Raw genomic sequence first — 57064 nt, 5'->3', positions numbered from 1 at the left:
ACATACCCTGTTGTACCGTGTTTTGTGAAGCAACAGATGATTAACCTTGTGGCTATACGCATTTAATGCTTATTTTATACGGGTTAAGTCTGGGCTATTTGAGTATCTGAACGGTTAATCATGACTAAAGAATCATTCTACGCGGAATTAAAACGCGATTTGAGCGCATTGCTGGATGGGGAAGATAATTTTATCGCCGCATTGTCTAACGCCAGTGCGCTACTCAATGAGCGTCTTGATGACGTAAACTGGGTCGGTTTTTACCTGATGGCAGGCCATCAACTGGTGTTAGGTCCGTTCCAAGGCAAGATTGCCTGCGTGCGGATCCCGTTGGGTAAGGGCGTGTGCGGTACGGCAGCGGCGCAGAATCAGGTGCAGCGCGTTGGCGATGTTCATGCATTTCCTGGACATATCGCCTGCGATGCCGCCAGCAACGCGGAAATTGTGTTGCCGTTAGACGTCAGTGGTCAGGTCATCGGTGTTCTGGATATCGACAGCACAGTTTATCAACGCTTCGATGAACAGGACGAAATCGGCCTGAAAGCAGTGGTGGCGGGGCTTTGCGCACGGCTGGCACAGAGCAATTTTGCGAAATATGTCACTGTAGCGGCAAGTTGATCTACGGTTAACGTGGCATTTAGCGATGGCGTCATTATAATGACGCCTGTTCATGCCTGCGGCTTGTTGGCAACCCGTTGTAATCAGGAAATTTCATGGAAAATCAACACAAGTTGAACACAGTTAAAGAAGTCATTGCTTTTCTTGCCGAGCGTTTCCCGCTCTGCTTTAGCGCCGAAGGCGAAGCACGCCCGCTGAAAATCGGTATTTTTCAGGATCTGGTAGAACGTGTACAAGGGGAAGAGAACCTCAGCAAAACGCAGCTGCGTTCAGCTTTGCGCCTGTATACCTCAAGCTGGCGTTACCTGTACGGTGTCAAAGTTGGCGCCCAGCGTGTAGACCTGGACGGTAACCCGTGCGGTGAGCTGGAACAGCAGCATGTCGATCATGCTCGCCAGCAGCTTGAAGAAGCCAAAGCGCGCGTTCAGGCACAGCGTGCCGAACAGAATGCCAAAAAACGTGAAGCTGCTGGTGAGTCTGCCACTGCCGAGCCTCGTCGTCCGCGTCCTGCCGGCAAAAAGCCAGCCGTACGTCGTGAAGGCGGAGCCGCAGCAGAGAACCGCAAGCCGCGCCCACAACAAGCACGCCCACAGCAAGCTCGTGAACCTCGTGTAGCCAAAGAGGCCAGCCAGCCGCGTCATGTGCCAGTCACAGACATCTCAAAACTGCAAATTGGCCAGGAAATCAAAGTCAGAGCAGGTCAGAGCGCGATGGACGCAACCGTACTCGAAATCGCCAAAGATGGCGTTCGTGTACAGCTCTCCTCCGGTCTGGCGATGATTGTGCGCGCAGAACACTTGCAGTTCTGATACGGAGGCCAACCAAGGCATGAACAAATTTGTCAGATTAACCGCAGTTGCGGCTTTGCTGTGGGCGGGTGTCAGTTACGGAGTGGATACAGCCAACATCCGCATCGATCAACTGCCCAAGCTTGAGCAGGAAGCTGAACATGCAACCGTGAGTGAGCGCGTAACATCGCGCTTCACTCGCTCTCATTATCGCCAGTTTGCTCTGGATGCGGATTTTTCAGGCAAGATCTTCGATCGCTACCTGAATATGCTGGACTACAGCCACAATGTGCTGCTGGCCTCCGACGTCGCGCAATTTGCCGACAAACGCAGCACGCTGGGTGAAGAGCTGAAATCCGGCAAACTGGTTACGCCTTATGCGCTGTTCAATCTGGCGCAAAAACGCCGCTTTGAGCGCTATCAGTATGCGCTATCGTTGCTCGACAAGCCGATGAACTTCACCGGCAACGACACCATTGACGTAGACCGCAGCAAAGCGCCGTGGCCGAAAGACAAGGCTGAATTGGACCGTCTGTGGGATGCCAAGGTCAAATACGATCAGTTGAACCTGAAGCTGACCGGCAAAACGGATAAAGAGATCCGTGACACACTGACCAAGCGTTATCAGTTTGCGATCAAACGTCTGACGCAAAGCAACAGCGAAGACGTGTTCTCGCTGATCATGACCGCGTTTGCCCACGAAATCGATCCGCATACCAACTACCTGTCTCCACGCAATACCGAACAGTTCAATACCGAGATGAGTCTCTCGCTGGAAGGGATTGGTGCCGTGTTGCAGATGGATGATGATTACACCGTGATCAACTCCATGGTGGCAGGCGGCCCGGCAGCCAAGAGCAAGGCGATCGCCGTGGGTGACCGTATTGTCGGCGTTGGCCAGGCAGGCAAACCGATGGTGGACGTGATCGGCTGGCGTCTTGACGACGTCGTCTCGCAGATCAAAGGGCCGAAGGGCAGCAAGGTTCGCCTGGAGATCCTGCCGGCAGGTAAAGGCACCAAAACCCGGATAGTTACGCTGACTCGTGAGCGTATCCGCCTGGAAGATCGCGCAGTTAAAATGACTATCAAGACCGTCGGCAAGCAAAAGGTCGCGGTGATGGACATCCCTGGCTTCTACGTCGGCCTGACCGATGACGTCAAAGTCCAGCTACAAAAGATGGCCAAGCAAAACGTCGACAGTCTGATTATCGATCTGCGTGGTAACGGCGGCGGGGCATTGACCGAGGCGGTATCGCTTTCTGGTCTGTTTATCCCAAGTGGCCCGGTTGTTCAGGTGCGTGATAACAACGGCAAGATCCGCGAAGATGCGGACAACGACGGCGTTGTCTACTACAAAGGCCCGCTGGTGGTGCTGGTTGACCGATTCAGCGCCTCGGCCTCCGAGATCTTTGCTGCGGCAATGCAAGACTATGGCCGTGCGCTGATCGTGGGCGAGCCTACCTTTGGTAAAGGCACGGTACAGCAGTACCGTTCACTGAACCGGATTTACGATCAGATGCTGCGCCCTGAATGGCCTGCACTGGGTTCTGTCCAGTACACCATCCAGAAGTTCTACCGCGTTGACGGTGGCAGCACCCAGCGTAAAGGTGTCACGCCAGATATTCTGATGCCAACGGGGATCGATCCGGCAGAAACCGGCGAGAGCTTCGAAGATAACGCCATGCCGTGGGATAGCGTCAATGCAGCTGCCTACACCAAAACCGGTGATTTGAAGCCGTTTGAACCGCAACTGCTGAAAGACCATGCGCAGCGTATCGCCAAGGATCCAGAGTTCCAATACATCGCGCAGGATATTGCCCATTACAAGGCGTTGAAAGACAAGCGCAACATCGTTTCTCTTAATCTGGCTACCCGTGAGAAAGAGAACCATGACGATGATGCAACGCGCCTGAACCGTATCAATGAGCGTCTGGAGCGTGAGGGTAAGAAACCGCTGAAGTCCCTGGAAGATCTGCCAAAGGACTACAAGGAACCGGATCCGTATCTGGATGAAACGGTCAAGATCGCACTGGATCTGGCCAATAACGAAAAGCAGCAGCCATCGCAACAGACGGCCGCCGCCAAGTAAGTTATTTGCGGGTTTAACGCTATCGAGCGTACCTTCGGGTGCGCTTTTTTTTTCTCCATACCTGCACTAAAATTTCTGTTGAGGTCTCCACTCTGGGCTCAGAGATCGTTTACACTTTGTAAAACCCTTGTTTCTTCGTGACTTTGTAAAGTTACGTATTTTTAGTGGCTTAATGGCCTGCCAATCTTGAAATTGTGACCAATGCCCATAAGATCTGGGTATCTAATGATGAGGAAGTAAACATTCTATGATGCGTATAGCTTTGTTCCTGCTCACCAACCTGGCGGTGATGTTGGTTTTCGGGCTGGTGCTTAGCCTGACAGGGATCCAATCCAGTAGCGTTCAGGGCCTGATGATCATGGCCGGTCTGTTCGGTTTTGGCGGTGCGTTTGTTTCACTGCTGATGTCCAAATGGATGGCGCTGCGCTCCGTCGGTGGGGAAGTGATTGAACAGCCGCGTAACGAAACCGAACGCTGGCTGTTGGACACGGTGCGTCGCCAATCGCAGCAGGCGGGTATCGCCATGCCGCAGGTGGCCATCTACCAGGCTCCGGACATCAACGCCTTTGCGACCGGCGCACGCCGCGATGCATCGCTGGTGGCGGTCAGTACCGGCCTGCTGCAAAGCATGAGCCGTGATGAGGCGGAAGCGGTGATCGCCCACGAAATCAGCCACGTTGCCAATGGCGACATGGTGACCATGACGCTGATCCAGGGTGTGGTGAACACCTTCGTGATCTTCGTGTCGCGCCTGATTGCTCAGGTGGCCGCCGGTTTCCTTGGCAACCGTGATGGGGAAGGCGAAGGTAACGGCAACCCGATGATCTACTTCGGCGTGTCGATGGTGTTGGAACTGGTATTTGGTATTCTGGCCAGCATTATCACCATGTGGTTCTCACGTCATCGTGAATTCCACGCCGACGCGGGTTCAGCCAAACTGGTCGGCCGCGAGAAGATGATCGCTGCGCTGCAACGGTTGAAAACCAGCTATGAACCGCAGGAAGCGGGCACCCTGATGGCTTTCTGCATCAACGGCAAATCCAAGTCGTTCAGCGAGCTGTTTATGTCACACCCGCCGTTGGACAAACGTATCGAAGCGTTGCGTTCCGGCCAGTATCTGAAATAACCCTGCATCAAACGAAAACCCCGGCTTGCCGGGGTTTTTGCTATTCAAATGGGCGCCACAGATAACACGCATGCTACGTCCGATAAGCTATTTGCCAGGTTCAGCGAGATTCGCACGGGGTTGAGTGATACGCAGGCAACTCACTACGGCAGCGACGCTGGCGAAGATCCCCGCCAACACCAACGAAGCGTGTGTGCCGCTGGTGGGGAACAGGTTGAACATCAGGGCCACCAGCGCCGCGCCAGAGGTTTGCCCCAATAAGCGCGCAGTGCCCAACATGCCACTGGCTCCGCCGCTGCGGTGGCGTGGGGCGGCAGAAATAATGGTGTGGTTGTTGGGCGACTGGAATAACCCAAAGCCCGCACCGCACAGCACCATGCGCCAGATGATATCCAGATCCGTCGGGTTATGTGGCAACAGCGCCAGCAGGAACAAGCCGAGCGCGAAGGTCGCCAAACCAATCCCTCCCAGTAACCCTGCATGAACACGCTCCACCAGGCGGCCTGCAATCGGCGCCATCACGATAATGGCCAACGGCCAGGGTGTTAACAGCAAACCCGTCGCCACCTCGTCACGGCCCAGAGAGGCCTGCAGGAAGAAAGGTAACGACACCATGGCCAGCATCTGGGCGGCAAAAGAACAAATCGAGGTGCCCATCGACAGCGCAAAAATAGGGATGCGCAGCAGATCCACCGGAAGTAAAGGGGATGTCTGCCGCAACTGACGGCGCACAAAGAAGTAACCAATCACCAGCAACGCCGTGATTTCAGCGGCAATCAGCAGCAGGCTTTGGCCTTGGGCAAAACCGCTGATGGCGGTGATCAGTAGACCAAATGTCAGGGCATTCATCACCGCGCTGGTAGGGTCAAAGCGCTGATTGCTGCTTTTCTGGCTGTTAGCCGGCAAAAATTTCATCCCCAGCATCAGTGCGACGATGCCGATCGGCAGATTGATGGCAAATAGCCACTGCCAGGAGGCCACGGATAAAATGGCGGCGGCGACCGTAGGCCCGGCGGCGGAAGAGAAGGCTACGATCAACGAGTTTATGCCGATGCCACGGCCAAGAAAGCGTTGCGGATAGATAATGCGGATCAGGGCGGTATTGACGCTCATAATCGCTGCGGCACCAAATCCTTGTAGCACGCGGGCAATCGTCAAGGTGAATAGTGAATCGGACAGGGCGCAGAATAATGAGGTAATACTGAATACCAGCAGACCAGCCTGATAGATACGGCGATAGCCAATCAGATCGCCTAAGGAAGCCAGCGATAGCAGCGAGATGGTGATCGCCAACTGATAGGCATTGACCACCCAGATCGAGCTGGCCGGGCTGGCGTTAAGATCGCGGGCGATGGTCGGCAAGGCCACGTTGGCGATCGCCCCGTCAAGCACTGAAACGGTAATGCCCAGCGCAATGGCCAGGATCGCTCCGTAGCGTTGCGGGACCGGTAAGCCGTCGGAATTAGCAAGCGTTGTCATGGAGGTAGTTATTAAACAGGGGGAATATTACAATGCTAATCATATTTCCCGCCGAATGCACCCGCCGTTTCTGTGCTAAATGTAAAAGTAGTGGGATGTCTGCCGCTAATCCCACCAATAATGGCGAATATTGCGCAACTTCCATTGCATGGGGTGAAATGTTCCGATTATACTGAAACTCTTGTTCAAATTTCCTAAAACAAAAATAGTTAAGTTAAGGTATTAACCATGGCTAACGCAGATCTAGACAAACAACCGGATTCCGTTTCATCAGTGCTGAAAGTGTTTGGCATCCTGCAGGCACTGGGTGATGAGCGCGAGATCGGCATTACCGAGCTTTCACAGCGGGTAATGATGTCCAAAAGTACCGTTTACCGTTTCCTGCAAACCATGAAGTCGTTGGGTTATGTCTCACAGGAAGGGGAGTCGGAGAAATATTCGCTGACCCTCAAGCTGTTTGAACTGGGTGCCAAATCGCTGCAAAACGTCGATTTGATCCGCAGTGCAGACATCCAGATGCGTGAACTGTCTAACCAGACGCGTGAGACCATCCACCTGGGGGCGCTGGATGAAGACAGCATCGTCTATATCCACAAAATCGACTCCATGTATAACCTGCGTATGTATTCACGCATCGGCCGCCGCAACCCGCTGCACAGTACCGCGATTGGTAAAGTCCTGTTAGCCTGGCGCGATCGCGGCGAAGTGGAAGAAATCCTGTCCCACATCGAGTTTACCCGCAGTACTCCGCACACCATCGCCAGCACTGCAGAGTTACTGCCGCTGTTGGATAAGGTACGTGAGCAGGGGTTTGGCGAAGATATTGAAGAACAGGAAGAAGGCTTGCGCTGCATCGCGGTGCCAGTGTTTGACCGTTTTGGCGTGGTGATCGCGGGCTTGAGCATCTCTTTCCCGACCATCCGCTTCTCTGAAGAAGGCAAAGAGGGCTACGTGGCGCAGTTGCACACCGCCGCTCGTCTGATTTCAGCGCAAATGGGTTATCACGACTACCCGTTTTAAGCTTACCGTAGTTGTAGGGGGCCGAACATAGCTTCGCCCCTACGCTTTCTCGCCCAGCCTTCGTTATCTCCCCTCGGTTTATAAAATCCCACAGCTCTGCTAAGCGCCTATCTCGTACTCTTTGAACAAGTGACGTGGAACACCGGCAATGGCTGGACGAATAGCAAAGAGGTCCCCAGAATCAGGGTGTTCAGCCAGTTCTGAAGCCGTCATGGCAAAGCGCGCCGTGGTGATGAATAAGGTTTCCAGACCTTCCCCGCCAAAGCAGCAACTTGTGGGGCGCGGCACGGGCATGGCGACGCGCTCGCTCAGGCTGCCGTTACGGTCGTAGCGCAGCAAACATCCTCCGTTGAACATACAGACCCACAGCCCTCCGGCACGATCCAGGGCGATACCATCGGGACGTCCCAGTTCGGCTGGGGTTTCGGCGAAGCGCCTCACGGCCCCCAGTTCCCCGTTGGGAGTGTATGCGGCCCGAAATATTGAACGTGCGATGGAATCGACAAAGAACAGCGTGTGGCCATCTTCCGACCAGGCCAGGCCATTAGGCAGTGCGATATTCCTCTGGATCGCTTGGGCGTTAAGTTCACTGTCATAGCGGTACAGCGCTCCGGCCTCACGGTTCGGCCCCTCGTGCATCAGGCCGGTGATAAAGCGTCCTTGCGGATCGCAGGCCCCATCGTTGAACCGATAGCTGGCTTGGTTATGGACTGCGCTGGAGTGCGTGCGGACCACTCCTTGTTTGGGATCAAGAATGGCAACCCGCGTGTCTTCGGTGAAGATCAGATTGCCTCTATCCGTGAGGGCCAGAGCACCGATGCGCGCCGTTGATTGATAGACGGTTGCCACCCGTGCTTGCGGGGTCATCACGTTAATCTTGCCACCAGAGATATCGACGAAGTACAAAAGGCTGTTGTCTTTATCCCAGACTGGACTTTCGCCAAGGTCGGCGCGGACTTCGGCGATCTTGTGCAGACGACCCCCGTCACGCATCGCCAAACTCCTTGATGCGTTGCCAATTGTGGGCGACGTCTTCCACGCTGGCACACTCAATGCGTGCCAGATCCGTAGGATAGGTTACGCCTGGGTTTTCACAAAAGCGGGTGGCGGTGAACTGGCCGTTGCTGGCGCGCAGGATCACGCCCGTGTCTTGGCATAACGAGCTGGCCAGATACAGCAAGCCTGGCACCACCCACTCGGGCTTGAGGTCTGTGGGAGGCTGCGTGATCCCCCACATGCGGGTCTTGGCTACCGGAGAGATGGCGTTGACCAGGATACCGTCCGGATTTCCTTCCATGCTCAGGGCATTCATGATGCCGACTTGGGCCATCTTGCCAGCGGCGTAGGCCGTCAGGCCTGGCTGCGCGTAGCGTTGATACATGGCACGATCAGAGGTCGTCAACACGATCCGAGGTGATGGGGAACGCTTGAGATGCACCCAGGCGTGCTTGCTCAACCAGATCGGCGTACGTACGTTGATGCCAAGGGAACGCTCAAGGAATTCCTCTTCCAGTTTCTCAATGGGCTGATAGCCGACCCAACCAGCGTTATGGATCAGGATATCCAGCGCGCCGAATTGCTCGATGGCCAGCGCCACGAGTTGCTGGCAACCCATCTCGTTATCCAGGCGCCCGTTGTGGGTGATGAACGATCCAGGGTCGGCCTGCAAGTCATGAACCGCCTCGCTCATTACGTCTGGGTCAGCACCATCGCCGGTCAGGCCGGTACCCAGGTCGCTAACGATCACCTTTGCACCACGCTCCAAGAGGGCTTTGGCGTAAGCGTTGCCAAGCCCGCGGCCAGCACCGGTGACGATAGCTACCTTGTCTTTGAAAAGCTCGTCTAAGCGTCGATCTGTCATCATGTACCTCCGTTTGGCAATGGCACGATGATGGAGTGACCGCTCCTGAGTGTAAAATATCTTATTTGTACCGAAACAAGACTTATCAGGTTTCAATCAAGGGTGCCGATGCCATGGCATCTCGCACCTCATCGATCAGTTTGTCGCGAATGAGGCATGGCTTGTGCGGGTTCCAAGCCATCAGCAATTCCACATGACGCAGTGCGTCTGGTGCATTGACCTGGATTGGCCGGAATACCACGTCTTTGCGACCCTCCTGCGCCAGCGACGCGGGCAACAGTGCGACGCCGAAGCCGCTGGCCACCAAGGCAACCAGAGTGTGCAACTGCCGCGCCTGTTGGGCAATGCGTGGCATGAACCCCGCCGCTGCGCAAAGCTGAACCAGTTGGTCATGGAAGCCCTGGCCCAGGTGCCGTGGTGACGATACGAAGGCGTCATCGCGCAGTGCGGTCAGTGGAATGATTTCGTGGCACGCGAGAGGGTGTTTAGTTGGCAGAGCGATCACGATGGGTTCGCGCAGAATGCACTCGAAGTGCAGCTGCGGAGCTGTCCTTCCCGGTGGCCTCATGAAACCGAGTTCGGCGCGGCCATGTTCCAGAGCCTCGGCCTGTTCTTGAGTCGTGGCCTCACGCATCGTGAAGGAGATGGCGGGGAATGCAGAGCGGAAGCGCTGCAATGCGCCTAGCAATGCGTTATAGGGGGCGATATTGATGAAGGTTAACGTGAGATGGCCTTCGATGCCTTGCGCTACTCGCATGGTTTGTTCGACGCCTTCATCAAGCAGGCGCAACACCTTTCTTGCCGTTGCCAGAAAGTCGGTTCCGGCAGGCGTGAGCGACACGCTGCGATTGGTGCGTTCAAACAGGGGAGCGCCGATCTCATGCTCCAGCCGACGAATAGCCTGACTCAACGGGGGCTGCGCCATATGCAGCCGTTGCGCTGCGCGATTGAAGTGTAATTCCTCGGCGACGGCGACGAACTGATGTAGCAGGCGGGTTTCAATCATAATGAGTTCCACAGATCCTATTCGCTACACAGTAATACTAATGAGATATCATTGGCAGTCCTGGCGAAAAAAAACCGGCGCCTGGGCGCCGGTTCAGTTGCAAATCAGTCTAGGGTTTACCGGTGAGCCAGTTCCGCTTCGTCTTCGCTGTCCATAATGGCTTTGTCGGTCTGCTTCATCAGTTGGCTGGTGACGGTACCTGCGGTCATCGAACCACTAACGTTCAGCGCAGTGCGGCCCATGTCGATCAACGGTTCAACCGAAATCAGCAGGGCGACCAGGGTCACCGGCAGGCCCATCGCTGGCAGTACAATCAGTGCAGCGAAGGTTGCACCACCGCCCACACCGGCAACGCCGGCTGAACTGACGGTAACAATGCCGACCAGCGTTGCAATCCACAGTGGATCCAGCGGGTTGATGCCCACGGTTGGCGCAACCATCACCGCCAGCATTGCTGGGTACAGGCCTGCACAACCGTTCTGACCAATGGTGGCACCAAAGGAAGCTGAGAAGCTGGCAATAGACTCTGGTACGCCCAGACGGCGAGTTTGTGCTTCGACGTTCAGCGGGATGCTGGCAGCGCTGGAACGGCTGGTGAAGGCAAAGGTCAGCACCGGCCACGCCTTGCGGAAGAATTTCAGCGGATTAACGCCGGTGAAGCTCAGCAGCAGGCCGTGGACCACGAACATGATAGCCAGACCAAGGTAAGAGGCAACCACAAAGCTGCCCAGCTTGATAATGTCGTGGATATTGGAGCCTGCAACGACCTTGGTCATCAACGCCAGTACGCCGTAAGGCGTCAGCTTCATCACCAGACGGACCAGCTTCATCACCCAGGCTTGTAGGGTATCGATAGCTACCAGCACGCGCTGGCCTTTCGGTTGGTCATCTTTAAGCAGTTGCAGCGAAGCCACACCCAGGAAGGCAGCGAAAATCACCACGCTGATGATTGACGTTGGGTTAGCCCCGGTCAGATCGGCAAACGGGTTTTTCGGCACAAATGACAGGATCAGTTGCGGTACGCTGAGATCGGCCACTTTACCGGCGTAGTTGGTTTCGATCGCCGACAAACGAGCCGTTTCTTGTGTGCCCTGGACCAGACCCTCTGCGGTCAGCCCAAACAGGTTGGTGACCAATACGCCCACCAGTGCGGCAATCAGCGTGGTAAACAGTAGGGTACCAATGGTCAGGAAGCTGATTTTGCCCAGCGAGGAAGCGTTGTGCAACTTGGCTACCGCGCTCAGGATAGAGGCGAAAACCAGCGGCATCACGATCATTTGCAGCAGTTGTACATAGCCGTTACCGACGATGTTAAACCAGCCGATAGACGCTTTCAGTACCGGGTTGTCCGAGCCGTAAACCAGTTGCAGTGCCAAACCGAACACCACACCAAGTACCAGACCGACCAGCACTTTTTTAGCCAGACTCCATTGCTTATGACGGGTTTGCGCCAACAGCAAAAGGAGGGCGGCAAAAACCAGCACGTTTAATACGAGCGGTAGATTCATCCCCAATGTCTCCAATCTTGTTTTTTTATAATCAAAGGTGCCAAGCACCGATGTAATGCGATGTAAATATCGTAACAGTTTGCGATGAAGCGCACTTATATCTAAAAAGAATTTAATATAACTTTTGTCTTGAAATCGTCGATGTAATGAGCGAAAAGGCGGGAAAATAGACGATTTTTTGTGATCACAGTCGGATATTTTTTATTTGCTCAAAATACGACTGCACGGGAAAGGTGTAATCCCCTTGCCAGTAGATGGCGAAAGCCACCAAAACGATACACAGTACCCGCTCCAGCTGGTTGCCTTTTTGTGAGTTCAATATTGGCAGGCAGAAACGCCAGCGGCAGGGCCAAAGCAACGGCACGCCGGCAGGGGTGAGCATATCGGCCAGCAGGTGGCTGAAATAACCGATTATCATGGCGTGCAACACGTCTGCGGGGATGGGCCAACCGCGCGGCACTTCTAGCTGAAATAGCCACATACCGCCGACGATCGCCAGCAGGCTATGGGTGAAACCGCGGTGACCAAAGGCGCGAGATATCGGGATGGCTATCCAGCGCAGGCGCTGGCCCAGGATGGATTTAGGGTGATCGATATCGGGTAGCAGTGACGTCAGTAGCGCGGCGGGAATGATGTGCCACCAATCGCCAGCGGCGAGCACAGGTGTCACCTCCGCTTTCTTGGCAAAGATCGCGCAGGCAACAGAGAATATGAGATGTCCTTCCGCGGTCATGTTGCTATATTCCGGCCAATAAACTGTTAATTTATCCAGTATATGGGAATTTTTACAGTTACGGAAGCGGTTACCCTGTAACGAGTTGTTAATTTAACGCCGTTTTACAAAGGGTTGAAACGGTGTTTATGACGGGCGAGGTATACAGGAAGACTGGTAATGTAGGGGCGCTGCTAATGCTGCGCCCGCTCAAATTCGGAGGAAGGATATGTTTGCTGTGGAGATCAGCGAGCTAGCCAGCCACCGTCTACCGCGAGCGTGTAGCCATTAACGTAGTCGGACGCTGCCGAGGCAAGGAAGACGATCGGGCCCATCAAGTCATCCGGCGTGCCCCAGCGCCCTGCGGGGATGCGCTCAAGGATCTGCTGGTTGCGGTCTTCATCGGTACGTAGTTGCTGGGTGTTGTTGGTGGCCATATAGCCCGGCGCAATTGCGTTAACGTTAATCTGGTATTGTGCCCACTCGTTGGCCAATAGCCGGGTGATGCCGAGTACCGCGCTTTTCGACGCGGTGTAAGACGGTACGCGAATGCCGCCCTGGAAAGAAAGCATCGAAGCAATATTGATAATTTTACCGCCGCTGCCCTGGCTGATGAACTGTTTGGCCACCGCCTGTGCCATAAAGAACAGGGTCTTGATATTGACGTCCATCACCTCATCCCAGTCTTGTTCACTGAAATTCAGGGCGTCTTCACGGCGGATAATTCCTGCGTTGTTCACCAGGATATCGATTCTGCCAAACGCCTCAACGGCGGTGGCTAGCAGAGAAGGGATGGTGTCGATATTGCCGAGATCGGCGTTCAGATTCAGGAATCGACGCCCAGTCTGGGTGACTTTGCTCATGGTCTCGAGGGGCTGACTGCGGTTCACGCCGATAATGTCGCAACCGGCCTGCGCCAACCCAATCGCAATGCCTTGCCCCAGGCCGGTATTACAGCCGGTGATCAGCGCCACTTTGCCCGTTAAGTCGAAGGAATTCAGAATCATAGCTTTGCTCTCTTGCCGTGAGGGAAGAAAGCACCGGGCTTTCGATGGCAACCGCGTGGCAGTGACAGTGTCACCTAATTGCCCGGTGTTTTCTTTATGCGACTAGCATAATTTGAATGGTGTCTTAATTCAATAAAAATGAAATGGTGTTTTATTTATTTTGCGAGTGCAGGGGGAGGGAAAAGGCACCGGCGGGGCCGATGCCGTCAAGATCAGGCCAGATGGGTGGCAGTCAACTGTTCGAGGCTTTGCAGTTTAAGGTCGGCCAAGGCCCAGCGCGGATCCTGGCTGTATTCGTGCGCAGGGATCACGATCGATTTCATACGCGCCGCTTTGGTGGCAATCATACCGTTGAAGGAGTCTTCCAGAGTAATGCAGTGCTGTGGATCGCTGCCCAGGCGTTCGGCGGCGATCAAATAGACTTCCGGGTGCGGTTTGCTGTACGGCAGGTATTCGGCTGAAACCAACTGATCGAAATAGCTCTCCAGATCGAACATCTTCAGCACCTGCTGCTGCATATGTAACGGAGAGGCGGAGGCCAGCCCAATATTTAAATCCAGGCTACGGCACAGTTCCAGTGCCTGCTGCACCCCAGGCAGCAACGGGCGCTTTTCCCGTACCAATTCTATGGCCCGCTCGATAATGCGGCCAGCCACCTCCTCCTGAGAAGGCCCTTGCCACGGCATGGCCTGGAACCACATTCGTACCACCAGATCGATGCGTAAACCCAGCGTATCCGGCAGTTTGTGACGATCTGACAGATCCAGCCCCAATGAGCTGAATATATCCATTTCTGCCTGTAACCACAGCGGTTCAGAGTCGATCAATAGACCGTCCATATCAAAAATTGCGGTTGCTATGCGTTGCGAATAAGCCATTAACAATTAACTCCTGCAGCACCAGTAAAAGAAAATGTTTTCGCCACTCTATCATTTTTGTTCAGGCACCTGCACCCTTCGGGCCCGGGGTGTTTTCCCAAAGTACAGGATCTCTCTGGAACTGGGGGGAAGATAAAGAAAACGGTGGGCGAGTTTCATTAACTACAGGTAGACTTAGCGCAACAACGGTTGCGTCGCTTACAAGGGGAACACATGACGTATCAACAGGCTGGGCGCGTTGCCATACTGAAACGCATTTTCGGATGGGTCGTTTTCATCCCGGCGTTACTTTCAACGCTGGTTTCACTGCTGGGTTTTGTTTATCAACACAGTGAGAAGTCCAGAGGGATCAACGCCGTGATGCTGGATTTTGTCCACGTCATGGTCGACATGGTGCGCTTCAATACGCCATTCCTGAATATCTTCTGGTACAACTCACCGGTACCGGACGTGGATAAGAGCCTGTTTAGCGGCGCTAATCTGATGTTTATCATTATCTATTTCCTGATTTTTGTCGGCCTGGCATTGCAGACTTCCGGTGCGCGCATGTCGCGTCAGGTGAAGTTTATCCGTGAAGGATTGGAAGATCAGATGATCCTGGAACAGGCCAAGGGCAGCGAAGGGCACACGCGTGAGCAATTGGAAGAGCGGGTGACGTTGCCGCACCACACCATATTGCTGCAATACTTCCCGCTGTATATCTTGCCGGTGGTGATCGCCGTGGTGGCTTATTTTGTGCTCAAGCTGCTAGGGCAAATGGCCGGAGTGGCGTAGATCTGCAATGAACGGGCGCCATATGCGGCGCCCATTATATTACAGCGTTTCCGGATGGAGCAGCTTGTCGATGGCCCGCTGTGCCATGACCAGATGTTGGCCGCCAAACAGGTTGCTGCGGTTGAGCAGGTAATAAAGCTGATACAGCGGCTGGCGTTCGATAAACCCGGCCTCCAGTGGCCACACGCTCTGATAGCCGTCATAAATCTGGGCGGGTAATTCAGGATAAAGTGGCAGCATCGCCAAATCACACTCTCTGTCACCCCAGTAGCAGGCTGGATCGAACAGCAAAGGCCCATCCGCGGCCTGAGCACAGTTGGCAGGCCACAGATCGCCGTGCAGCAGGGAAGGCTGTGGCTGATGGTGTTGCAAACGCAGATACACCACGTCAATAATTTCGTCGATATCACCGAAGGTCATGCCCTTTTCCGCCGCCAGCTGTAGCTGCCAGCCGATGCGTTGCTCGGCAAAAAATTCCGCCCAGCGGCGTTGCCAGGCATTGGGCTGCGGAGTGGTGGAAAGGTCGTTATCGAAGTCGAGGCCGAACTGCGGTTGTTCGCTCCACTGGTGCAGGCGGGCCAGTTGTTGCCCGAGGCAGTGCGCCCCGTGCGCATCCAGCGGCTTAAGGGGTTGATACTCCAATAGCAGGAAACTGTAATCGCGATCGCTGCCAACCCCATACACTTCGGGGACGCGCACGGTCTTACTGCGAGCCAGCAGGGCCAGTTGATCGGCCTCCGCAGTAAATATCGGCAGCAGTTCCCGGGTATCACATTTAACAAACACCTCGCTATCACCGTAACTCACGCGCCACGCCGCGTGGATCTCTCCCCCGGGCAGTTCAGTCCTTTCGCGTATTTCTGCGCTGCCAAGATGTTCACTCAACAGACGGCTAACGGCTTGCCACATAGTAATCCCCTTCTGTGTTGCCTGCGATTTCATTAGGTTAGCGTCTTTCCTGCTGCGAAAACACGATGTGGCGCACAGCTGCGCCATCTATTGACGAAAATATCATCGCCGCGTGTCTGGTCAAAGTATATACGCTATTGATTAATTTAAGTACGCTTATGCTGAATGCTGCTTGGTTCAGGCTAACTTGCCGAGTTCCTTGTTACACGGGAAACGGCATAGTAGGGATTTGCCCCTCACCCCAACCCTCTCCCACAGGGAGAGGGGGCTGGAGCGGAGCCGCGGGTAGGGGCAGCAGTCAGTCTGTGGCACATTCTGTTCCCTCTCCTGGGGGAGAGGGTTAGGGTGAGGGCGGCTTAATGGTTTTTAACTACGGTGATTTCGTTGCGTTGCACGGGTTTGAAGTGGCTATAGAGCAGGGCGATGACAAACAGCAGCGCCTGCACAATCACGATGCACGGCCCGGTTGCGCCGTCGATATGAAAGCTGATCAGCGTCCCCAGCACGCAGGAAAAAACCGAAGCGACGGTGGCAACGATCAACATCCGGTTGAAACTGCGGCACAGCGTGAACGCAATAATCCCCGGTGCGATCAGCATCGCAATCACCAGGATCACCCCCACCGCCTGTAGCGAGGCCACAATGGTTAACGCCAGCAGGCACAGTAAGCCGTAGTGCAGTAACTTCACCGGCAGGCCGATAACGCGCGCATGATTGGGATCGAAACAGTAGAGCATGAAGTCCTGGCGCTTGAGCAGCACGATCGCCAGCGTGATCCCTGCGATCCACAACGTTTGCCGTAGCTCACCGTCGGTGATCCCCAGCATATTGCCGAACAGGATATGGCTGAGGTGTTGATCGGTATCGATGCGGGCAAACAGCACCAGCCCAAAGGCAAACATGCCGGAGAATACGATCCCCATTACCGTGTCTTCCTTTACCCGGCTATGTTCTTTCAGATAGCCCGTCGCGACTGCGCAGAAAATGCCGGAAAGAAATGCGCCAATCACCAGCGGAATACCGAACACAAAGGCCAGCACAATGCCGGGGAGCACGGCGTGAGAAATGGCATCACCCATCAGTGACCAGCCTTTCAATACCAGATAGCAAGACAGCACGGCGCAGACGACACCGGTGACGATAGCCGCGATGATGGCGCGTTGCATAAAGGGATAGGCGAACGGCTCAGAGAGCCATTGCAACAGGAGTTCCATCAGTTGCCCTCCGGAGAGTTGCCACGATTTACGCGACGTTTTGAGGCTAACAGCCCGTGCTTCGGTGCGAACAGGAAGGCCGCCAGGAACACCAGCGTTTGCAGCGTGACGATCACGCCGCCGGTTGCCCCATCGACGAAGAAGCTGAGGTAGGCACCCAGGCCGCTGGTAAAGGCACCGATCGCGATGGCGATAATCACCAGCCGGCCAAAACGGTCGGTCAGCAGATAGGCGGTAGCACCGGGAGTGATCACCATGGCGATCACCAGGATGGCGCCGACGGTTTGCAGCGCGGCCACGGTGCAGGCGCTAAGCAGGGTAAAGAACAGGATCTTCAACTTTAGTGGCGAAAGCCCGATCGATACCGCGTGGTTTTCATCGAAAAATACCGCCAGCAGGTCTTTCCACACCAGGCATAAAATCAGTAACGAAACGCCGATAATAATCTCCACCTGTAACACGTCTTCATCTGCGATGCCGAGAATGTTGCCGAAGATGATCGACTGCACGTTCACTGAGGTGGGGTTGAGCGAAATGATCAACAGGCCGACGGCGAAAAAGGTGGAGAAAATAAAGCCGATAATCGCATCTTCACGCAGGCGGGTAACGTGGCGTACCAACGTCATCGCCAGCGCGGCCAGCATGCCGGTGAAAAACGCACCGGCTGCATAGGGCAGGCCGAGGGCATAGGCACCAGCCACTCCAGGCACCACGGAGTGGGAAAGCGCATCTCCCATCAACGACCAGCCTTTCAGCATCAGATACGCCGACAGAAAAGCGCAGGCCGCGCCGACGATGGCGCTGACCCACATCGCCTTGACCATGTAGTTGTAGTTAAACGGTTGCAGCAGGATCTCGAGCATCAGGGGGTATTCTCCTTTTGCTGGCTTTGCGCCGGAGGATCGCTCTTGGTATGGCCATAAAACACTGCAGGGCGCTCGTCATCGGTGATTACCGTTACGGTGCGGGGATCGTTGTCATCGTGCAGATCGGGCCCGGAGAGGTTGATATGGCGCAATACGCCACCGAACGCCAGTTCCAGATTGCTTTGTGTGAACGTGGTCTCGAGCGGGCCGGCGGCAAGCACGGTACGGTTAATCAGGATCACCCGATCGCAAAACTCCGGTACGCTGCCGAGGTTGTGGGTCGATACCAGGATCAGGTGCCCTTCATCGCGTAGCGAACGTAACAGCTCGATAATGGCGTTCTCGGTTTTGACATCCACGCCGGTAAAAGGCTCATCGAGCAGCAGCACCGTTCCCTGCTGAGCCAGGGCACGGGCCAGGAATACGCGCTTTTTTTGCCCGCCGGAAAGTTCGCCGATCTGTCGGCTACGCAGCTCACTTAGGCCAACGCGCTCCAGCGCCTTATCGACCCGCAGCCGGTCTTCCTTGGTAGGAATGCGCAAGAAGTTCATTTTGCCGTAGCGGCCCATCATCACCACGTCTTCCACCAGCACCGGGAAGTTCCAGTCAACTTCCTCGGTCTGCGGCACGTAGGCGATAATGTTTTTCTTCAGCGCGGCGACAACCGGTTGCCCGCTCAGCATCACCTGGCCAGATGTCGGTTTTACCAGGCCCATGATGCTTTTGAAGAGGGTCGACTTCCCGCTGCCGTTAACCCCCACCAGCGCACAGATCGAACCGCCGCTAAGGGTAAAACTGGCGTTATGGATTGCCGTATGGCCGTTGTTATAGGTGACCGATACGTCATCCACGCTGAGCTCGGGGCGGATAAAGGTCTCTGCACTCATTGATTGAATCCTTTGGCGATGGTTTGCACTGTGGCATTGAGCAGATCGATATAGGTGGGCACCGGCCCGTCGGCGGCAGACAGCGAATCGACGTACAGCACGCCGCCGTATTGTGCGCCGGTTTCTTTGGCCACCTGCTTGGCAGGCTTATCCGAAATGGTGCTTTCGCTGAACACCACCGGAATGTGGTTGGCCCGCACGGTATCAATCACCCGGCGCACCTGCTGCGGTGAGCCCTGTTCGTCGGCATTGATCGGCCACAGATAGACTTCCTGCAGTTGATAGTCTTTGGCCAGATAGCTAAAGGCGCCTTCGCTGGTTACCAGCCAGCGTTGGGCTGCCGGAATACGCGACAAACGCTCGCGTAGCGGGGCATCCAGCGCCGCGATTTTTTCAGCGTAGGCTTTGGCATTGCGGTTATAGGTTTCCGTGTTATCAGGATCGTGCTGTACCAGCGCTTTGCGGATGTTCTCGATGTAGATCAACGCATTGCTTGGCGACATCCAGGCATGGGGGTTTGGATTACCGTTATACGGGCCTTCGTGGATCGGCAGTGGGGTGATCCCCTCGGTCACCACGGCGGCGGGCACCTGCTTGATATTTTCGAAGAAGCGCTGGAACCAGCGCTCCAGGTTCATTCCGTTCCATAAAATCAGATCGGCGTGCTGTGCCTTAACGATATCGCGCGGCGTGGGCTGATAGTCGTGGATTTCCGCCCCAGGCTTGGTGATGGACTCTACCACGGCGGCGTCGCCCGCCACGTTCTGGGCGATATCCTGGATAATGGTGAAGGTGGTCACCACGCGCAGCTTTTCCTTTGCCAAAGCCGGTTGGCTCACAGCAATAATGCTTAGGCATACGCAGAGCAGGGCAAGGGGGCGAAAGTGGGACAAGCTAAAACGACGACGAGTAAATACGTTGTTTTTCATTGGCATGATGACGTCTCCTTATTCAAATGAAAATGATTATCAATATCAATTGAGCGGAAGTCAAGCATCACCAAGCTTTGCCAAGGGGTTATTTTGTTGTTAATGAAATAGTACCGCCATGTGAGTTATAACATTTTATGTATCGGGATGTAACCGCTTAAAGTAGTCACTGCCTGTGACTACCTCCACCTCGGGTTTTGCCCCCAATGCCACCTCGCCCAACCCTTGCGCCAACTGTTTTACATCTTCATGATTTAATGGCGTTGTTAGCGAAAAACTGTTGATCCCCAGCTCATGGGGAATGCCGTTGCTGTCGCTGAGCATGGTGGAAAAACCGGCCAGCGTCATTTGTCCGGTTAATTTGGCTAAATCGGTTAAGCTCTGTTCCGGATAGGTGAAAGTCACCACAAATCCTATGGACGAAGATTGACTCATAAATCACCTCTTGGTATATGGATAGCCTGAGAATAGACCAAAAAAGTTATGCAGGTATCCTTATCCGTTGTATATGCTACGCAACTCATTGAAAGGAGTGAGGGATTCTGTGAAAACAAAAATAGGTTGCCTGATGGCAATCGTACTATTAGCCGGTTGTGCGAAAGATCCGCAAACAACCGGCAACCAGGCAGGCAGTGGCACTTCGGGCGGTTGGCTAAAAACCCCACCGCAAACACCAAGCAACCGTACCGGGACACCGGTCGCTTATAACGATTATATCCGTCAGGCCGCCAGCAACTATGGCGTCGACGAAACGCTGATTAAGGCGATCATTCAGGTGGAGTCCGGGTTTAACCCGAACGTGGTCAGCACCTCGAATGCCGTGGGGCTGATGCAGCTGAAAGCCTCAACCGCTGGACGCGATGCTTACCGTATGAAGGGAAAGAACGGGCAGCCAAGTTCACGTGAGTTGAAGGATCCGGCGGTCAATATTGATCTGGGAACAGCCTATATCAATATTCTTCAAAGCCAGCAGCTAGCCGGGATCACCAATCCACAAACGTTACGCTATGCCACCATCGTTTCCTATGTGAACGGGGCTGGTGCAATGTTACGGACCTTCTCATCGGATAAACGTGTGGCGGTAAACCGCATCAATCAGATGAGCCCGGACGAGTTTTATCAGCACATCCAGAAGAAACACCCGGCACCGCAAGCGCCGCGTTACTTGTGGAAGGTTACCACTGCTTACCAAGCGATGGCCGACTAGCCCAGATTGCCTACAGCCGGCCCCAATAAAGGGCCGGTTTTGCTATTTCTTGCCGATAAAAATGTGCTCCGCATCCCATTTCCGCCGTTCTCCCGCCTTTTGAACTAAAAAACCGCACAAATTGTTAATTTTACATTAACAAAGAAAACTTTACGTTCAATCAGATAGTTACCGGTAACATTGCTGCCAAAGCTCACATTATGACCTTCAAAAAATAAACAATTACGTAACAATATATGTTTAAACTCCGTATAGACCGCGAGGTTGAGGTTAAATAGTTGTGTTTTTTTTTGGAAGGAATGTGCTATGTCGAACGATAAAACCAATAACTCCCGGCGTGATTTCTTGCTGAAGTCGATGACGCTGATCCCCGCAGCCGTTATCGGTGGCAGCGGTGTGAGTGCCCTGACGGCGCCCACACCCGTGCTTGCCGCTAGCGATACCCCCAAGCAGGCTGACTATCAACCCACCTTCTTTACCCCCGAAGAATGGGCCTTTGTCCAGGCGGCGGTCGCGCGTTTGATCCCAGCAGACGAGTGCGGCCCGGGCGCTTTGGAAGCTGGCGTGCCGGAGTTTATCGATCGGCAGATGAATACGCCTTATGCCACCGGTTCAATCTGGTACATGCAAGGGCCGTTTAATCCCGATGTCGCACCGGAAATGGGCTATCAACTGCCGTTGGTGCCGAAACAGATTTATAACCTGGGTATCAGCGACGCGGATGCCTACAGCAAGAAAACGGCAGGAAAAGTATTCACCGAGCTGGATGGCGCACAACAGGATGCGCTGTTGCAGAAGTTTGAATCCGGTGAGGCCGAGTTTGCGCAATTGCCTGCCAAGCTGTTCTTCTCTTATTTATTGCAAAACACCCGTGAAGGGTTTTTCAGCGATCCGATCCATGGCGGTAACAAAGAAATGGTGGGATGGAAGCTGATTAATTTTCCGGGCGCGCGCGCCGACTTTATGGACTGGGTTGAGCGAGGGGAACGTTATCCCTTCCCACCGGTATCTATTCGTGGGGAGAGAGGGTAATTATGGCAACGGTAATGAAGAAGCAGGATGTGGTGATCGTCGGTTTTGGTTGGGTTGGTGCCATTATGGCCAAGGAGTTGACCGAGGCCGGGCTGAACGTGGTGGCGCTTGAGCGTGGCCCGATGCGCGATACCTACCCAGACGGCTCCTACCCGCAGGTGATCGATGAACTGACCTATAATATCCGCCGCAAGCTGTTCCAGGACCTTTCCAAAAGTACGGTGACCATCCGTCACAACACCAGCCAGACCGCAGTGCCTTATCGCCAGTTGGCGGCTTTCCTGCCGGGCACCGGCGTGGGCGGAGCTGGCCTGCACTGGTCTGGCGTGCATTTCCGTATCGATCCTATCGAGCTGCGTATGCGCAGCCATTATGAAGAGCGCTACGGCAAAAGCTTTATTCCAAAAGACATGACGATCCAGGATTTTGGGGTGAGCTACGCCGAGCTGGAGCCGTTCTTCGATAAGGCCGAGAAGGTATTCGGCACTTCCGGCACAGCCTGGTCGGTGAAGGGGCAGTTGGTGGGTAAAGACAAAGGCGGAAACCCCTTTGCACCAGACCGTTCCGACCATTTCCCACTGCCAGCGCAGAAGAACACCTTCTCCGCGCAGCTGTTTGAAAAGGCGGCGCGTGAGGTGGGTTATCACCCTTACAATCTGCCCTCTGCCAATACCTCAGACTCCTATACCAACCCCTATGGCGCGCAGATGGGGCCTTGCAACTTCTGCGGTTATTGCAGCGGTTATGCCTGTTACATGTATTCCAAGGCCTCGCCAAACGTTAATATTCTGCCAGCACTGCGGATGGAGAAGCGCTTTGAGCTGCGCACCAACGCCAACGTGCTGAAGGTTAACCTGACCGCCGACAAAAGCCGGGCGACAGGGGTTAACTATATCGATGCCCAGGGGCGCGAGATTGAACAACCTGCCGATCTGGTGATCCTCGGGGCCTTCCAGTTCCATAATGTGCACCTGATGCTGCTCTCCGGCATTGGCAAACCTTATGATCCACAGACCGGTGAAGGGGTGGTCGGGCGTAATTTTGCCTATCAGAACATGACTACCATCAAGGCGTTCTTCGATAAGGATGTCCACACCAATCCGTTTATTGGCGCGGGCGGTAATGGCGTCGGCGTAGATGATTTCAACGCGGATAACTTTGACCACGGTAAGGAGGGCTTTGTCGGTGGCTCACCGTTCTGGGTTAACCAGGCGGGTACCAAGCCTATCTCCGGCCTGCCGACGCCTCCTGGCACTCCAGCCTGGGGTAGCAAGTGGAAAGCGGCGGTGGCGGATGCCTATACGCACCATGTCTCTATGGATGCGCATGGCGCGCACCAGTCCTATCGTAGCAACTACCTCGATCTCGATCCGACCTATAAGAACGTTTTTGGCCAACCGTTGCTTCGCATGACCTTCGACTGGCAGGAAAATGACATCAAGATGGCGCAGTTTATGTTCAACAAGATGGCCCCGATCGCCAAGGCGATGAATCCGAAACTGATTTCCGGCAGCCCGAAAAACGCCAACAGCCATTTCGATACCAACAGCTACCAAACTACGCACATGAACGGCGGGGCGGTGATGGGAGAAGATCCCAAGACCAGCGCGGTAAACCGTTATCTGCAAAGCTGGGACGTATATAACGTGTTCTCGATCGGCGCATCGGCCTTCCCGCAGGGGCTGGGCTACAACCCGACCGGCACCGTTGCCGCGTTGGCCTATTGGTCTGCCCGTGCCATACGCGAGCAGTATCTGAAAAACCCAGGCCCATTGGTGCAGGCATGAGGATGCGAGTGATGAAAGCTTTGTTTCCCGCACTGGTACTCAGTGCACTGAGTTTCTCCGTTTTGGCGCAGGACGCGGCGGTCAGCAGCGAATTGCTCAAACGGGGTGAATATCTGGCACGAGCCGGTGACTGTGTGGCCTGCCACACCAATGGCAAAAGCGGCGTGCCCTTTGCTGGTGGTTTGGCGATGGAAACGCCGATTGGCACTATCTATTCCACCAACATCACCCCGGACAAAACCACCGGCATTGGCGATTACAGTTTTGAAGATTTCGACAATGCGGTACGTAAAGGCGTCGCCAAGAACGGCAGCACCCTGTACCCGGCGATGCCTTATCCTTCGTTTGCGCTGGTGAAAGAGGAGGATATGCGTGCCATGTATGCCTATTTCATGCATGGCGTGCAACCCGTCGAACAAGCGAACCAAGACTCCGATATTCCCTGGCCGCTGTCCATGCGTTGGCCACTGCACATCTGGCGTTCGATGTTTGCACCCACACCGGTCGATTTCGCGGCAAATGCCAACGCCGATCCGGTTATCGAACGTGGCCGCTATCTGGTCGAAGGGTTGGGGCACTGTGGGGCATGCCATACGCCGCGCAGCCTGACCATGCAAGAGAAGGCGTTGAGCAACACGGAAGGGGATGACTACCTGTCTGGCAGCAACGCACCGATCGACGGTTGGGTGGCATCCAGCCTGCGTGGCGATAATAAAGACGGCCTGGGCACCTGGAGCGAGAGCGAACTGACCGAGTTCCTGAAAACCGGCCGCAACGATAAGTCGGTGGTATTTGGGGGCATGAGCGACGTGGTCGAACATAGCCTGCAATATCTCAGCGATGAGGATTTGACCGCGATTGCCCGCTATCTGAAAACCTTGCCGCCGAAAGACGGTAAACAGCAGGCCGCACCGGTTGAAGACAGCGTCGCTAAAGATTTGTGGCGTGGTAACGACAGCAAGCCCGGAGCCGCGTTGTATGTCGATAACTGTGCCGCTTGCCACCGTACCGATGGTGTTGGGTACAAGCGTGCCTTCCCAGCGCTGAAGGGCAACCCGGTGGTGCAGACCGAAGACGCGACCTCGCTGATCCACATTGTGCTGGTCGGCAATACCACGCCAGCGGTGAAGGGGGCGGTTTCCAACCTCACCATGCCGCCGTTTGGCTGGCGCTTGAACGACCAGCAGGTAGCGGACGTGGTGAACTTTATCCGCTCCAGCTGGGGTAATAACGCCAAAGCCATCAGTGCCTCCGATGTGGCTGACGTGCGTAAGGATCGTTCAATCATCCGCGATGAGAAGGCGATGGGCAGTTCTGCTGTCCCAGAGTCAGCGCCGGTGGGTGCCAAGTAATCTTCCCAGGGGCCTCGTTCGAGGCCCTTTAATCGTCTTAATTATTCTTAATTAAGTTAGAGTTGCTAATCTTTTCCTGATGGTTGTTTTTTTAATCATATTTAGCGGCATGTTACTGGATTTTTAAACTGCTTAATCTAGAACTCTTATCTATTTACGAGATATTACACTTCATATTTTATTTATGTTGCTGTTATTTATTGAGTTGTTGTGGCTTGCTTGGTTGGTGAATAAAAATTTAATTAATGTTATTAATGTTAGTCGCAAGGGAGAGTTGAAACCAAAGGGAGGTTATGGGCGTGATGGTAATAGTTTTATTGATGGTGGTGTACGTATCCATCGCTTTTGAGGTTGATAGGCGTAAGCGTATCTGTATTAGTCTTGGTCGAAGATATACCTACAGAAAGCGCATCAAGTTCAAAAGGAAATGTGCGAGGTTAATCGATACGCTGCTTTTCCGAACATGATGAGTAGCGAGTTGCCCTATTTGGCCAACAACGCAGATTTTTCAGGTGAGATGTCCCGCATGTGGAGTTTTGACGGTTTGCACCCGTTAGCTGTTTTAGTATGCTCTTGGTTATTGAGCATTCGCCAAAGGACATTGTCATGGAAAAAATCGACCTGCATATGCATTCCAATTACAGCGATGATGCAGACTTCCCGGTTGAGACGGTGATCACACGCTGCCTGGCCAACGGCATCAGTACGTTGGCGGTGACCGACCATAATAATGCCAATTCGGTGCCGGAAGCCAAGGCGCTGGCATCATCCAGTCTCAATGTCCTGTCCGGTATCGAGATCGACTGCACCTTCGCTGGGCGTAACTTCCACCTGTTGGGCTACGGGTTTACCCCCAGCAATGACTTTGTGGAAATCTATAACAATTTCAGCGCCATTCAACGGGAACTGACGCCGCAAAAGTTTGCCAAGCTGCGCGGGTTGAAATTCCATCTGGATGAGCAACGCCTGGAGCAGGTATGCGGTGGCGCTATCCCGCAGGAAGAGCAGATGGGCGAGGTGATACTCGACGATCCACGCAATGATGGGCATCCGTTGCTGATGCCTTATCGGCCCGGCGGGGAAAGGGCCGATATGCCGTTAATCAACTTCTATTGGGACTTCTTTGGCCCAGGGAAGGTGTGCTATATGCCGGTCACCTATCCCGCCATGAGCCGGATGGTGGAGGTGATCCGCCATAACGGGGGAATACCGATCCTGGCGCATATCGGTGCCAATGTTAAGCAGGACCATTCTCAAGTCATCGATGACATGTTGAAGATTGGCGTGATGGGGGTCGAGGTGTTCTCAAGCTATCATTCACCCGAATTGGCCAGCCAGCTGTATGAGTTTACCGTGGGCCGCTCGGCGTTTGTTACCTGCGGCAGCGATTTCCATGGGCGTAACAAGCCCAAAATAGAAGTAGGGCAATGTGCTTACGGCCCGCAGCATATTGGTGAAATTCGCCGGTTTGTCGCCGCCGCCAGCGCCTAAGCTTTGTCTCATTCCCTATGGCTCGTGGGCGGCATAGGCTGCTCACGAAGCGCGCAGTTAACCGCCGAAATATAGACCATGCCAGAGATTTTCTTTATCCTTTGCCGTCCTTTTATCAGGTAGGTGAATTTCTCTCGCCATTAATATCCTGTTTTATATAAACATTCTACGGAGAAGGGAGTTTCCGTCGGGCGCAATCGTTGGCGCTGTAGATTAAGGTAAGCTGTCTCATGAGTACGATTTCTCCAGATCATGGTAGGTTGGCCATTGCTCAACCTGCCAAATGGAACAAGACCGACACCGTCTGGATGTTCGGGCTTTACGCCACGGCCGTGGGTGCCGGCACCTTGTTTCTGCCGATCAATGCCGGTCTGAATGGCCCGCTGGTGCTGTTATTGATGGCACTGTTCGCTTTCCCTCTGACCTATTTACCCCATCTGGCGCTAACCCGCTTTGTCCTTTCCGGCTCCAGCCGTGATGGCAACATTCAGGACGTGGTGGTCGAGCATTTCGGCGTGTTAGCCGGCAAGATCATTATGGTGCTGTACCTGATGGCGTTTTTCCCCATCGTGCTGGTCTACAGTATTTCCATCACCAACGCGTTGGACAGCTTCCTGACTCACCAATTTCACTTCGCCCCGGTACCCCGCATCTGGCTGAGTTTGGCGGTGGTGGTGGTGCTCAATCTGGTGCTGTTGCGTGGAAAGGATACGATCGTGGCCGCGATGGGCGTTCTGGTATTCCCATTGCTGGTGTTTCTGATGGGGATTTCGCTCTATCTGGTACCCACCTGGCAGACCGAGAACTTTGTCAGTGGTTTGGCCAATACGCAATTTGACAGCCCCGATCTGTGGCACTCGCTGTGGTTGGCGGTCCCGGTGATGGTCTTTTCCTTTAGCCATGCGCCGATCATTTCGTCGTTCGCTTCCACCCAAAAAAGCTTATATGGTGACAAGGCCGAGCGCCGTTGTGCGCGGATTATGCGTTACAGCTACCTGCTGATTTGCGTCACCGTGCTGTTCTTCGTGTTCAGCTGCGTGCTGAGTCTTTCGCACCAGGAGATGGAGCAGGCGAAAGCACAGAACATCACGGTGTTGACCACCCTGGCCAACAAGTTTTCCAACCCGCTGATTGCCTATCTTGGGCCGGTGATGGCGATGTTGGCGATGGCAAAGTCCTATCTTGGCACTTCATTAGGCGTCACCGAAGGGGCAACCAGCCTGATCGATGGGCTAACACGCGCCGTTGGCAAGCCACTAACTGCAGTCACAACCCATCGTATTTCCGGCGTGGTGCTGTTCTTGCTCACCTGGGCGGCCACCGTCTGGAATCCGAGCGCCTTGCATATCATTGAAACCATCAGCGGTCCGCTGATTGCGGTGATCCTGTTTATTCTGCCGATGTATGCGGTGCGCGCGGTTCCGGCTATGCGCCGTTATCGAGCTTTGAGCAATGTCTTTGTGCTGGTGATGGGGCTGATTGCGCTTTCCGCTTTGGTTTACGGTTTGGCATAGAGACAGGTTTGGCCCCGCAACGGCGGGGCCGATCGGGTCAGGTCACAGGCACGTAAGTAGAGATCAGCTCCAACACGCCGTTGATAATAAACTGCACGCCCATGCACACCAGCAGGAAGCCCATCAGGCGGGAAATGGCCTCGATACCGCTTTCGCCAACCAGTTTCATGATCGCCGTGGAGCTGCGTAAACAGACCCACAGAATGATCGCTATCGACAGGAAAATGGCCACCGGTGCGGCCAACAGCACCCAGGGGGCAAAGCCTAGCGTATTCTCGTGGACGCTGGATGCGGTGGTGATGATCATGGCAATAGTCCCCGGCCCGGCGGTACTTGGCATGGCCAGTGGGACAAAGGCGATATTAGCCGAGGTTTTCTTGTGCAGTTCTCTGCTTTTGGATTCTACCTCAGGTGCTTCATCGGCACTTTGCTGTGGGAATAACATGCGAAAACCGATAAAGGCGACAATCAAACCCCCGGCGATCCGCAGGCCGGGGATGGAAATCCCAAAGGTGCTCATGACAAGTTGACCGGCATAGAACGCCACCGTCATGATGCAGAACACATAGACCGAAGCCATCAGCGATTGATGGTTGCGCTCTTCGTTGGTCATATTTCCCGACAGACCAAGCAGCAACGCCACGGTGGTGAGCGGGTTGGCCAGTGGCAACAGTAGGGCTAGCCCCAGCCCGATGGCCTGAAACAACTGCAGAATACTCGACATAAAACAAACCCCAGCAAGAGAATGAAATGGGGGCGCAGTCACTACGCCCAAAAAATAGTGTGACTACCAGCGTCAGACCAGACGCTCAATTTTTCTGTGTCGCCATACCAACCTATAAAACGTTGTCTGCAATGCCAACATTGTCAAATAGGCGATAGGGAACGCCATCCATACCCCCTCTAATCCGAAGTGATTGCTGAGCAGATAGGCCGCTGGCAACTGTACGGCCACGATGCAGAGAATGGAGATCGTCACGGGTACCAACACCACGCCGCTGGCGCGCATGATGCCGCCGACAATCGCCTGGAAACCAAATACCAGCATGCTCCACAGCATGATATGCAATAAATGCTCCGCTTCTGCCAAGACTACCGGGCTGGTCAGGAACAAACCCAGCAGCCAATGTGACAGCAGGTAGACCAGAATAATCAACGAACCGGTCAGCCAGAGGTTGATATACAACCCGGTACGCAAGATGGGGGCAATGCGTTCGGTTTTGCCAGCGCCGATGGCCTGAGCACCCAAAATAGAGGCGGTGATGGCAATCGACAGGGCAGGGAATTGCACATAGTTAACGATCTGTGTCACTGCGCCGTAAGCTGCCGTGGCATCCGAACCGTGGCGGTTGACCAGCGTCAGGATGATCAATTCAGAGATAGAAATTACCACCATTTGTAAACCGGTGGGCAGGCCAATACGTAACACTTTGCGTAGCACCACCGTATCCAGCTTGAGCGCGGCCAGCATGGCCCGATCGGGGGCCAGCACGTGTTTTTTGCGGCGCAGGCGCAATGTCAGATACACCATCGCCAGTGCGTTACCGACCATACCCGCCAGAGCCGCGCTCTGTATGCCCATGGGGGCAAAGCCCAGCCAGCCTCGGATCAGGGCCGGGGTGAGCAGCAAGCCGACGATGGTAGACAGCAGTAGGGCCAAGAGTGGTGAGACCGTGTCACTGACGCCGCGCAGCAGTTGGGTGAACAACACAAATACCAGCAGCAACGGCATAATCAGCATCATGATGCGGGCGTAAGAGACCGCCTCTTCCAGCACGTCTGCTGGCGTGCCTAGCGCTTGTAGCGCCTGGCGGGCGAACAGACTGCCAAATACTGCCGCCAGTAAGCCAAGCGTCACGCCCAGCATCAAGGCCGTGCCGGCAATGGTTTTGACTTTTTCTGGTTCATTCGCCCCCCATGCCTGCCCAATCAGCACCGAGGCACCGGCACCCACGCCAATCACCAGTGAGATAAAGAAGAACACTACCGGGAACATGCCGGAGATGGCGGCCAGCGCATGGGTGCCGAGCATCTGGCCGATATAGATGCCGTTCAGCGTGCCGGAAAATCCTTGCAGGAAGTTGGACAGCACCATGGGCACCAAAAAGATCAGATAGATGCGCCAAAGCGGTGGCTGCTTGTGCTGCGGACGGGTTTGCATTTAATCGTTTTTCCTGCGCCTGGAAGGCGTGTAAAGAGCTCTAGTTATACTGAAACTCATATGTAGGGGCGCCGCATTCGGCACCCGCCGGGTTATATCACCGGGGGAACGCATCGCGAGTCATCCAAGCCAGATGTGACTGGATATCAGCAGGCCAGTGCACAATGCGTTCGGCAAACAGCTTGCCATCGTGGCCAAACAGTGCACGCGTGGCTTCTTCATAGCCTGGTAAAGAGCCGGCGATGGCGCTCATAAAGCGATAGGCGTTCTCTTTGATACGGCGCTCATTATCCTGCTCGACCGTGGTGCGCCGAGCCTCATCAACCAGGCGACGCAGCGCTGCAGAAGCCCCACCACGCTGTTGTGCCAGCCATTCCCAATGACGGGGCAGGAGGGTCACCTCGCGGGCCACCACGCCGAGCTTGGGCCGACCAACGGAGGGCTGGGCTGCCGGTTCACTATCAAGCTCAGCGACATCGCCACCAGGCTGAGGCCAAACGTAGCCTGCTGGCCAAGGGTAATCCACTTGGGAGCCGGTAGCATCATCAAACACTAACAGCCCCCCGGCAGTGAGATCCAGCGCAGCCAGTGCTTGTGCAACTTCGGCATAAGACCCGGTGGCTACCCGTTGATGCTGCAAGAAGGCGGTGCAGCTTGGCGTACTGATAGTTTTCATGTTCTTTATACCCGGGTTAAATTATTTTACCCGGGTAATTTGGCTGAATTACCGTGGTAAGTCAAGCTCAGATCGATTCTGCTGCAGAGTAAACTGCGCTTTATTTATCCTCTACAGTTTTAATGTTACTATTCGCAAGGCTGTGAACAGCCACTGGAGGTTCGCGTGTGACTAAAGTGGTTGCCGTGTGGATGATGGCTTCGGCTGGGGGTGCCTTCCAGCTTCATGCGGTTTATGTGGTGGCGCAGCTTGTTCTGTAGGTGCGCGGGTAACGTATAGAAAGCAGATTGCGGTGTGATCTGTTGCATGGAATAGTTTATCACCAGTGATATGATGTCTCGATATGTCATCATTCTCAGAGATTGTAATGAAAAAGTTACTAATGGCGCTGTTGGTTGCTGTGGGCACTATCCCCACGTTATCAATAGCTGGTGTTTGTAGTTTACGTTTTACGGGTCTATCCATAAACCACGCGGAAGAAGTCTGTTACAAAGGTGATGTTCAATTTAGAGATATTGATGAGCCTCATAGGGTTGTTGGCGGCGCTATGTCAAAAGACGAAACAACTATCATTGAGATGATCGAGTACACAGAACGCTCCCCTACAGATAAAAAAACAAAAAATTATTATAACGTAGGTCTGTTAATGTATAAAATTTCAGATGGTTCTGTTACTCAGGAGTTTATTGCAAAAGGTAAAGGTATCTCTGGCGGAGAGCATTCTGGAATCTGTGATTTCAATAGCGTTGCTCTATCGCAAAATGGCGGGGAAACATATATAGAATGCCCGGATGGCAATGAATTTAGTTCCATATATATTTTAAATAACACCGACAAAAACATTTCGAAAGAAATAGCAAAGGGTAGTGTGGTGGGAGTTGTTAACTACGGTGAATTCGCTAACCATCTACTTGTTTTTCAGAGAAATAAAAACAAGTCAGGTGGGTATTATGACAGCTACTACTTGATTTCACCTGATGGAAAAAAAAGAAAAAGATTAACTGATGATGCAAAGTCAGCTTGCGCTTTCTTAAGAGAAAATGGCGGTGACAGATGCCAACTATAAATTTTTTCTTGATTTTATTCATATGAAATAGCCCTTACTCAAAAAGCCCGCTCAGGTGGGCTTTTTGTTGATAGACCTTGCGCTGATGTAGCCCAACCAACTAGAAAGACCACCATCAACCCGCCATCGAGCGGTTTTTTTTGTGCACAGAAAACCTCCAGCTAGGCTGGAGGTTCCGCAAAGCTTTCAGCTTTGAGCCAGTTATAAAAACCCCTTTTTATTTGTTAAAACAGTTTGCGGTCTGGCAACTGCAAACGTTCAACAAGAAATAAAAAGGGGGTCCCTATGAGGGACGAAAAGAGCTTAGCGCACACGCGATGGAACTGTAAATATCACATAGTATTTGCGCCGTAGTACCGAAGAAAGGTGTTCTACGGGGAAAAGCGTAAAGCGATTGGCAGTATCTTAAGAAAGCTGTGCGAATGGAAAAACGTGAATATTCTGGAAGCGGAATGTTGTGTGGATCACATCCATATGCTTCTGGAAATCCTGCCCAAGATGAGTGTGTCGGGTTTTATGGGATACCTGAAGGGAAAGAGTAGCCTGATGCTTTATGAGCAGTTTGGCGATTTGAAGTTCAAATACCGTAACAGGGAGTTCTGGTGCCGAGGGTGTTACGTTGATACGGTTGGTAAAAATACAGCCAGGATACAAGAATACATAAAGCACCAACTGGAAGAGGATAAAATGGGTGAGCAGTTGTCGACCCCCTATCCGGGTAGCCCGTTTACGGGCAGTAAGTAATCCATAAATGCAAATGTCAGATCGCAATGCGCCTGTTAGGGCGCGGCTGGCAACAGAGCCTTATAGACGCATATGAAAAACCTCCGGCTATGCCGGAGGATATTTATTACACCTGGAGTAACCGTAACCATGTCAGATTTACCGGTTGTCATTACACAAGCGGGGGCGCAGCCTACCCAGCAGCAGGATCTGTACGACAAGCTGATCACCAGTGTGGCCGCTAAGGTATGCGAGTTTGACGATCTGGTGGTGTGAGTTGTTCATTAAGTAACAGCTAGAAGTCGCGTAAACCATGATGTTAGAATGGTCAGTCCGTTATCACGTCACACCATGGGTACATTTTGAATTGTGTACATATGAGTGTACATATTTGGCAGAGTGAAGCTGAATAGCGTAGGTAACATCATGTAAGTAAACGATATTGTATTTCTATATGTGATCTGTCGTGTGGGTCACCACTGTAGATAAGGAATTATGAATGCCTGTTATTACTCTTCCTGACGGAAGTCAGCGTCAATACGACCATGCCGTTTCCCCGATGGATGTTGCCCGTGATATCGGCCCTGGCCTTGCCAAAGCCTGTATCGCCGGCCGCGTTAACGGTGAACTGGTCGATGCCAACGATGCCATCGAATCCGATGCTCAACTGGCCATCATTACCATCAAAGATGCCGAAGGCCTGGAAATCATGCGCCACTCCTGTGCGCACCTGCTGGGTCATGCGATCAAACAGCTGTGGCCAGACACCAAAATGGCCATTGGCCCGGTGATCGACAACGGTTTCTACTATGATGTTGACCTCGACCATACCCTGACGCAGGAAGATCTGGATCTGCTGGAGAAGCGGATGCATGAATTGGCCGACAAAGATTATGACGTCATCAAGAAAACAGTGAGCTGGCAGGAAGCCCGCGACACCTTCGCAGCCCGTGGCGAAAGCTACAAGGTGGCGATTCTGGATGAAAATATCAGCCATGACGATCGCCCTGGCCTGTATCATCACGAAGAATACGTGGATATGTGCCGTGGCCCGCACGTGCCGAATATGCGTTTCTGCCACCATTTCAAACTGCAGAAAACCTCCGGTGCCTACTGGCGTGGCGACAGCAAAAACAAAATGCTGCAACGTATCTACGGCACTGCCTGGGCAGACAAGAAGCAGCTGAATGCCTACCTGCAACGCCTGGAAGAAGCGGCCAAGCGTGACCACCGCAAGATCGGCAAGCAGCTCGACCTGTATCATATGCAGGAAGAAGCCCCTGGCATGGTGTTCTGGCATAACGACGGCTGGACCATCTTCCGCGAACTGGAAGCCTTTGTGCGCATGAAGCTCAAAGAGCACCAGTATCAGGAAGTGAAAGGGCCGTTCATGATGGACCGCGTGCTGTGGGAAAAAACCGGCCACTGGGAAAACTACAAAGACGCCATGTTCACCACGTCTTCAGAGAACCGTGAATATTGCATCAAGCCGATGAACTGCCCGGGACACGTGCAGATCTTCAACCAGGGCCTGAAGTCTTACCGTGACCTGCCGCTGCGTATGGGTGAGTTCGGTAGCTGCCACCGTAACGAGCCATCAGGTTCGCTGCATGGCCTGATGCGTGTGCGTGGCTTCACCCAGGACGATGCCCATATCTTCTGTACCGAAGATCAGGTGCGTTCCGAAGTGAATGACTGCATCAAAATGGTCTACGATATGTACGGTGTCTTTGGCTTCGAAAAGATTGTGGTGAAACTGTCCACCCGTCCAGAGAAGCGCATTGGGACTGACGAAATGTGGACTCGAGCCGAAAACGATCTGGCCGCTGCGCTGACTGAAAACGGGATTCCGTTTGAATATCAGCCGGGTGAGGGCGCTTTCTACGGACCAAAAATTGAATTTACCTTGCATGATTGTTTGGATCGCGCATGGCAATGTGGTACCGTGCAACTCGATTTCTTCTTACCGGGCCGTTTAGGCGCGTCGTATGTTGGCGAAAACAACGAACGCGTGGTCCCGGTAATGATACACCGTGCTATTCTTGGCTCCATGGAGCGCTTCATCGGTATCCTTACCGAAGAATATGCCGGTTTCTACCCAACCTGGATTGCTCCGGTGCAGGTAGTGGTGATGAATATCACCGACAGCCAGTCTGATTACGTCCAGCAATTGACCAAAAAACTGCAAGATGCAGGCATTCGGGCAAAAGCGGACTTGAGAAACGAGAAGATTGGCTTTAAAATTCGCGAACATACTTTACGACGGGTTCCATACATGTTGGTGTGCGGTGATAAAGAGGTCGAATCAGGCAAAGTTGCCGTTCGTACCCGCCGTGGCAAAGACCTGGGGAGCCTGGACGTACAAGAAGTCGTAGACAAGCTGCTACATGAGATACGCAGCCGAAGTCTTCATCAACTGGAGGAATAAAGTATTAAAGGCGGAAAACGAGTTCAACCGGCGCGTCCAAATCGCATTAACAAAGAAATTCGCGCGCAAGAAGTTCGCCTAACCGGCGTCGATGGCGAGCAGATTGGTATTGTCAGTCTGAATGAAGCTCTTGAAAAAGCTGAGGAAGCGGGTGTTGATTTAGTAGAGATCAGCCCAAATGCCGAACCGCCAGTTTGCCGGATCATGGATTACGGCAAATTCCTCTACGAGAAGAGCAAGTCGACCAAAGAACAGAAGAAGAAGCAAAAAGTTATCCAGGTTAAGGAAATCAAATTCCGTCCTGGCACCGATGATGGCGACTATCAGGTCAAACTACGCAACCTGATTCGCTTTCTGGAAGACGGCGATAAAGCCAAGATCACCCTGCGTTTCCGTGGGCGTGAAATGGCGCACCAGCAGATCGGTATGGAAGTGCTTAACCGCGTCCGTAAAGACCTGTGTGAAGATATTGATCTGGCAGTGGTCGAATCCTTCCCAACAAGGATCGAAGGCCGTCAGATGATTATGGTGCTCGCACCCAAGAAGAAACAGTAAGGCTTCCAAGTAATCGAACCCACGCCGTGCAAGCGTGCGTGGGTTTTATTCGCCTCACTGATTCGTTGTTTAACAATGCGAAGTGGATTTAATTAACATGCCAAAGATTAAAACTGTACGTGGTGCAGCCAAGCGCTTCAAAAAGACCGGCAGCGGTGGTTTTAAGCGCAAACATGCTAACCTGCGTCATATTCTGACCAAAAAAGCAACCAAGCGTAAACGTCATCTGCGTCCGAAAGGCATGGTGTCTAAAAACGATCTGGTCCTGGTTACTGCGTGCCTGCCGTACGCATAAGCCATATTTTTTGAATCTAGAATAAGACTTTAGGAGAGAGCATATGGCTCGCGTAAAACGTGGTGTAATTGCACGCGCACGTCACAAGAAAATACTGAAACAAGCGAAAGGTTACTACGGTGCCCGTTCGCGCGTTTATCGTGTTGCCTTCCAGGCAGTAATCAAAGCAGGTCAGTATGCTTACCGTGACCGTCGTCAACGTAAGCGTCAGTTCCGTCAGCTGTGGATTGCACGTATCAACGCAGCTGCTCGTCAGAATGGCTTGTCTTACAGCAAATTCATTAACGGCTTGAAAAAAGCTTCTATTGAAATTGACCGTAAGATCCTGGCTGACATCGCAGTATTCGACAAAGTGGCCTTTGGCGCACTGGTCGAAAAAGCGAAAGCAGCACTGGCGTAAGCTGGTTGAAAAGAGGGAGCTTGCTCCCTCTTTTACTGTTTGCTCCCATTACGGATATTGACTTTTATCGGCTGGCGCTATCACACTGGTTGCCAATCCATCGACAAGGTACTATCAACATGCACGCTGTTATTTTCCGCTTCTTTTTTTACTTTAGCGCCTGACTTCAGGAGGCTTTGCGCGTAAGAAAAGAAACGGAAAGTAGCGCCCAAGCCTCCCAAGTGGAGGCTTTTTTGTTTTTGGCCACCTTCTGCGCCTTTCAGGCCCGCGGCACTTGCTTGGCTACGGCTTGAAATTCTTTGAAGATCAACCAAAGGCGTGTTGGAATAATAGATAACAATTACTTAGGGCCACAAGGCCAGAGGAAGAGGAAAGCAATGTCACATCTCGCAGAGCTGGTTGCCAACGCCAAGGCAGCCGTAGAAGATGCCCAAGATGTTGCCGCGTTGGATTTGGTACGCGTCGAATATTTTGGCAAGAAAGGTCATTTTACCTTACAGATGCAGTCCCTGCGTGAAGTGCCAGCGGAAGATCGCCCGGCAGCCGGGGCGGTGATCAACCAGGCAAAACAGGAAGTTCAGGATGCGCTGAACGCGCGTAAGAACGCATTGGAGTCTGCGGTGCTGAACGCTCGCCTGGCGGCGGAGACCATCGACGTCTCGCTGCCGGGGCGTCGCCTGGAGAACGGTGGCCTGCACCCGGTTACTCGCACCATCGATCGTATCGAAACCTTCTTTGGCGAACTGGGCTTCTCGGTAGAGACCGGCCCGGAAATCGAAGACGATTACCATAACTTCGACGCGCTGAATATCCCAGGGCATCACCCGGCCCGTGCCGATCACGATACCTTCTGGTTTGACGCGACGCGCCTGCTGCGTACCCAAACCTCTGGCGTGCAGATCCGCACCATGAAGAACCAGCAGCCACCGATCCGCATCATCGCTCCGGGCCGCGTGTATCGTAACGACTACGATCAGACGCATACCCCGATGTTCCACCAGATGGAAGGGCTGATCGTCGACAAGGACATCAGCTTCACCAACCTGAAAGGGACGCTGCACGATTTCCTGAACAACTTCTTTGAAGAAGACCTGCAGGTTCGTTTCCGTCCTTCCTATTTCCCGTTCACCGAACCTTCTGCCGAAGTGGATGTCATGGGCAAAAACGGCAAGTGGCTGGAAGTGTTGGGTTGCGGCATGGTGCACCCGAACGTACTGCGCAACGTGGGCATCGATCCGGAAATCTATTCCGGTTTTGCCTTCGGTATGGGTATGGAGCGCCTGACGATGCTGCGTTACGGCGTCACCGACCTGCGCGCGTTCTTCGAAAACGATCTGCGTTTCCTCAAACAGTTTAAGTAAGGCGGGAATATCACATGAAATTCAGTGAACTCTGGTTGCGCGAGTGGGTAAACCCGACCATCAGCAGCGAAGCATTATCCGATCAAATCACCATGGCTGGCCTGGAAGTAGACGGCGTTGAGCCGGTGGCTGGCGTGTTCAATGGCGTGGTCGTAGGCCACGTGGTGGAGTGCGGTCAGCACCCGAACGCCGACAAACTGCGCGTAACCAAAGTCGATGTGGGCGGTGAACGCCTGTTAGACATCGTTTGTGGTGCGCCAAACTGCCGTGCTGGCCTGAAAGTAGCCGTTGCTACCGTCGGTGCCGTGTTGCCAGGTGACTTTAAAATCAAAGCCGCCAAACTGCGTGGCGAGCCTTCTGAAGGCATGCTGTGTTCGTTCTCCGAACTGGCGATTTCAGACGATCATGACGGCATCATTGAGCTGCCACAAGATGCGCCGATCGGCACTGATATCCGTGACTATCTGCAACTGAACGATAGCGCGATCGAAATCAGCGTCACGCCGAACCGTGCCGATTGCCTGGGCATCATTGGTGTCGCGCGCGACGTTGCCGTGTTGAACCAACTGCCGTTGACCGAGCCGGATATGAGCCCGGTTGCTGCCACCATCACCGATACCCTGCCAATCCGTGTAGAAGCCCCTCAGGCGTGCCCACGTTACCTTGGCCGCGTCGTGAAAGGCATCAACGTGAAGGCACCTTCACCGCTGTGGATGCGTGAGAAGCTGCGCCGCGCCGGTATTCGCTCGATTGATGCCGTGGTCGACGTGACCAACTACGTGCTGATGGAGCTGGGCCAGCCAATGCACGCCTTTGACCTCAATCGCATTGAGGGCGGTATCGTGGTGCGTATGGCTCATGAAGGTGAAACCCTGCGTCTGCTGGATGGCAACGAAGCCAAACTGCAGGCAGATACCCTGGTGATTGCCGATCAGCAAAAAGCGCTGGCCATGGGCGGCATCTTTGGCGGTGAGCATTCTGGCGTGAATGACGAAACCCAGGATGTGCTGCTGGAATGTGCTTTCTTCAGCCCACTGTCGATTACTGGCCGTGCTCGCCGTCATGGTCTGCATACCGATGCTTCACATCGTTACGAGCGTGGCGTAGACCCAGCACTGCAACATAAAGCGATGGAGCGTGCCACACGCCTGCTGATCGACATCTGCGGTGGTCAGGCTGGCCCAATCATTGACGTTAGCGATGAGAGCTCCTTACCGAAGCGAGCCACCATTGCGCTGCGCCGTGAAAAGCTGGACCGTCTGATTGGCCACGTGGTGCCAAGCGAGCAGGTGAGCGATATTCTGCGCCGCCTGGGTTGCCAGGTTACCGAGCAGGGTGACAACTGGCTGGCGGTGGCGCCAAGCTGGCGTTTCGATATGGAGATCGAAGAAGATTTGGTGGAAGAAGTGGCCCGTGTCTATGGCTACAACAACATCCCGGACGTGCCAGTGCGCGCCGATCTGGTGATGACCAAACACCGTGAATCCGATCTGACCCTCAAGCGCGTGAAGACCATGTTGGTCGATCATGGCTATCAGGAAGCAATTACTTACAGTTTTGTCGACCCGAAAGTGCAGGCGTTGCTGCACCCAGGTGAAGAAGCCCTGATCCTGCCAAGCCCTATCTCGGTAGAGATGTCTGCAATGCGTTTGTCACTGTGGACAGGCCTGCTCTCGGCGGTGGTTTATAACCAGAATCGCCAGCAAACTCGGGTGCGCCTGTTTGAAAGCGGGCTGCGCTTTGTCCCTGATACTGCGGCAAATCTGGGTATCCGCCAGGATGTCATGCTGGCTGGCGTAATTGCCGGGCATACCCATGATGAGCATTGGGATCTGGCAAGAAAGCCGGTGGACTTCTATGATTTGAAAGGGGATCTGGAATCGGTATTGGAGCTGACCGGGAAATTATCCGAAATTCAGTTCAAGGCAGAGTCCAATCCCGCCCTGCATCCTGGGCAAAGTGCGGCCATTTATTTACACGGCGAGCGTGTCGGTTTCATCGGTGTGGTTCACCCAGAACTTGAACGTAAACTGGATCTTAACGGCCGTACTGTGGTATTTGAATTGGAGTGGAACAAGCTCGCAAGCCGCGCCGTGCCTCAGGCCCGTGAGGTTTCTCGCTTCCCTGCAAACCGCCGCGATATCGCCGTTGTAGTGGCTGAAAACGTCGCCGCAGAAGATATTTTGGCAGAGTGTAAGAAAGTTGGCGCAAATCAGGTAGTTGGCGTAAACTTGTTTGATGTGTACCGTGGCAAGGGCGTAGCTGAGGGTTATAAGAGCCTGGCTATCAGTCTGGTGTTGCAGGATACCGCCCGTACACTGGAAGAAGAGGAGATTGCCGCTACCGTTGCAAAATGTGTAGAGGCTCTAAAACAGCGATTCCAAGCATCCTTGAGGGATTGAACCTATGGCGCTTACTAAAGCTGAAATGTCAGAACACCTGTTTGAGAAGCTAGGGCTTAGCAAACGGGATGCCAAAGACCTGGTAGAACTGTTCTTTGAAGAGGTCCGTCGAGCTCTGGAGAACGGAGAACAGGTCAAGCTGTCTGGTTTTGGCAATTTTGATTTGCGAGACAAGAACCAACGTCCGGGACGCAACCCGAAAACCGGTGAGGACATTCCGATTACGGCGCGCCGCGTGGTCACTTTCCGTCCGGGACAGAAACTGAAAAGCCGGGTGGAGAACGCCAGCCCGAAAGAGTAGGTTACACAACGCCAAAAAGGCCGCGCAAGCGGCCTTTTTCTTTTGAGGCGGTTTACAAACCTCACTCAGTCCTTCCCCTAACCGCCCGAACCTCCTACTATTTGCTGCAAGACGTTATTTTCAGGCCGCTATCGGCCAGTAGGGAAGTTGTGTAGTTATGCCGAGCAGTCAGACCTTCACTTTGTTACAACAGCATCAACACCGCCGTGATAAACGCTATTTGACCTGGCTGACGCTGGGCGTCGTACTGGCGTTTGCCTTCAGCCTGAGCGCCGGGGATCTGTGGATCTGGCCTGCGCAGTGGTTGGGGGAGCCTGCACAGCTGTTTGTCTGGCAATTGCGCCTGCCACGAGCGCTGGCGGTGATGCTGGTAGGGGCAAGCCTGGCGGTGGCCGGGGCGGCGATGCAGGCTCTGTTTGAGAACCCGTTGGCGGAGCCTGGACTGCTTGGCGTGTCCAACGGGGCCGGAGTGGCTCTGGTGCTGACGGTGCTGTTCGGCAACGGCCTGTTGCCGGTGGCGCTGATGAGCATGAACGCGATCGCCGGTGCCCTGGTGATGACCTTCCTGTTGCTGATTTTTGCCCGCCGTCGCCGGTTGAGCAACGCACGTTTGCTGCTGGTGGGGGTAGCGCTGGGGATTGTGTGCAGCGCGATTATGACTTGGGCCGTGTATTTCAGTTCGAGCCTCGACCTGAGGCAACTGATGTATTGGATGATGGGTGGTTTCGGCGGGGTGGATTGGCGGCAGAAATGGCTGTTGTTAGCCCTGTTGCCGATGCTGCTGTGGCTATGCGCGCAAGGCAAGGTGCTGAACTTGATGGCGCTTGGCGAAATGCAGGCCAGGCAGTTGGGTCTTTCCCTGCACGTATGGCGTAATCTGCTGGTGCTGGCCATCGGCTGGCTGGTGGGCACCAGTGTGGCCCTGGCGGGCGTGATTGGCTTTATCGGCCTGGTGATCCCGCATATTTTGCGCCTCAGCGGTCTGACCAACCAACGTTACCTGCTGCCTGGCTGCGCCTTGGCAGGCGCGGGCGTATTGTTAGTGGCGGACGTGGTGGCGCGGATTGCGCTGTTTTCGGCGGAATTACCCATCGGCGTGGTCACTGCAACGCTGGGAGCGCCTCTTTTTATCTGGTTACTGGCGCGGACAAAAAGCGTAAGGTAAACCGGCTGCCGGTGATGTCCGGCGGCGTTTTTCTGTCTCACCTGCAAATAAAACCAAAGGAAAACATCTGATGAGCAACCCCATTTATGCCATTCCCCTGCAAACCATTGAGAACCAATCTACCACGCTGAACGCCTATGCCGGCAAGGTGCTGCTGGTGGTCAACGTAGCGTCGGAATGCGGCCTGACCAAGCAATATGAAGGTCTGGAAAAGCTTTATGAAACCTGGCGTGAGCAGGGTTTTGCGGTGTTGGGTTTCCCCTCCAATGAGTTTCTTGGCCAGGAGCCGGGCAGTAATGAAGAGATCCTGGCGTTCTGCCGTGGCACCTTTGGCGTCCAGTTCCCGATGTTTGCCAAAATTGAAGTCAATGGTGAGGGCCGTCATCCGCTGTATCGGGAACTGATTGCCGCACAGCCACAGGCCGTCGCACCAGAAGGCAGTGGTTTCCTGGAGCGGATGAGCAGCAAAGGCCGTGCGCCGAAGCACACCGGCGATATCCTGTGGAACTTTGAGAAATTCTTGATTGGCCGTGACGGTCAGGTGATCCAACGCTTCTCGCCGGATATGACGCCGGAAGATCCACAGGTGTCCGAGGCCATCAAACAGGCTTTAGCCAAGTAAAGGAGCGAACAGAACCATGCTGCAACTCAGTGAGGTAGGGGTAGAAGGGCGATTGGAGCCGTTTTCTGGGCAGATCGCCGCTGGGTTGCAGGTGCACCTGATCGGCCCAAACGGCGCGGGTAAGAGTACGCTGTTGGCCAGATTGGCGGGTATGCTGCCAGGACTTGGTGAAGTTCGGCTGTCTGGGCGTTTGCTGGAAGCGTATACGGGGAATGAACTGGCAAGGCACCGGGCTTATCTGTGCCAGCAGCAGCCTCCGGTTGCGCTGATGCCGGTATTTCAATATCTCGCCTTACATCAGCCCGCCGGGGCAGACGAAAGCGAGCTGGAAAAAGCCATCCTGTATTTGGCACGTAGCCTAAAGCTGGCGGATAAATTATCCCGCATGTTGACTCAGCTTTCTGGGGGCGAATGGCAACGGGTGCGGCTGGCCGCAGTGTTGTTACAGGTTTGGCCAACGGTTAACCCGCTAAGCCAATTATTGCTGCTCGATGAACCGACCAACAGCCTGGATGTGGCGCAAAAGGTGGCGCTCGATCGCCTGTTGCGCGAATTTTGCCAAAGTGGCCGCAGCGCTCTGGTCTGCGCTCACGATCTCAATCATACCTTGCAACAGGCCGATCGGGTCTGGTTGCTGCAAGCCGGAAGGTTGGTCGCCGAGGGGGGTACCCACGAGGTCATGGAGCCGGTGTTATTATCCAAGGTTTATGACGTGGATTTTCATCTGCAGGCGGTGGGAGAACAGCGCTGGATTATGACTAAAACGGCCTAGCGATGTTTAGACGTTTTTAACCGGAAAATGAAGTTAAACGAAAAGTAAACGTGGTCGATATAATTACCCAATAAAGGGACAGATTCTGCGGGTAATCTCACGAAGTGACATGGAAAATCCACAATTACCTGCTAGGCTAATCGGATTGAAAAGAATTAAGTAAAAAATTATAACTGCATAACTCAATGATTATAAAGCAAATTATTATTTTGTTGCTGAACGGATTTTACAGAAAGTTTCTTGATAATAATTTCTCCCTTAAGGTTTAGTTAAGCTTGCCCACGTATATTGGTAGTTAATCCACCAAGGATCATTCTTTGCGACGTTTACTGTTCGTTAAATGTAAAAGTCTTACAGTGGCTTAAAGAAAATCGAGACGTTTGGGGTTTCATTATGGATCAATTCCTGCCTTTTTCGCGCCCGGCAATTGGGGATGAAGAAATCGCGGCGGTAGAAAAGGTGTTGCGTTCGGGTTGGATCACCACCGGGCCGCAAAACCAGCAGTTGGAAAGCGAGTTTTGCCGAACCTTCGGCTGCAAGCATGCGGTTGCCATCAGCTCTGCCACTGCGGGGATGCACATCACCCTGATGGCACTGGATATCGGGCCAGGGGATGAAGTCATTACGCCTTCTCAAACCTGGGTTTCCACCCTCAATATGATCGAATTGCTTGGCGCTACGCCGGTGATGATCGATGTTGACCGTGACACGCTAATGGTCAGCGCAGCCGATGTTGAGGCGGCCATCACTGCACGTACCAAAGCGATTATTCCCGTTCACTATGCAGGCGCACCATTACCGATGGATGAACTGCGCGCAGTGGCTCAACGCCACAATATTCCCCTGATTGAAGATGCCGCTCACGCCGTGGGCACTCGTTTCAATGGTGAATGGGTGGGCGCACGGGGCACTGCCATTTTCTCTTTCCACGCCATCAAAAACCTGACCTGTGCGGAAGGTGGCCTGATCGCGACCGATGACGATCAACTGGCCGATCGCGTCCGCTGTCTGAAGTTCCACGGCCTGGGCGTTGATGCTTTTGACCGCCAACTGCAGGGGCGTAAGCCGCAGGCAGAAGTGGTTGAACCTGGCTATAAATACAATCTGTCAGATATTCATGCGGCGATCGCCGTGGTACAGCTGGCGCGTTTGCCAGAGCTTAACGCCCGGCGCAAGGTGCTGGCAGAACGTTACCTGGCCGCGCTGCAAGACTCGCCTTTCCAGCCGTTGGGGCTGCCGGCTTATCCGCACGATCACGCCTGGCACCTGTTTATGGTGCGCGTTGATGAACAACGTTGCGGCATTGGGCGCGATCAACTGATGGAACGGCTGAAAGAAGTTGGGGTCGGTACCGGTCTGCATTTCCGCGCCGCCCACACACAAAAATTCTACCGCGAACGTTACCCACAGCTGTCACTGCCTAATACCGAATGGAATTCGGCACGCCTGTGCACTTTACCGCTGTTCCCGGATATGACCGAAGCCGATGTCGATCGCGTGGTCAATGCCTTGTCTTCCGTATTGGAGTCTTCCCGTGTCTCGCGCTGAACCTATTAGCAAAGTTTCGGTGGTGATCCCGGTGTACAACGAGCAGGAGAGTTTACCTGCCTTGTTGGAGCGCACCACCGCCGCCTGTAAACAACTATTGCAACCTTATGAAATTATTCTGATTGACGATGGCAGCAGCGACAATTCTGCCGCCATGCTGACCGCTGCGGCGGAACAACCAGGCAGTTGCATTATTGCCGTGCTGCTGAACCGTAACTACGGCCAGCATTCCGCCATCATGGCGGGTTTCAATCAGGTCAGCGGCGATCTGGTGATCACCCTGGATGCCGATCTGCAAAACCCGCCGGAGGAAATCCCTCGTCTGGTCAGCGTTGCGGAAGAGGGTTATGACGTGGTGGGTACCGTGCGTGCCAACCGTCAGGACTCGTGGTTCCGCAAGACGGCCTCCCGCATGATCAATATGATGATCCAGCGCGCGACCGGTAAATCCATGGGCGACTATGGATGCATGCTGCGTGCCTATCGCCGCCATATCATTGAGGCGATGCTGCACTGCCATGAGCGCAGTACCTTTATTCCGATCCTGGCCAACACCTTTGCTCGCCGTACCACGGAGATCGAGGTGCGCCACGCCGAACGCGAGTTCGGTGACTCCAAATATAGCCTGATGAAGCTGATCAACCTGATGTATGACTTGATCACCTGCCTGACCACCACGCCGCTGCGTCTGCTCAGCGTGGTAGGCAGCGTGATTGCGCTGTCAGGCTTCGTGCTGGCGGTGTTGTTGATCGTGCTGCGCTTGGTCCTGGGGCCGGAATGGGCGGCAGGCGGAGTGTTCACGCTGTTTGCGGTGTTATTCACCTTTATCGGTGCACAGTTTGTCGGTATGGGATTGTTAGGGGAGTACATCGGCCGGATTTATAACGACGTCCGCGCTCGTCCCCGCTATTTTGTCCAGAAAGTGGTCGGTGCCAAACCAACCCAAAATAATCAGGAAGAAGAATGATGAAAGCTATTGTATTTGCTTACCATGATATCGGCTGCGCAGGCTTGAAAGCGCTGACAGAAGCGGGCTATGACGTACAGGCCGTATTTACCCATACCGATGATCCAGGTGAAAACAACTTCTTCTCTTCCGTTGCTCGCCAGGGTGCAGAGCTGGAACTGCCGGTGTATGCGCCGGAAGATGTCAATCATCCGCTGTGGGTAGAGCGTATCCGTGAGCTGCAGCCGGATATCATTTTCTCTTTCTACTACCGCAATATGTTGAGCGATGAGATCCTTTCTCTGGCTCCGAAAGGTGGTTTTAACCTGCATGGTTCACTGTTGCCACGCTACCGTGGCCGCGCCCCGATCAACTGGGCGCTGGTGAACGGTGAAACCGAAACCGGCGCTACGCTGCACAAGATGGTCAAACGCCCGGATGCCGGCGATATCGTAGGCCAGCATAAAGTGGCGATTTCGGAGCAGGACACCGCATTGACACTACACAAAAAGGTGTTGGAAGCGGCGCAGGTGGTATTGAAAGAACAACTGCCGAAACTGAAAGACGGTACGGCTAGCTTGGTTGAGCAAAACGAAGCGGATGCCAGCTATTTTGGCCGCCGTACCGCTGCTGACGGTGAGATCCAATGGCATAAATCTGCCCGTGAAATCAACAACCTGGTGCGTGCTGTCACCGAACCTTACCCGGGCGCCTTCAGCTATCTGGGCCAGCGCAAGGTGATTGTCTGGCGCGCACGCGTGCTGGATACCGCGCATGATAAGCAGCCTGGTACGGTGCTGAGCACCACCCCATTGGTGATTGCCTGTGGTGAAGGGGCGCTGGAAATCGTGGCTGGCCAGAGCGAGTCTGGTTTGTATGTGCAAGGCAACCGCCTGGCAGCGGAAATGGGCATGGTGAGCGACGTACGTCTGGCTGCCAAGCCAAGCTCGGTGATGAAGCGCCGGACCCGCGTGCTGATCCTGGGCGTTAACGGCTTTATCGGTAACCATCTCACCGAACGCCTGCTGCGCGAAGATCGTTACGATATCTATGGCCTGGATATCGGCTCTGATGCCATCAGCCGTTTCCTGGATAACCCGCGCTTCCACTTTGTGGAAGGGGATATCAGCATTCATTCCGAGTGGATCGAATATCACATCAAGAAGTGCGACGTGGTATTGCCGCTGGTGGCGATCGCTACACCGATCGAATACACCCGTAATCCGCTGCGCGTGTTCGAGCTGGATTTCGAAGAAAACCTGAAAATCGTTCGCGACTGTGTGAAATACAACAAACGCATCATCTTCCCGTCCACTTCAGAAGTTTATGGCATGTGCGACGATAAAGAGTTTGATGAGGACACCTCGCGTCTGATCGTCGGGCCAATCAATAAACAGCGCTGGATCTATTCGGTTTCCAAACAGCTGTTGGATCGGGTGATCTGGGCTTATGGGGCCAAAGAAGGCCTGAAGTTCACGCTGTTCCGTCCGTTTAACTGGATGGGGCCACGCCTGGACAACCTGGATGCGGCGCGTATCGGCTCATCGCGCGCGATCACCCAGTTGATCCTGAACCTGGTTGAAGGCTCACCGATCAAGCTGGTGGACGGTGGGGCGCAGAAACGTTGCTTTACCGATATTAACGACGGTATTGAAGCGCTGTACCGCATTATTGAAAACCGCGACGGTCAATGCGATGGTCAGATCGTCAACATCGGTAACCCGACCAACGAAGCCAGTATTCGTGAGCTGGCGGAAATGCTGCTGGCCAGCTTCAATGAGCATCCGCTGCGCGGCAATTTCCCACCGTTTGCCGGTTTCAAGGACGTGGAAAGCAGCAGCTACTATGGCAAAGGGTATCAGGACGTTGAGCACCGTACGCCAAGCATCAAGAATGCACGCCGCCTGCTGGGCTGGCAGCCGACCATCGCCATGCAGCAAACCGTTGCCGAGACGCTGGACTACTTCCTGCGTACCACGGTAAAGGAAGGTGATGGTGCATGAAGAAGGTCGGCCTGCGAGTTGATGTAGACACCTTTAGCGGTACCCGTGAAGGGGTGCCGCGGCTGCTGGAACTGTTTGCCAAATACGATATTCAGGCCAGCTTCTTCTTCAGCGTCGGGCCGGACAACATGGGGCGCCACTTGTGGCGCCTGCTTCGTCCCCAATTCCTGCTGAAAATGCTGCGTTCCAAGGCGGCGTCTCTGTACGGTTGGGATATCCTGCTGGCGGGAACCGCGTGGCCTGGGCGGAATATTTCCCGACCTTTGGGGCCGTTGATGAAGCGCACGTTGGAGATGGGCCACGAAGTGGGGTTGCATGCCTGGGATCATCAAGGGTGGCAGGCCAAGGTGGGGCAGTGGTCCAAATCCGAGTTGACGCGTCAGGTTCAGTTGGGCGTTGATGCGCTGGCCAATGCGATCGGCCAACCGGTCCGATTTTCGGCGGTGGCGGGATGGCGTGCCGATCAGCGCGTCGTGGAGGTTAAGCAAGGTTTTGGTTTCGAGTATAATAGTGATTGCCGTGGCACCCATCCGTTCCGGCCGCTATTAGAGAACGGCCAGCCGGGCACGGTGCAAATCCCCGTAACGCTCCCCACCTTTGATGAGGTGATTGGCCGTGAAACCAGCATGGCGGATTTCAATGATTATATTCTGCGAGCGATAGAAAACGATGGTGGGGTGCCGGTCTACACCATACATACCGAGGTGGAAGGTATGTCGCAGTCGGCCATGTTCGAACAGCTGTTACAGCGCGCAAAACAGCAAGGCATCGAGTTCTGCCCGCTGAGCGCATTACTGCCCCAAGACGTGTCATCACTGCCGCTAGGCCGCATTATACGCGCACCATTTCCTGGCCGAGAAGGCTGGTTGGGTTATCAAACCGAAGTTGGGGGAGAAAAGGTTTCATGAAAGCGTTGAAAGGATCCTGGGCCATCGTATTGGCCATTTTTTTTGCCCTGGTGTATCTGCTGCCGGTGAATGGGCGGTTGCTGTGGCAGCCGGATGAAACCCGCTACGCCGAAATCAGCCGTGAAATGCTGGCGCGCGGAGATTGGGTCGTGCCTAATCTGCTCGGCCTGCGCTATTTTGAAAAGCCGGTCGCCGGTTACTGGTTTAACAACATTAGCCAGTGGTTGTTCGGCGATAGCAACTTTGCCGTGCGCTTTGGTTCGATATTCAGCACTGGTATGACCGCCTTGCTGGTCTTTGCTCTGGCCTGGCTGATGTGGAAAAATGCGCGTCGTGCCAGCCTGGCAGTGCTGATCTTCCTGTCGATGGTACTGGTATTCAGCATCGGCACTTACAGCGTGCTCGACCCGATGATCTCGCTGTGGCTGACGGCAGCCATGGTCAGCTATTACCTGACGCTGAAAGCCACCACCGCCAAAGGTAAGCTGGGGGGCTATGTGTTGCTCGGGCTTGCCTGTGGCATGGGCTTTATGACCAAAGGCTTTCTGGCGCTGGCGGTGCCGGTGATTGCCGTTATCCCCATTGTTATTCAGCAGCGTAAGGTCAAAGATCTGTTCTGCTATGGGCCAGTGGCGATCGTGGTGGCGGTACTGCTCAGCCTGCCGTGGGCGCTGGCAGTGGCCCAACGAGAACCGGATTATTGGAACTACTTCTTCTGGGTGGAGCATATTCAGCGCTTTGCCGAAGAGAATGCCCAGCATAAGGCACCTTTCTGGTATTACATCCCGATCCTGATCGCTGCGGTACTGCCGTGGTTGGGGTTGTTGCCAGGTTCCCTGCTTAAGGGATGGCGTGAGCGTGTGCAGCGCCCGGAGCTGTTTTTCCTGTTGAGCTGGGTGGTGATGCCGCTGATCTTCTTCAGCATCGCCAAAGGCAAGCTGCCGACCTATATTCTGCCTTGCATGGCGCCGTTGGCACTGCTGATGGCGGCTTACGCCGAGGATTGCGCGGGGCAGTTACGTACTCGCGTCTTTAAGGTGAATGCCCTACTGAATGGCCTGTTTGGTCTGATTGGCATTATCGCGTTGTTGCTCATCGGCTCCGGTGTGTTACATAAAGTGCATCTGTTTACCGCCGATGAGTGGCCAAAAATCGTGCTCGGCCTGATTGCCTTTGGTGGTTGGCTGTTGTTTGCCGTGATTTCCGCTCGTGATAACGCGAAACGCTGGACCTGGGCGGCCGCCTGCCCGCTGCTGCTTTGTCTGTTGATCGGCTACGCTATTCCGCAGCAGGTGATTGACTCCAAGCAGCCGCAGAACTTCATTCGTGACAATATTGCCACGCTCAGCCAGAGCCAGTTTGTGTTGGCCGATCGCGTGGGTATCGCCGCTGGCCTGGCCTGGGAACTGAAACGCAGCGATGTGCTGATGTACGGTGAAAAAGGCGAGCTCACTTATGGCTTGGCGTATCCCGATGCACGTGGCCACTATATCGACGAAGAAGATTTTGCTGGCTGGTTGGCTCAGGCTCGCAAACAGGGCGATGTGTCACTGGTAATGCAACTCTCCCGTGGTGAGCACGTGCCGACAGATTTACCGCCGCCAGACAGCGTGGTCGAGATGCATCGCATGGCATTGGTATGGTATAAGCAGCAACCATGATGGCGTATTTATTGGTGATCCTGGTTAGCCTGTTCACCTGTGCGGGGCAGCTGTGTCAGAAACAGGCTGCCCTTACCTGGCAACAGGCTGGCGATCGGCGGCGGGCGTTAACGCTGCGCTGGTTGGCGCTGGCGGTGCTGCTATTGGGGCTGGGTATGCTGGTGTGGCTAAATGTGTTGCAGCGCCTGCCGCTCAGCCTGGCCTATCCGATGCTGAGCCTCAATTTTGTCCTGGTGACGCTGGCGGCACGCTGGTTGTTTAACGAGCCGACTACGGTGCGTCACTGGTGCGGCGTGGCGTCGATCATGCTGGGGATCCTGCTGATGAGTCTGCAATCATGAAAGGTTATCTTTGGGGCGCGGGCAGCGTTCTGTTAGTGACGTTGGCCCAGTTGCTGATGAAATGGGGCATGGGGCAAATCCCGCTGTTATCCTTTGCCGATGTTACCTGGCCGTTACTCAACCAGTACGGAATGGCCTTGATGGCGGTGGCCGTTGGCATCTTCGGTTATGCATTATCAATGCTGTGCTGGTTCTTCGCGCTACATTATCTGCCGCTGAACCGGGCTTATCCGCTATTGAGCGTCAGCTACGCGCTGGTTTACCTGGCGGCGGTGATCCTGCCCTGGTTTAATGAATCGGCCACCTTGCTCAAAACGCTGGGGACGCTGTTTATTCTGTTCGGCGTCTGGTTGATTAACAGCCATCGGGCGGCAAAAAATCGTTAATAGCGGAAAAAACGCTGTCGATTCGAATATCTCATGGACAAAACTTGCCTTTTTATTATCTTGAGCGATAAATTAATGCCAAACAGCATTCTCCTTACCTGGGGTGGCGTGGTGAAATATCGCAGGCGGTTGATCCGCTTCGGTGTTCAAGTGAAAGGTAAAATGCGATGCGTGTGTGGTTTCTATTAGCCAGTTTAATTCTTGCCGGTTGCAGCAGCCATGCGCCGCCGCCGAGTGGCCGTTTGTCCGATTCCATCGTGGTGGTTGCGCAATTGAACGAGCAACTGCGTCAATGGTATGGCACCCCGTATCGCTATGGTGGGCTAGATCGCGGCGGTGTCGACTGTTCCGGCTTTGTCTATCGCACCTTCAGCGATCGTTTTGATATGCAATTACCGCGATCCACGGCGCAGCAAACCGGGCTGGGGACCAAAGTCTCGCGCGACGAGCTGATGCCGGGCGATCTGGTGTTCTTTAAAACCGGCAGCGGAGAGAATGGCCTGCATGTGGGGATCTACGATACCAACGACGAGTTTATTCATGCTTCTACCAGCAAAGGTGTGACGCGTTCCTCACTCAACAACGTTTACTGGCGCAAGGTGTACTGGCAGGCGCGCCGGATTTAACGCCCCAAACCCGCTATCTGGTGTATTATGGCAGCACTGCATGATGAGGTGACTGCCATGAATTCCTTACGTTTATTGATTTCCGACTCCTACGATCCCTGGTTTAATCTGGCGGTAGAAGAGTGCATCTTCCGCGAAATGACCACGCAAAAAATCCTCTTCCTGTGGCGTAATGCCGAAACCGTGGTGATCGGCCAGTCGCAGAACCCGTGGAAAGAGTGCAATACCCGGCGGATGGAGCAGGATGGCATTCGTCTGGCACGGCGCAGCAGCGGCGGCGGGGCGGTGTTTCACGATCTGGGCAATACCTGCTTTACCTTTATGGCCGGTAAGCCCGGCTACGATAAAACCGTTTCTACCGGCATTATTCTGGCGGCGCTGAAACAGCTGGGTGTTGATGCTTCGGCTTCCGGGCGTAACGATCTGGTGGTCGAAACGGCCGACGGAGTGCGCAAGATCTCCGGCTCAGCCTACCGCGAAACCCAGGATCGTGGCTTTCATCACGGTACGCTGCTGTTGAATGCCGATCTCAATCGCCTGGCGGATTATCTCAATCCCGATCCGAAAAAACTGCAGGCGAAAGGCATCACCTCCGTGCGTTCCAGGGTCGCCAACCTGGCTGAATTTGTGCCAGAAATCGACCATCGGCAAGTTTGTGACGCCGTCATTCAGGCTTTCTTCTCCCATTATGGCGAAACGGCACAGCCGGAAGTGATCTCCCCGGATGTCTTCCCAGACCTGCCTGATTTTGCCCAGCAATTTGCCAAACAGAGCAGTTGGGAATGGAACTTTGGCAAAGCGCCAGCGTTTAGCCACTTGCTGAATGAGCGCTTTACCTGGGGTGGGGTGGATATCTTCTTTGACGTGGAGAAGGGCGCGATTGTACGCGCGCAGATCTTCACCGATAGCCTCAACCCTGCCCCCTTACAGACTTTGGCCGAAAAGCTGGTGGGATGTGCCTATCGCAGCGAGGCGGTGGCAGAATGCTGTGCACAGCTGGTAGCGCAATATCCGCAGCAGGAGAGCGAGCTTGGCGAGTTGCGGCGTTGGCTGTTGGAAACCATCAAGTAGTGCTGTGTGGTAAATAAATTAGGAATTTTATTAATAAAATCAGGTGGTCGCCGCATCACCTGATCGTTGAACATCAAAAATGAATTCACACATTGCATAAGGCTATTAATTTGTAACGATAGCTGCCGCAAATTAAATTAACGCACCTGATTGTCTGAACAAAAAAACATCGCTAAAACTATCAGTTACTTGGCAATGCCTGGCTAATCGCATTACTATTTATGAACTATTCCCCAGGGATTGATCGGTATAACTTATTGTTATACGATGGTTTGCACGCCATTAAGCCTCTGGCATTAAAATGAATATTCAATCTGACGTTGATTTTATTAGTCAGTATGTCTTCCTGCCGATTTACGCCATGACGGGAAGATTACTGGCGGTGGAACTTCTCACCCGTTTTACTGGCTCGGGCGACAACCTGGCGATGCCTACGGAGATCGGCCTGCGGTTATTAACCCCGGAACAAAGGATTGAGTTATTCAACGACCAGCTAACCTTGGCTGAAAAGCACGCGTCATGGTTTGTTGCCAACGGGGTGACATTGACCATTAATATCGAAGAAACGGCTGTCGATTGGCTGCTGGACAGCGAAACACGTCGTCAACGAGTGCAGCAACTGCCGTTTATTGCTTTCGAAATCAATGAACGTTTCCCCAACCTTTCCGCGGGGAAAGACAACGGGAAAATTCGCTTGTTAAGTACCTACTTTTCGCTGTGGCTCGATGGTTTTGGCTCAGGCAAAGCGACGTTGACCGCGTTGTACGATGGTTTATTTGATTTTGTGAAAATCGACAAACGCTTTTATTGGCAATTGGTTACCCAACAGGGATATGACCTGGTTATCGATTCACTGCTTAAGAATATCAATCAACTTTGTAAGGGAGTTATTGTTTGCGGCATTGAGAAACATGAGTATTTCAATAAACTGACCAACACTGGTGTTTTAGGACTACAGGGATTTTTATGGCCTGCCGTCAGTGTGGATAATCTGCGGTCTCTACGCAGGATTGCTGAAGAGTTCGATAATAATAACTGATTTTTGCTTGCACACCGGGGTAAATAGTGGACTGGATGATTTTTACCGTGATCCCAGTACTGATAATTATTGTCGCTTTATCATTGATAAAGCACTTTAGCCATGCGCGTAGTAGGTCATTAAAAGACTCACGCCGCCGGCGCTAAATAACCAAGCTAACAGGGCTCACCGCCGCTTTTTAGTCTACCACGCCCCTGCTGGTTTCTGGCCAGGGGCGAATCCCTTGTAAATCCTCCGTGTTAATCCGCTCCTCCAGGCTCTACACTAAGCATTACGGAGGGCCTATGCCGCAATTTGAAAACGCTTATTACCAACAGCTGCCCGGTTTTTATACCGCACTGCAGCCGACGCCGCTTAAAGCGGCCCGTTTGCTGTATTACAGCCAGCCGCTGGCTGAGGAACTGGGGTTGGACGCTAGCTGGTTTACTCCAGAGAAAACGCCAATCTGGGCAGGTGAAACCCTGTTACCCGGCATGCAGCCTTTGGCGCAGGTTTACAGCGGCCATCAGTTTGGTTCCTGGGCGGGGCAGTTGGGAGATGGCCGGGGGATCCTGCTGGGCGAACAGCGGCTCGCGGACGGCCGCAGTATGGACTGGCATCTGAAAGGCGCTGGGTTAACGCCGTATTCCCGCATGGGCGATGGGCGGGCGGTGCTGCGCTCAGTGATCCGTGAATTCCTGGCCTCCGAGGCGCTATACCATTTGGGGATCCCGACGACGCGGGCCCTGACAATTGTCACCAGCGAGCATCCGGTGTTCCGTGAACAACCGGAGCGCGGGGCAATGCTGCTGCGAGTGGCGGAAAGCCATGTCCGCTTTGGCCATTTCGAACATTTCTATTACCGCAAACAGCCGGAACAGGTCAGGCAACTGGCGGACTTTGTTATTGCGCGCCATTGGTCGCAATGGGTTGATGAACAAGATCGCTATCTGCTGTGGTTTACCGATGTGGTGGAACGTACCGCACGTATGATTGCCCACTGGCAGTGCGTGGGGTTTGCCCACGGCGTAATGAATACCGACAATATGTCGATCCTCGGCCTGACGATGGATTATGGGCCTTATGGGTTCCTTGATGACTACCGGCCAGACTATATCTGCAATCACTCCGATCATCAGGGCCGTTATGCGTTCGATAACCAGCCAGCCGTGGGGCTATGGAATCTGCATCGATTGGCGCAAACGCTGTCCGGTTTGCTGAGTGCCGAGCAGTTACAGCAGGCGCTGGCCGCCTATGAACCGGCGCTGATGCAGGCTTATGGCGAGCAAATGCGTGCCAAACTGGGCTTCTTCACCCAGTCAAAACAGGATAACGATCTGCTGACCGGCTTATTGAGTCTGATGGCGCAAGAAGGGCGTGACTACACTCGTACCTTCCGTCTGTTGAGCGATGTTGAGCAGCAGCAGGCGCAAACGCCAATGCGCGATGAATTTATCGATCGAGAGGCGTTTGACGGCTGGTATCAACAATATCGCCAGCGCTTACAGCTTGAACAGGTGAGTGATGCCGAGCGCCAGCAAGCGATGAAGTTGGCGAATCCTAAACTGATTTTGCGTAATTATCTGGCGCAGCAGGCCATCGAAGCGGCAGAGCAGGACGATGTCACTAAGCTGGCACGTTTGCATCAGGCGTTGCTGCAACCTTTTGCCGATGATGCCCAGTATGACGATCTGGCGGCCTTGCCACCGGATTGGGGCAAGCATCTGGAAATTTCCTGTTCGAGCTGAATGCAGCAAGCCCTCCATGGCTTACCGTTACTGACGTAAAAACACCTGCGGCAGTGCGGTCTCTGGGTGGGCGGCGACACCGAGATCTGCCTGATACCAACGCGTCAGGATATCCGTCTGTAATACCTGCTGCGGGGTACCGGAAGCGACCAGGCGGCCCTGATGCAACAGCAGAATGCGATCGGCGTACAGCGCGGCCAGATTAAGATCGTGCAATACGCAACAGACCGCCAACGGCTGCTGACGCGTCAGGGAGCGCAGCAGGCGTAAGGTATGCTGTTGATGATACAGATCGAGCGCCGAGGTGGGTTCGTCAAGGAATAACCAGGATGGTGTGGGTTGTGGCTGCCACAACTGCACCAATACTCTGGCCAGTTGCACCCGCTGCTGTTCCCCGCCGGAAAGCTGGCGGTAATCACGTTGGGCCAGGCTGGTGCAATCGGTCTGCTCCATCACCTGTTGGATCGCCCGTTTGGCATCGCGCCCGCTATGCGGAGAGCGTCCCATGGCAACCACTTCTTCCACGGTAAACGGAAAGGCCAGCTCGCTGTGTTGACGCATTACCGCCCGGACCTTGGCCAACTGCTGAGGTTGCCACTGCTCAAGCGGTTTACCTTGCAGACGGCACTCGCCACAGTCAGCGGCCAGATAACCGGTAAGTAAGCGAAGCAGGGTCGACTTCCCCGCGCCGTTGGGGCCAATAATCGCCACCATCTCACCGCTGGCGATGCTGAGGGAGACATCGGTGATCAGCCGGCGATCCCCCAGGTTGTAACGCAACTGCCGTGCTGTCAGCATTGATGAATCATCCACCGGAGCGCTCCCGCTGGCGCATCACCAGCCACAGAAAATAGGGACCACCGATCAGGCTGGTCATCAGGCCTACCGGCATTTCTGCCGGGGCGACCAGCGTACGTGCCAGCGTATCGCTCACCAGCAGCAGGCAGGCACCGCCGAGTGCAGAGGCTGGTAACAACCAGCGGTGATCGCCCCCAAGCCGCATGCGTACCAGGTGGGGGACCACCAGGCCAATAAAGCCGATCACGCCACTCATCGCTACGGCGGCGCCAATCAGCAGGGCGCTGAGTAATAGCAACTGCAGCTTGGCGCGTTGCACATTAACCCCAAGGTAATGTGCCTCTTCATCGCCCAGCTGTAGCAGATTCAAACGACGAGCCTGTAACAGCGTCAGCAATGCGGCTGGCAGGATCAGCGAAGCGGATACCACCAGGGTGGGCCACTGTGACTGGCTAAGGCTGCCCATCATCCACAGCGAAAACTGACGCAATTGCTGGTCGCTACTGAGGTACGACAGCACGCCAATCGCTGCCATGCACAGCGCATTGATGGCGATACCGGCCAGCAACAGCCGCGACAGGCTGCCGTGTCCGCTGCGGCTGATGCCGTAAATCAGTATTGAAACCAGCAGGCTGCCAAGAAATGCCGCCAGCATATGGCTATATAGAGCGATGAGCGGGGGCAGAGCCAGCGGCATGACGATCACCAGTGCGACGAACAGTGCGCCGCCGCTGCTGATCCCCAACAGGCTGGGATCGGCCAAGGGGTTGCGGAACAACCCCTGCATCACCGCCCCGGAAACCGCCAACGCGCAGCCGATCACCACGGCCAATAGCACGCGTGGCAGGCGAATATTCAGCCAGATATGCCAGGAGGCATCGCTGAGAGGTGCCTGCCACAGGGTGCGAAATGACAGTGTCAACGCCCCAAGGTTAGCGGCCCCAAGCGCTAGGATCGTCAGCAGGATCAGCAGGCTGCCGATCGCCAGGCGGGGTGAGGTTCGGCAACGCATTACTTTTGCTCCGCCGC

At 54.2% G+C, this 57064-nt stretch carries 56 protein-coding genes, 1 pseudogene and 1 other annotated feature (1 of these 58 running past the window's edge); of the genes and pseudogenes, 37 read left to right on the top strand and 20 right to left on the bottom strand.

Features of this window, described 5'->3' with window-relative positions; all coding sequences use genetic code 11:
* Positions 1–120: 120 nt before the first annotated feature.
* From ACX9GU_RS15375 to htpX, 4 genes are all read left to right on the top strand, one after another.
* The gene (locus tag ACX9GU_RS15375) at positions 121–618 is read left to right on the top strand and encodes a GAF domain-containing protein (RefSeq protein ID WP_473192111.1); all 498 of its coding nucleotides are present in this window, start codon (positions 121–123) and stop codon (positions 616–618) included.
* A 95-nt stretch (positions 619–713) separates the two neighbouring features.
* Complete coding sequence (gene proQ, locus ACX9GU_RS15370) at positions 714–1427, top strand: RNA chaperone ProQ (protein ID WP_021804621.1); 714 nt, start codon at positions 714–716, stop codon at positions 1425–1427.
* A 19-nt stretch (positions 1428–1446) separates the two neighbouring features.
* Complete coding sequence (prc, locus tag ACX9GU_RS15365) at positions 1447–3495, top strand: carboxy terminal-processing peptidase (RefSeq protein ID WP_473192110.1); 2049 nt, start codon at positions 1447–1449, stop codon at positions 3493–3495.
* Positions 3496–3742: 247 nt separating this feature from the next.
* Positions 3743–4621, top strand: coding sequence for a protease HtpX (gene htpX / locus ACX9GU_RS15360; protein WP_021178212.1), 879 nt, complete (start codon positions 3743–3745; stop codon positions 4619–4621).
* An 87-nt stretch (positions 4622–4708) separates the two neighbouring features.
* On the opposite strand, the gene ACX9GU_RS15355 is transcribed toward htpX, so the two are convergent.
* Positions 4709–6100: an MFS transporter gene (locus ACX9GU_RS15355; protein ID WP_473192109.1), complete on the bottom strand. Its 1392-nt coding sequence runs from the start codon at positions 6098–6100 to the stop codon at positions 4709–4711.
* A 228-nt stretch (positions 6101–6328) separates the two neighbouring features.
* Here ACX9GU_RS15355 and kdgR point away from each other — a divergent pair, with 228 nt between their 5' ends.
* Complete coding sequence (kdgR, locus tag ACX9GU_RS15350) at positions 6329–7120, top strand: DNA-binding transcriptional regulator KdgR (protein WP_059200604.1); 792 nt, start codon at positions 6329–6331, stop codon at positions 7118–7120.
* Positions 7121–7219: 99 nt separating this feature from the next.
* On the opposite strand, the gene ACX9GU_RS15345 is transcribed toward kdgR, so the two are convergent.
* From ACX9GU_RS15345 to hxpB, 7 genes are all read right to left on the bottom strand, one after another.
* The gene (locus ACX9GU_RS15345; RefSeq protein ID WP_473192108.1) at positions 7220–8113 is read right to left on the bottom strand and encodes an SMP-30/gluconolactonase/LRE family protein; all 894 of its coding nucleotides are present in this window, start codon (positions 8111–8113) and stop codon (positions 7220–7222) included.
* A complete protein-coding gene (locus tag ACX9GU_RS15340; RefSeq protein WP_473192107.1) occupies positions 8106–8984 on the bottom strand; it encodes an SDR family NAD(P)-dependent oxidoreductase in 879 nt (292 codons plus the stop codon). Before ACX9GU_RS15340 ends, ACX9GU_RS15345 begins: the two co-directional genes overlap by 8 nt.
* A gap of 82 nt (positions 8985–9066) precedes the next feature.
* A complete protein-coding gene (locus ACX9GU_RS15335; RefSeq protein ID WP_473192106.1) occupies positions 9067–9987 on the bottom strand; it encodes a LysR family transcriptional regulator in 921 nt (306 codons plus the stop codon).
* Positions 9988–10103: 116 nt separating this feature from the next.
* Complete coding sequence (locus ACX9GU_RS15330; RefSeq protein ID WP_473192105.1) at positions 10104–11495, bottom strand: L-cystine transporter; 1392 nt, start codon at positions 11493–11495, stop codon at positions 10104–10106.
* A 184-nt stretch (positions 11496–11679) separates the two neighbouring features.
* The gene (locus ACX9GU_RS15325) at positions 11680–12228 is read right to left on the bottom strand and encodes a metal-dependent hydrolase (protein WP_021804614.1); all 549 of its coding nucleotides are present in this window, start codon (positions 12226–12228) and stop codon (positions 11680–11682) included.
* A 224-nt stretch (positions 12229–12452) separates the two neighbouring features.
* A complete protein-coding gene (gene kduD, locus ACX9GU_RS15320) occupies positions 12453–13214 on the bottom strand; it encodes a 2-dehydro-3-deoxy-D-gluconate 5-dehydrogenase KduD (protein WP_473192104.1) in 762 nt (253 codons plus the stop codon).
* Between the two features lie 212 nt (positions 13215–13426).
* Complete coding sequence (gene hxpB, locus ACX9GU_RS15315; protein WP_473192103.1) at positions 13427–14092, bottom strand: hexitol phosphatase HxpB; 666 nt, start codon at positions 14090–14092, stop codon at positions 13427–13429.
* Between the two features lie 213 nt (positions 14093–14305).
* Here hxpB and ACX9GU_RS15310 point away from each other — a divergent pair, with 213 nt between their 5' ends.
* The gene (locus ACX9GU_RS15310) at positions 14306–14866 is read left to right on the top strand and encodes a YniB family protein (RefSeq protein ID WP_021178205.1); all 561 of its coding nucleotides are present in this window, start codon (positions 14306–14308) and stop codon (positions 14864–14866) included.
* Between the two features lie 39 nt (positions 14867–14905).
* On the opposite strand, the gene ACX9GU_RS15305 is transcribed toward ACX9GU_RS15310, so the two are convergent.
* From ACX9GU_RS15305 to ghoS, 6 genes are all read right to left on the bottom strand, one after another.
* A complete protein-coding gene (locus ACX9GU_RS15305; RefSeq protein ID WP_418348223.1) occupies positions 14906–15775 on the bottom strand; it encodes a fructosamine kinase family protein in 870 nt (289 codons plus the stop codon).
* A 356-nt stretch (positions 15776–16131) separates the two neighbouring features.
* Positions 16132–16989, bottom strand: a complete 858-nt coding sequence (locus tag ACX9GU_RS15300) for a metal ABC transporter permease (RefSeq protein WP_179250315.1) — start codon at positions 16987–16989, stop codon at positions 16132–16134.
* The gene (locus ACX9GU_RS15295) at positions 16989–17852 is read right to left on the bottom strand and encodes a metal ABC transporter permease (RefSeq protein ID WP_473192102.1); all 864 of its coding nucleotides are present in this window, start codon (positions 17850–17852) and stop codon (positions 16989–16991) included. Before ACX9GU_RS15295 ends, ACX9GU_RS15300 begins: the two co-directional genes overlap by 1 nt.
* Positions 17852–18742, bottom strand: coding sequence for a manganese/iron ABC transporter ATP-binding protein (locus tag ACX9GU_RS15290; RefSeq protein ID WP_021178200.1), 891 nt, complete (start codon positions 18740–18742; stop codon positions 17852–17854). Before ACX9GU_RS15290 ends, ACX9GU_RS15295 begins: the two co-directional genes overlap by 1 nt.
* Positions 18739–19677, bottom strand: a complete 939-nt coding sequence (locus ACX9GU_RS15285) for a metal ABC transporter substrate-binding protein (RefSeq protein ID WP_473192101.1) — start codon at positions 19675–19677, stop codon at positions 18739–18741. Before ACX9GU_RS15285 ends, ACX9GU_RS15290 begins: the two co-directional genes overlap by 4 nt.
* Positions 19678–19806: 129 nt before the next feature.
* Complete coding sequence (gene ghoS, locus ACX9GU_RS15280; RefSeq protein ID WP_473192100.1) at positions 19807–20106, bottom strand: type V toxin-antitoxin system endoribonuclease antitoxin GhoS; 300 nt, start codon at positions 20104–20106, stop codon at positions 19807–19809.
* 109 nt (positions 20107–20215) lie between these two features.
* Between ghoS and ACX9GU_RS15275 the strand changes: the two genes are divergently transcribed.
* The 6 genes from ACX9GU_RS15275 (at position 20216) to ACX9GU_RS15250 (ending at position 28054) form a co-directional block, all read left to right on the top strand.
* On the top strand, positions 20216–20878 hold the full coding sequence (locus ACX9GU_RS15275) for a transglycosylase SLT domain-containing protein (RefSeq protein ID WP_021178197.1): 663 nt from the start codon (positions 20216–20218) through the stop codon (positions 20876–20878).
* A gap of 306 nt (positions 20879–21184) precedes the next feature.
* Entirely contained in the window at positions 21185–21910 is a 726-nt protein-coding gene (locus ACX9GU_RS15270) for a gluconate 2-dehydrogenase subunit 3 family protein (protein WP_473192099.1), read from the top strand.
* A 2-nt stretch (positions 21911–21912) separates the two neighbouring features.
* The gene (locus ACX9GU_RS15265) at positions 21913–23697 is read left to right on the top strand and encodes a GMC family oxidoreductase (protein WP_473192098.1); all 1785 of its coding nucleotides are present in this window, start codon (positions 21913–21915) and stop codon (positions 23695–23697) included.
* A gap of 11 nt (positions 23698–23708) precedes the next feature.
* Positions 23709–25049, top strand: a complete 1341-nt coding sequence (locus ACX9GU_RS15260) for a c-type cytochrome (RefSeq protein WP_473192097.1) — start codon at positions 23709–23711, stop codon at positions 25047–25049.
* Between the two features lie 606 nt (positions 25050–25655).
* Positions 25656–26540 (top strand): PHP domain-containing protein, encoded by an 885-nt coding sequence (locus ACX9GU_RS15255; RefSeq protein ID WP_473192096.1) that lies wholly within the window; start codon positions 25656–25658, stop codon positions 26538–26540.
* 230 nt (positions 26541–26770) lie between these two features.
* On the top strand, positions 26771–28054 hold the full coding sequence (locus ACX9GU_RS15250) for an SLC5/6 family protein (protein ID WP_473192095.1): 1284 nt from the start codon (positions 26771–26773) through the stop codon (positions 28052–28054).
* A gap of 37 nt (positions 28055–28091) precedes the next feature.
* Here the strand turns inward: ACX9GU_RS15250 and ACX9GU_RS15245 are convergent, their stop codons facing one another.
* The 3 genes from ACX9GU_RS15245 to ACX9GU_RS15235 form a co-directional block, all read right to left on the bottom strand.
* Positions 28092–28778 carry a MarC family NAAT transporter gene (locus tag ACX9GU_RS15245; RefSeq protein WP_473192094.1) on the bottom strand — a complete coding sequence of 229 codons (687 nt, stop codon included), beginning with the start codon at positions 28776–28778 and terminating at the stop codon, positions 28092–28094.
* A 72-nt stretch (positions 28779–28850) separates the two neighbouring features.
* Positions 28851–30215 carry an MATE family efflux transporter gene (locus ACX9GU_RS15240; protein ID WP_024485854.1) on the bottom strand — a complete coding sequence of 455 codons (1365 nt, stop codon included), beginning with the start codon at positions 30213–30215 and terminating at the stop codon, positions 28851–28853.
* Between the two features lie 97 nt (positions 30216–30312).
* Positions 30313–30891 (bottom strand): DUF2239 family protein, encoded by a 579-nt coding sequence (locus tag ACX9GU_RS15235; RefSeq protein WP_473192093.1) that lies wholly within the window; start codon positions 30889–30891, stop codon positions 30313–30315.
* Positions 30892–31258: 367 nt separating this feature from the next.
* Between ACX9GU_RS15235 and ACX9GU_RS15230 the strand changes: the two genes are divergently transcribed.
* The 25 genes and pseudogenes from ACX9GU_RS15230 (at position 31259) to ACX9GU_RS15110 (ending at position 55237) form a co-directional block, all read left to right on the top strand.
* Positions 31259–31957, top strand: a complete 699-nt coding sequence (locus ACX9GU_RS15230) for a hypothetical protein (RefSeq protein ID WP_473192092.1) — start codon at positions 31259–31261, stop codon at positions 31955–31957.
* 285 nt (positions 31958–32242) lie between these two features.
* Positions 32243–32701, top strand: a pseudogene (gene tnpA, locus ACX9GU_RS15225) (IS200/IS605 family transposase).
* A gap of 129 nt (positions 32702–32830) precedes the next feature.
* Positions 32831–32956, top strand: a complete 126-nt coding sequence (locus ACX9GU_RS15220) for a hypothetical protein (RefSeq protein WP_473192091.1) — start codon at positions 32831–32833, stop codon at positions 32954–32956.
* 223 nt (positions 32957–33179) lie between these two features.
* Positions 33180–35108: a threonine--tRNA ligase gene (gene thrS / locus ACX9GU_RS15215; RefSeq protein WP_024530019.1), complete on the top strand. Its 1929-nt coding sequence runs from the start codon at positions 33180–33182 to the stop codon at positions 35106–35108.
* 3 nt (positions 35109–35111) lie between these two features.
* Positions 35112–35663, top strand: a complete 552-nt coding sequence (infC, locus tag ACX9GU_RS15210) for a translation initiation factor IF-3 (RefSeq protein ID WP_071683678.1) — start codon at positions 35112–35114, stop codon at positions 35661–35663.
* A gap of 97 nt (positions 35664–35760) precedes the next feature.
* Positions 35761–35958 carry a 50S ribosomal protein L35 gene (gene rpmI, locus ACX9GU_RS15205; RefSeq protein WP_004931418.1) on the top strand — a complete coding sequence of 66 codons (198 nt, stop codon included), beginning with the start codon at positions 35761–35763 and terminating at the stop codon, positions 35956–35958.
* A gap of 43 nt (positions 35959–36001) precedes the next feature.
* On the top strand, positions 36002–36358 hold the full coding sequence (gene rplT, locus ACX9GU_RS15200; protein ID WP_004963673.1) for a 50S ribosomal protein L20: 357 nt from the start codon (positions 36002–36004) through the stop codon (positions 36356–36358).
* 113 nt (positions 36359–36471) lie between these two features.
* Positions 36472–36596 (top strand) — a sequence feature (Phe leader region).
* Entirely contained in the window at positions 36478–36522 is a 45-nt protein-coding gene (gene pheM / locus ACX9GU_RS15195) for a pheST operon leader peptide PheM (RefSeq protein WP_121608962.1), read from the top strand. (Overlaps the previous feature by 45 nt.)
* 139 nt (positions 36597–36735) lie before the next feature.
* Entirely contained in the window at positions 36736–37719 is a 984-nt protein-coding gene (gene pheS, locus ACX9GU_RS15190; protein ID WP_021804595.1) for a phenylalanine--tRNA ligase subunit alpha, read from the top strand.
* Between the two features lie 14 nt (positions 37720–37733).
* Positions 37734–40121 (top strand): phenylalanine--tRNA ligase subunit beta, encoded by a 2388-nt coding sequence (gene pheT / locus ACX9GU_RS15185; RefSeq protein WP_473192090.1) that lies wholly within the window; start codon positions 37734–37736, stop codon positions 40119–40121.
* Positions 40122–40125: 4 nt separating this feature from the next.
* The gene (gene ihfA, locus ACX9GU_RS15180; protein ID WP_004943604.1) at positions 40126–40422 is read left to right on the top strand and encodes an integration host factor subunit alpha; all 297 of its coding nucleotides are present in this window, start codon (positions 40126–40128) and stop codon (positions 40420–40422) included.
* Positions 40423–40579: 157 nt separating this feature from the next.
* Entirely contained in the window at positions 40580–41587 is a 1008-nt protein-coding gene (gene btuC, locus ACX9GU_RS15175; protein ID WP_368436621.1) for a vitamin B12 ABC transporter permease BtuC, read from the top strand.
* 70 nt (positions 41588–41657) lie between these two features.
* Positions 41658–42209: a glutathione peroxidase gene (locus ACX9GU_RS15170; RefSeq protein WP_024485859.1), complete on the top strand. Its 552-nt coding sequence runs from the start codon at positions 41658–41660 to the stop codon at positions 42207–42209.
* Positions 42210–42225: 16 nt separating this feature from the next.
* A complete protein-coding gene (gene btuD / locus ACX9GU_RS15165; protein ID WP_473192089.1) occupies positions 42226–42981 on the top strand; it encodes a vitamin B12 ABC transporter ATP-binding protein BtuD in 756 nt (251 codons plus the stop codon).
* Between the two features lie 393 nt (positions 42982–43374).
* Complete coding sequence (gene arnB, locus ACX9GU_RS15160) at positions 43375–44529, top strand: UDP-4-amino-4-deoxy-L-arabinose aminotransferase (protein WP_473192088.1); 1155 nt, start codon at positions 43375–43377, stop codon at positions 44527–44529.
* Positions 44516–45496: an undecaprenyl-phosphate 4-deoxy-4-formamido-L-arabinose transferase gene (gene arnC / locus ACX9GU_RS15155; protein WP_098931300.1), complete on the top strand. Its 981-nt coding sequence runs from the start codon at positions 44516–44518 to the stop codon at positions 45494–45496. The genes arnB and arnC overlap by 14 nt, the downstream gene beginning before the upstream one ends.
* On the top strand, positions 45496–47478 hold the full coding sequence (arnA, locus tag ACX9GU_RS15150) for a bifunctional UDP-4-amino-4-deoxy-L-arabinose formyltransferase/UDP-glucuronic acid oxidase ArnA (protein WP_473195194.1): 1983 nt from the start codon (positions 45496–45498) through the stop codon (positions 47476–47478). The genes arnC and arnA overlap by 1 nt, the downstream gene beginning before the upstream one ends.
* A complete protein-coding gene (gene arnD, locus ACX9GU_RS15145; protein WP_473192087.1) occupies positions 47475–48386 on the top strand; it encodes a 4-deoxy-4-formamido-L-arabinose-phosphoundecaprenol deformylase in 912 nt (303 codons plus the stop codon). The genes arnA and arnD overlap by 4 nt, the downstream gene beginning before the upstream one ends.
* Positions 48383–50047: a lipid IV(A) 4-amino-4-deoxy-L-arabinosyltransferase gene (arnT, locus tag ACX9GU_RS15140; RefSeq protein ID WP_473192086.1), complete on the top strand. Its 1665-nt coding sequence runs from the start codon at positions 48383–48385 to the stop codon at positions 50045–50047. The genes arnD and arnT overlap by 4 nt, the downstream gene beginning before the upstream one ends.
* Complete coding sequence (gene arnE / locus ACX9GU_RS15135; RefSeq protein ID WP_368436611.1) at positions 50044–50388, top strand: 4-amino-4-deoxy-L-arabinose-phosphoundecaprenol flippase subunit ArnE; 345 nt, start codon at positions 50044–50046, stop codon at positions 50386–50388. The genes arnT and arnE overlap by 4 nt, the downstream gene beginning before the upstream one ends.
* The gene (arnF, locus tag ACX9GU_RS15130; protein WP_473192085.1) at positions 50385–50774 is read left to right on the top strand and encodes a 4-amino-4-deoxy-L-arabinose-phosphoundecaprenol flippase subunit ArnF; all 390 of its coding nucleotides are present in this window, start codon (positions 50385–50387) and stop codon (positions 50772–50774) included. The genes arnE and arnF overlap by 4 nt, the downstream gene beginning before the upstream one ends.
* A gap of 167 nt (positions 50775–50941) precedes the next feature.
* The gene (locus ACX9GU_RS15125; protein ID WP_021178133.1) at positions 50942–51400 is read left to right on the top strand and encodes an NlpC/P60 family protein; all 459 of its coding nucleotides are present in this window, start codon (positions 50942–50944) and stop codon (positions 51398–51400) included.
* A gap of 57 nt (positions 51401–51457) precedes the next feature.
* Complete coding sequence (locus tag ACX9GU_RS15120; protein ID WP_473192084.1) at positions 51458–52471, top strand: lipoate--protein ligase A; 1014 nt, start codon at positions 51458–51460, stop codon at positions 52469–52471.
* A 301-nt stretch (positions 52472–52772) separates the two neighbouring features.
* Positions 52773–53510: an EAL domain-containing protein gene (locus ACX9GU_RS15115; RefSeq protein WP_473192083.1), complete on the top strand. Its 738-nt coding sequence runs from the start codon at positions 52773–52775 to the stop codon at positions 53508–53510.
* Between the two features lie 284 nt (positions 53511–53794).
* Complete coding sequence (locus tag ACX9GU_RS15110; RefSeq protein ID WP_473192082.1) at positions 53795–55237, top strand: protein adenylyltransferase SelO; 1443 nt, start codon at positions 53795–53797, stop codon at positions 55235–55237.
* Positions 55238–55264: 27 nt separating this feature from the next.
* Here ACX9GU_RS15110 and ACX9GU_RS15105 read toward each other — a convergent pair whose 3' ends face one another.
* The 3 genes in view from ACX9GU_RS15105 to ACX9GU_RS15095 are tightly spaced (at most 7 nt apart) and all read right to left on the bottom strand, a layout consistent with a single transcriptional unit that may run on beyond the window.
* Complete coding sequence (locus ACX9GU_RS15105; RefSeq protein ID WP_473195193.1) at positions 55265–56035, bottom strand: heme ABC transporter ATP-binding protein; 771 nt, start codon at positions 56033–56035, stop codon at positions 55265–55267.
* A 7-nt stretch (positions 56036–56042) separates the two neighbouring features.
* The gene (locus ACX9GU_RS15100) at positions 56043–57047 is read right to left on the bottom strand and encodes a FecCD family ABC transporter permease (RefSeq protein ID WP_473192081.1); all 1005 of its coding nucleotides are present in this window, start codon (positions 57045–57047) and stop codon (positions 56043–56045) included.
* Positions 57047–57064, bottom strand: partial view of a heme/hemin ABC transporter substrate-binding protein gene (locus ACX9GU_RS15095; protein ID WP_473192080.1) — the 3' portion only. The gene runs 813 nt beyond the window's last position; 18 of the gene's 831 nt are visible here — the last part of the coding sequence; its start codon lies beyond the right edge, outside the window — the gene reads right to left on this strand; the stop codon is at positions 57047–57049. The genes ACX9GU_RS15100 and ACX9GU_RS15095 overlap by 1 nt, the downstream gene beginning before the upstream one ends.

This window comes from Serratia sp. K1WW1 (assembly GCF_055790865.1).
This window is presented reverse-complemented; position numbering and strand designations above follow the sequence as displayed.

Coding starts and splice junctions, on each gene's coding strand:
- ACX9GU_RS15375 (WP_473192111.1), top strand. CDS start 121: ATGACTAAAGAATCATTCTACGCGGAATTAAAACGCGATTTGAGCGCA.
- proQ (WP_021804621.1), top strand. CDS start 714: ATGGAAAATCAACACAAGTTGAACACAGTTAAAGAAGTCATTGCTTTT.
- prc (WP_473192110.1), top strand. CDS start 1,447: ATGAACAAATTTGTCAGATTAACCGCAGTTGCGGCTTTGCTGTGGGCG.
- htpX (WP_021178212.1), top strand. CDS start 3,743: ATGATGCGTATAGCTTTGTTCCTGCTCACCAACCTGGCGGTGATGTTG.
- ACX9GU_RS15355 (WP_473192109.1), bottom strand. CDS start 6,100: ATGACAACGCTTGCTAATTCCGACGGCTTACCGGTCCCGCAACGCTAC.
- kdgR (WP_059200604.1), top strand. CDS start 6,329: ATGGCTAACGCAGATCTAGACAAACAACCGGATTCCGTTTCATCAGTG.
- ACX9GU_RS15345 (WP_473192108.1), bottom strand. CDS start 8,113: ATGCGTGACGGGGGTCGTCTGCACAAGATCGCCGAAGTCCGCGCCGAC.
- ACX9GU_RS15340 (WP_473192107.1), bottom strand. CDS start 8,984: ATGATGACAGATCGACGCTTAGACGAGCTTTTCAAAGACAAGGTAGCT.
- ACX9GU_RS15335 (WP_473192106.1), bottom strand. CDS start 9,987: ATGATTGAAACCCGCCTGCTACATCAGTTCGTCGCCGTCGCCGAGGAA.
- ACX9GU_RS15330 (WP_473192105.1), bottom strand. CDS start 11,495: ATGAATCTACCGCTCGTATTAAACGTGCTGGTTTTTGCCGCCCTCCTT.
- ACX9GU_RS15325 (WP_021804614.1), bottom strand. CDS start 12,228: ATGACCGCGGAAGGACATCTCATATTCTCTGTTGCCTGCGCGATCTTT.
- kduD (WP_473192104.1), bottom strand. CDS start 13,214: ATGATTCTGAATTCCTTCGACTTAACGGGCAAAGTGGCGCTGATCACC.
- hxpB (WP_473192103.1), bottom strand. CDS start 14,092: ATGGCTTATTCGCAACGCATAGCAACCGCAATTTTTGATATGGACGGT.
- ACX9GU_RS15310 (WP_021178205.1), top strand. CDS start 14,306: ATGACGTATCAACAGGCTGGGCGCGTTGCCATACTGAAACGCATTTTC.
- ACX9GU_RS15305 (WP_418348223.1), bottom strand. CDS start 15,775: ATGTGGCAAGCCGTTAGCCGTCTGTTGAGTGAACATCTTGGCAGCGCA.
- ACX9GU_RS15300 (WP_179250315.1), bottom strand. CDS start 16,989: ATGGAACTCCTGTTGCAATGGCTCTCTGAGCCGTTCGCCTATCCCTTT.
- ACX9GU_RS15295 (WP_473192102.1), bottom strand. CDS start 17,852: ATGCTCGAGATCCTGCTGCAACCGTTTAACTACAACTACATGGTCAAG.
- ACX9GU_RS15290 (WP_021178200.1), bottom strand. CDS start 18,742: ATGAGTGCAGAGACCTTTATCCGCCCCGAGCTCAGCGTGGATGACGTA.
- ACX9GU_RS15285 (WP_473192101.1), bottom strand. CDS start 19,677: ATGCCAATGAAAAACAACGTATTTACTCGTCGTCGTTTTAGCTTGTCC.
- ghoS (WP_473192100.1), bottom strand. CDS start 20,106: ATGAGTCAATCTTCGTCCATAGGATTTGTGGTGACTTTCACCTATCCG.
- ACX9GU_RS15270 (WP_473192099.1), top strand. CDS start 21,185: ATGTCGAACGATAAAACCAATAACTCCCGGCGTGATTTCTTGCTGAAG.
- ACX9GU_RS15265 (WP_473192098.1), top strand. CDS start 21,913: ATGGCAACGGTAATGAAGAAGCAGGATGTGGTGATCGTCGGTTTTGGT.
- ACX9GU_RS15260 (WP_473192097.1), top strand. CDS start 23,709: ATGAAAGCTTTGTTTCCCGCACTGGTACTCAGTGCACTGAGTTTCTCC.
- ACX9GU_RS15255 (WP_473192096.1), top strand. CDS start 25,656: ATGGAAAAAATCGACCTGCATATGCATTCCAATTACAGCGATGATGCA.
- ACX9GU_RS15250 (WP_473192095.1), top strand. CDS start 26,771: ATGAGTACGATTTCTCCAGATCATGGTAGGTTGGCCATTGCTCAACCT.
- ACX9GU_RS15245 (WP_473192094.1), bottom strand. CDS start 28,778: ATGTCGAGTATTCTGCAGTTGTTTCAGGCCATCGGGCTGGGGCTAGCC.
- ACX9GU_RS15240 (WP_024485854.1), bottom strand. CDS start 30,215: ATGCAAACCCGTCCGCAGCACAAGCAGCCACCGCTTTGGCGCATCTAT.
- ACX9GU_RS15235 (WP_473192093.1), bottom strand. CDS start 30,891: ATGAAAACTATCAGTACGCCAAGCTGCACCGCCTTCTTGCAGCATCAA.
- ACX9GU_RS15230 (WP_473192092.1), top strand. CDS start 31,259: ATGAAAAAGTTACTAATGGCGCTGTTGGTTGCTGTGGGCACTATCCCC.
- ACX9GU_RS15220 (WP_473192091.1), top strand. CDS start 32,831: ATGTCAGATTTACCGGTTGTCATTACACAAGCGGGGGCGCAGCCTACC.
- thrS (WP_024530019.1), top strand. CDS start 33,180: ATGCCTGTTATTACTCTTCCTGACGGAAGTCAGCGTCAATACGACCAT.
- rpmI (WP_004931418.1), top strand. CDS start 35,761: ATGCCAAAGATTAAAACTGTACGTGGTGCAGCCAAGCGCTTCAAAAAG.
- rplT (WP_004963673.1), top strand. CDS start 36,002: ATGGCTCGCGTAAAACGTGGTGTAATTGCACGCGCACGTCACAAGAAA.
- pheS (WP_021804595.1), top strand. CDS start 36,736: ATGTCACATCTCGCAGAGCTGGTTGCCAACGCCAAGGCAGCCGTAGAA.
- pheT (WP_473192090.1), top strand. CDS start 37,734: ATGAAATTCAGTGAACTCTGGTTGCGCGAGTGGGTAAACCCGACCATC.
- ihfA (WP_004943604.1), top strand. CDS start 40,126: ATGGCGCTTACTAAAGCTGAAATGTCAGAACACCTGTTTGAGAAGCTA.
- btuC (WP_368436621.1), top strand. CDS start 40,580: ATGCCGAGCAGTCAGACCTTCACTTTGTTACAACAGCATCAACACCGC.
- ACX9GU_RS15170 (WP_024485859.1), top strand. CDS start 41,658: ATGAGCAACCCCATTTATGCCATTCCCCTGCAAACCATTGAGAACCAA.
- btuD (WP_473192089.1), top strand. CDS start 42,226: ATGCTGCAACTCAGTGAGGTAGGGGTAGAAGGGCGATTGGAGCCGTTT.
- arnB (WP_473192088.1), top strand. CDS start 43,375: ATGGATCAATTCCTGCCTTTTTCGCGCCCGGCAATTGGGGATGAAGAA.
- arnA (WP_473195194.1), top strand. CDS start 45,496: ATGAAAGCTATTGTATTTGCTTACCATGATATCGGCTGCGCAGGCTTG.
- arnD (WP_473192087.1), top strand. CDS start 47,475: ATGAAGAAGGTCGGCCTGCGAGTTGATGTAGACACCTTTAGCGGTACC.
- arnT (WP_473192086.1), top strand. CDS start 48,383: ATGAAAGCGTTGAAAGGATCCTGGGCCATCGTATTGGCCATTTTTTTT.
- arnE (WP_368436611.1), top strand. CDS start 50,044: ATGATGGCGTATTTATTGGTGATCCTGGTTAGCCTGTTCACCTGTGCG.
- arnF (WP_473192085.1), top strand. CDS start 50,385: ATGAAAGGTTATCTTTGGGGCGCGGGCAGCGTTCTGTTAGTGACGTTG.
- ACX9GU_RS15125 (WP_021178133.1), top strand. CDS start 50,942: ATGCGTGTGTGGTTTCTATTAGCCAGTTTAATTCTTGCCGGTTGCAGC.
- ACX9GU_RS15120 (WP_473192084.1), top strand. CDS start 51,458: ATGAATTCCTTACGTTTATTGATTTCCGACTCCTACGATCCCTGGTTT.
- ACX9GU_RS15115 (WP_473192083.1), top strand. CDS start 52,773: ATGAATATTCAATCTGACGTTGATTTTATTAGTCAGTATGTCTTCCTG.
- ACX9GU_RS15110 (WP_473192082.1), top strand. CDS start 53,795: ATGCCGCAATTTGAAAACGCTTATTACCAACAGCTGCCCGGTTTTTAT.
- ACX9GU_RS15105 (WP_473195193.1), bottom strand. CDS start 56,035: ATGCTGACAGCACGGCAGTTGCGTTACAACCTGGGGGATCGCCGGCTG.
- ACX9GU_RS15100 (WP_473192081.1), bottom strand. CDS start 57,047: ATGCGTTGCCGAACCTCACCCCGCCTGGCGATCGGCAGCCTGCTGATC.